The 57,671-nt window shown below is 35.5% G+C and carries 39 protein-coding genes and 1 pseudogene (2 of these 40 cut by a window edge); 27 read left to right on the forward strand and 13 right to left on the reverse strand.

Annotated elements, in window-relative coordinates; genetic code table 11:
* Both ACE1EF_RS01730 and ACE1EF_RS01735 read right to left on the reverse strand, forming a co-directional pair.
* On the reverse strand, positions 1–584 hold the 5' portion of the coding sequence (locus ACE1EF_RS01730) for a Cbp1 family collagen-binding glycoprotein adhesin (protein ID WP_375718879.1). The gene continues 274 nt to the left of window position 1, outside the view; only the first 584 of its 858 coding nucleotides appear in the window; it begins with the start codon at positions 582–584; its stop codon lies off the left edge, out of view.
* A 282-nt stretch (positions 585–866) separates the two neighbouring features.
* Complete coding sequence (locus ACE1EF_RS01735) at positions 867–1,148, reverse strand: hypothetical protein (RefSeq protein ID WP_375718880.1); 282 nt, start codon at positions 1,146–1,148, stop codon at positions 867–869.
* 171 nt (positions 1,149–1,319) lie between these two features.
* Here ACE1EF_RS01735 and ACE1EF_RS01740 point away from each other — a divergent pair, with 171 nt between their 5' ends.
* From ACE1EF_RS01740 to ACE1EF_RS01755, 4 genes are all read left to right on the forward strand, one after another.
* Positions 1,320–1,571: a DUF2061 domain-containing protein gene (locus ACE1EF_RS01740; RefSeq protein WP_375718881.1), complete on the forward strand. Its 252-nt coding sequence runs from the start codon at positions 1,320–1,322 to the stop codon at positions 1,569–1,571.
* 408 nt (positions 1,572–1,979) lie between these two features.
* Positions 1,980–2,798 carry a hypothetical protein gene (locus tag ACE1EF_RS01745; protein WP_375718882.1) on the forward strand — a complete coding sequence of 273 codons (819 nt, stop codon included), beginning with the start codon at positions 1,980–1,982 and terminating at the stop codon, positions 2,796–2,798.
* Between the two features lie 165 nt (positions 2,799–2,963).
* Positions 2,964–3,836 (forward strand): phosphatidylglycerol lysyltransferase domain-containing protein, encoded by an 873-nt coding sequence (locus tag ACE1EF_RS01750; protein WP_375718883.1) that lies wholly within the window; start codon positions 2,964–2,966, stop codon positions 3,834–3,836.
* A gap of 472 nt (positions 3,837–4,308) precedes the next feature.
* The gene (locus tag ACE1EF_RS01755) at positions 4,309–4,962 is read left to right on the forward strand and encodes a glycosyltransferase family protein (protein WP_375718884.1); all 654 of its coding nucleotides are present in this window, start codon (positions 4,309–4,311) and stop codon (positions 4,960–4,962) included.
* A 346-nt stretch (positions 4,963–5,308) separates the two neighbouring features.
* Here ACE1EF_RS01755 and ACE1EF_RS01760 read toward each other — a convergent pair whose 3' ends face one another.
* From ACE1EF_RS01760 to ACE1EF_RS01780, 5 genes are all read right to left on the reverse strand, one after another.
* On the reverse strand, positions 5,309–7,489 hold the full coding sequence (locus ACE1EF_RS01760) for an FISUMP domain-containing protein (RefSeq protein WP_375718885.1): 2,181 nt from the start codon (positions 7,487–7,489) through the stop codon (positions 5,309–5,311).
* A gap of 16 nt (positions 7,490–7,505) precedes the next feature.
* On the reverse strand, positions 7,506–8,210 hold the full coding sequence (locus tag ACE1EF_RS01765; RefSeq protein ID WP_375718886.1) for a T9SS type A sorting domain-containing protein: 705 nt from the start codon (positions 8,208–8,210) through the stop codon (positions 7,506–7,508).
* Positions 8,211–8,288: 78 nt separating this feature from the next.
* Positions 8,289–9,920, reverse strand: coding sequence for a tetratricopeptide repeat protein (locus ACE1EF_RS01770; RefSeq protein ID WP_375718887.1), 1,632 nt, complete (start codon positions 9,918–9,920; stop codon positions 8,289–8,291).
* Positions 9,921–10,406: 486 nt separating this feature from the next.
* The gene (locus ACE1EF_RS01775) at positions 10,407–11,606 is read right to left on the reverse strand and encodes a vitamin K epoxide reductase family protein (protein WP_375718888.1); all 1,200 of its coding nucleotides are present in this window, start codon (positions 11,604–11,606) and stop codon (positions 10,407–10,409) included.
* Positions 11,607–11,703: 97 nt separating this feature from the next.
* Positions 11,704–15,024, reverse strand: a complete 3,321-nt coding sequence (locus tag ACE1EF_RS01780) for an arabinofuranosidase catalytic domain-containing protein (protein WP_375718889.1) — start codon at positions 15,022–15,024, stop codon at positions 11,704–11,706.
* Positions 15,025–15,291: 267 nt separating this feature from the next.
* Between ACE1EF_RS01780 and ACE1EF_RS01785 the strand changes: the two genes are divergently transcribed.
* Both ACE1EF_RS01785 and ACE1EF_RS01790 read left to right on the forward strand, forming a co-directional pair.
* Entirely contained in the window at positions 15,292–15,591 is a 300-nt protein-coding gene (locus ACE1EF_RS01785) for a helix-turn-helix domain-containing protein (RefSeq protein ID WP_375718890.1), read from the forward strand.
* Between the two features lie 1,242 nt (positions 15,592–16,833).
* Positions 16,834–17,052, forward strand: a complete 219-nt coding sequence (locus tag ACE1EF_RS01790) for a hypothetical protein (RefSeq protein ID WP_375718891.1) — start codon at positions 16,834–16,836, stop codon at positions 17,050–17,052.
* Positions 17,053–18,435: 1,383 nt separating this feature from the next.
* Here the strand turns inward: ACE1EF_RS01790 and ACE1EF_RS01795 are convergent.
* Complete coding sequence (locus tag ACE1EF_RS01795) at positions 18,436–19,488, reverse strand: saccharopine dehydrogenase family protein (RefSeq protein WP_375718892.1); 1,053 nt, start codon at positions 19,486–19,488, stop codon at positions 18,436–18,438.
* 282 nt (positions 19,489–19,770) lie between these two features.
* Between ACE1EF_RS01795 and ACE1EF_RS01800 the strand changes: the two genes are divergently transcribed.
* The 13 genes from ACE1EF_RS01800 (at position 19,771) to ACE1EF_RS01860 (ending at position 35,153) form a co-directional block, all read left to right on the forward strand.
* Positions 19,771–20,853 (forward strand): hypothetical protein, encoded by a 1,083-nt coding sequence (locus ACE1EF_RS01800; RefSeq protein ID WP_375718893.1) that lies wholly within the window; start codon positions 19,771–19,773, stop codon positions 20,851–20,853.
* Between the two features lie 78 nt (positions 20,854–20,931).
* Positions 20,932–21,813 carry a phospholipase D-like domain-containing protein gene (locus ACE1EF_RS01805; RefSeq protein ID WP_375718894.1) on the forward strand — a complete coding sequence of 294 codons (882 nt, stop codon included), beginning with the start codon at positions 20,932–20,934 and terminating at the stop codon, positions 21,811–21,813.
* A 219-nt stretch (positions 21,814–22,032) separates the two neighbouring features.
* A complete protein-coding gene (locus ACE1EF_RS01810) occupies positions 22,033–22,428 on the forward strand; it encodes a hypothetical protein (protein ID WP_375718895.1) in 396 nt (131 codons plus the stop codon).
* Complete coding sequence (locus ACE1EF_RS01815) at positions 22,425–24,599, forward strand: AAA family ATPase (protein WP_375718896.1); 2,175 nt, start codon at positions 22,425–22,427, stop codon at positions 24,597–24,599. Before ACE1EF_RS01810 ends, ACE1EF_RS01815 begins: the two co-directional genes overlap by 4 nt.
* A gap of 90 nt (positions 24,600–24,689) precedes the next feature.
* Positions 24,690–24,977 (forward strand): hypothetical protein, encoded by a 288-nt coding sequence (locus tag ACE1EF_RS01820; RefSeq protein ID WP_375718897.1) that lies wholly within the window; start codon positions 24,690–24,692, stop codon positions 24,975–24,977.
* Between the two features lie 228 nt (positions 24,978–25,205).
* Complete coding sequence (gene hsdR, locus ACE1EF_RS01825) at positions 25,206–27,554, forward strand: EcoAI/FtnUII family type I restriction enzme subunit R (protein ID WP_473774483.1); 2,349 nt, start codon at positions 25,206–25,208, stop codon at positions 27,552–27,554.
* A complete protein-coding gene (locus tag ACE1EF_RS01830; RefSeq protein ID WP_375718898.1) occupies positions 27,551–29,032 on the forward strand; it encodes an N-6 DNA methylase in 1,482 nt (493 codons plus the stop codon). The genes hsdR and ACE1EF_RS01830 overlap by 4 nt, the downstream gene beginning before the upstream one ends.
* Before the next feature lies 1 nt (position 29,033).
* Positions 29,034–30,851 (forward strand): restriction endonuclease subunit S, encoded by a 1,818-nt coding sequence (locus ACE1EF_RS01835; RefSeq protein ID WP_375718899.1) that lies wholly within the window; start codon positions 29,034–29,036, stop codon positions 30,849–30,851.
* A 21-nt stretch (positions 30,852–30,872) separates the two neighbouring features.
* The gene (locus ACE1EF_RS01840; RefSeq protein WP_375718900.1) at positions 30,873–31,319 is read left to right on the forward strand and encodes a hypothetical protein; all 447 of its coding nucleotides are present in this window, start codon (positions 30,873–30,875) and stop codon (positions 31,317–31,319) included.
* Between the two features lie 100 nt (positions 31,320–31,419).
* A complete protein-coding gene (locus ACE1EF_RS01845) occupies positions 31,420–32,409 on the forward strand; it encodes a hypothetical protein (RefSeq protein ID WP_375718901.1) in 990 nt (329 codons plus the stop codon).
* 5 nt (positions 32,410–32,414) lie between these two features.
* Positions 32,415–33,329: an HNH endonuclease gene (locus tag ACE1EF_RS01850; protein ID WP_375718902.1), complete on the forward strand. Its 915-nt coding sequence runs from the start codon at positions 32,415–32,417 to the stop codon at positions 33,327–33,329.
* A gap of 8 nt (positions 33,330–33,337) precedes the next feature.
* On the forward strand, positions 33,338–34,108 hold the full coding sequence (locus ACE1EF_RS01855; RefSeq protein WP_375718903.1) for a hypothetical protein: 771 nt from the start codon (positions 33,338–33,340) through the stop codon (positions 34,106–34,108).
* A gap of 376 nt (positions 34,109–34,484) precedes the next feature.
* Entirely contained in the window at positions 34,485–35,153 is a 669-nt protein-coding gene (locus tag ACE1EF_RS01860; RefSeq protein ID WP_375718904.1) for an NYN domain-containing protein, read from the forward strand.
* Positions 35,154–35,573: 420 nt separating this feature from the next.
* Here the strand turns inward: ACE1EF_RS01860 and ACE1EF_RS01865 are convergent, their stop codons facing one another.
* Together ACE1EF_RS01865 and ACE1EF_RS01870 are read right to left on the reverse strand one after the other, a co-directional pair.
* Positions 35,574–36,320 carry a hypothetical protein gene (locus ACE1EF_RS01865; protein WP_375718905.1) on the reverse strand — a complete coding sequence of 249 codons (747 nt, stop codon included), beginning with the start codon at positions 36,318–36,320 and terminating at the stop codon, positions 35,574–35,576.
* Positions 36,321–36,830: 510 nt separating this feature from the next.
* The gene (locus ACE1EF_RS01870) at positions 36,831–37,178 is read right to left on the reverse strand and encodes a four helix bundle protein (protein WP_375718906.1); all 348 of its coding nucleotides are present in this window, start codon (positions 37,176–37,178) and stop codon (positions 36,831–36,833) included.
* A 1,408-nt stretch (positions 37,179–38,586) separates the two neighbouring features.
* Here ACE1EF_RS01870 and ACE1EF_RS01875 point away from each other — a divergent pair.
* The gene (locus tag ACE1EF_RS01875) at positions 38,587–45,405 is read left to right on the forward strand and encodes a LamG-like jellyroll fold domain-containing protein (RefSeq protein ID WP_375718907.1); all 6,819 of its coding nucleotides are present in this window, start codon (positions 38,587–38,589) and stop codon (positions 45,403–45,405) included.
* A 73-nt stretch (positions 45,406–45,478) separates the two neighbouring features.
* On the opposite strand, the pseudogene ACE1EF_RS01880 reads toward ACE1EF_RS01875, so the two are convergent.
* The 3 genes and pseudogenes from ACE1EF_RS01880 to ACE1EF_RS01890 form a co-directional block, all read right to left on the reverse strand.
* Positions 45,479–46,679 (reverse strand): annotated as a pseudogene (locus tag ACE1EF_RS01880) (IS256 family transposase).
* A gap of 361 nt (positions 46,680–47,040) precedes the next feature.
* Positions 47,041–48,012: an inositol monophosphatase family protein gene (locus ACE1EF_RS01885; RefSeq protein WP_375718909.1), complete on the reverse strand. Its 972-nt coding sequence runs from the start codon at positions 48,010–48,012 to the stop codon at positions 47,041–47,043.
* 229 nt (positions 48,013–48,241) lie between these two features.
* On the reverse strand, positions 48,242–49,432 hold the full coding sequence (locus tag ACE1EF_RS01890) for a hypothetical protein (protein ID WP_375718910.1): 1,191 nt from the start codon (positions 49,430–49,432) through the stop codon (positions 48,242–48,244).
* A gap of 480 nt (positions 49,433–49,912) precedes the next feature.
* On the opposite strand from ACE1EF_RS01890, the gene ACE1EF_RS01895 reads away from it, so the two are divergent.
* The 7 genes from ACE1EF_RS01895 to ACE1EF_RS01925 all read left to right on the forward strand — a co-directional run.
* Positions 49,913–50,839, forward strand: coding sequence for a hypothetical protein (locus tag ACE1EF_RS01895; protein ID WP_375718911.1), 927 nt, complete (start codon positions 49,913–49,915; stop codon positions 50,837–50,839).
* A 162-nt stretch (positions 50,840–51,001) separates the two neighbouring features.
* Positions 51,002–51,280 (forward strand): helix-turn-helix domain-containing protein, encoded by a 279-nt coding sequence (locus ACE1EF_RS01900; protein WP_375718912.1) that lies wholly within the window; start codon positions 51,002–51,004, stop codon positions 51,278–51,280.
* The gene (locus tag ACE1EF_RS01905; RefSeq protein ID WP_375718913.1) at positions 51,273–52,328 is read left to right on the forward strand and encodes an AAA family ATPase; all 1,056 of its coding nucleotides are present in this window, start codon (positions 51,273–51,275) and stop codon (positions 52,326–52,328) included. Before ACE1EF_RS01900 ends, ACE1EF_RS01905 begins: the two co-directional genes overlap by 8 nt.
* Positions 52,329–52,390: 62 nt before the next feature.
* A complete protein-coding gene (locus ACE1EF_RS01910) occupies positions 52,391–53,353 on the forward strand; it encodes a DUF6371 domain-containing protein (RefSeq protein WP_375718914.1) in 963 nt (320 codons plus the stop codon).
* Between the two features lie 1,458 nt (positions 53,354–54,811).
* Positions 54,812–56,383, forward strand: coding sequence for a type I restriction-modification system subunit M (locus ACE1EF_RS01915; protein WP_375718915.1), 1,572 nt, complete (start codon positions 54,812–54,814; stop codon positions 56,381–56,383).
* Positions 56,384–57,352 (forward strand): hypothetical protein, encoded by a 969-nt coding sequence (locus tag ACE1EF_RS01920; RefSeq protein ID WP_375718916.1) that lies wholly within the window; start codon positions 56,384–56,386, stop codon positions 57,350–57,352.
* Positions 57,324–57,671, forward strand: partial view of a PGN_0703 family putative restriction endonuclease gene (locus ACE1EF_RS01925; RefSeq protein WP_375718917.1) — the 5' end (the start) only. It continues 594 nt past the right edge of the window; the window shows 348 of its 942 coding nt (coding positions 1–348); its start codon is at positions 57,324–57,326; its stop codon lies beyond the right edge, outside the window. Before ACE1EF_RS01920 ends, ACE1EF_RS01925 begins: the two co-directional genes overlap by 29 nt.

Consider the following 57,671-nt stretch of genomic DNA (forward strand, 5'->3'; position numbering starts at 1 on the left):
ATAAGTGAATCGGTACTCTGAACAATATACCATGCCTGATTCATGGTATTTTCACGGTTTAGAAGCTCCTGTGACTTGCGTTCACTTTCTGCATTCAATTCCTCAACAGTTGATTTTAGTCTCGAAACATCTATATTCAGGGTTTCGATTTTAGCATTGAGATCTGCCAGATCATTATCTTTATCTGTCAGTTGTTTTTCAAGTAGATCAATGGTTTTCTGTAAATTGTTTAGCTTTCTGGAATCTACCACCCGCATGTTTTTGAGTTTATCAACCAGCTTTTTATTTTCATCCAGCAATTGTTGCAACTGGATAAGATCATTGATAATTTCATCTTTGGTTGTGGAGGTAATCTCCTTATTCTTTGATTTAACTTTTACCAGATTCTCAATTTGTTTGATGGAGTCCAGATTTGTCTGAATCTCATTGAAATCTGACATAAACTGGTTTATTTCAGCATCCCGGTTTGCAACCACAGTGTTCAGACTATCACGAACTGCTGTCAGTTCCTCCTGGTGTTTTTCTTTGCTAATACAGGATGTTACAATTAAGGTCAGGGCGAAAAATACTATTAAGTGCTTCATAATTTTTGGAGTTAAAATTTATACAAAGGTAATCTGTTTTTTATGTGTTGTGAAATAATAGTAGATAATATCTTTTTTTCCAACATATTAAATGACAACTGTTATTAGGATATTGCGTAGGATACTGAAGAAAATTATGAATTATTAATCATGTTAATATTTGAGGACAGAACCTTATAATTTAAAGCCTGATCTGGTAAATTAATAAAATCAGAATGAAATAAGACCACAAACACATGAATTTAAAAATTTAAGGACATGAACCTGCAGGAATCACGGCAATTAATCCATTTTGTAAAAATTTCCGTAGACACCTAAAAAACGAACATCAGCAATTTCATAAACAGAAAAAACAACATAATTGTGCCTTGTAGCCTGCGCTGCAATGGTTCCTACTGCACCTTTGGCAATCCGGGATATAATACCTTCCAGTCCTGAATCCGAATCGTTGACATATTCAGTTTTACAGTAATCTGTAAATTCATCTTTCGAAGGATTACTTATGGCTGCAAGTATGATGGCTATAAGAAGTAATACCATTAAAAATCGGATTATCTTTTTCATTTCTGATGCTTTGTTTTCACAGGCCAAAGATAATTAAATGTCTCTTCTTTAATCGCTGAAAGTCAACTTTAAATTCTGCATTGTTTTATTTAATTGATCAGAATTAAGCTTCTTCTCTTAATATTAATTATATTGTCGCGATCATAATTATATTAAGTAAATTAAATTAGTATGTCAGTATTACCAAAACGCCATCTGGCAAAAGCCATTACCTGGAGAGTTGTCGCTTCATTAACTACATTTATTATAGGGTGGATTGTAACCGGAAACCTGGACTTTGGAATGGCCATTGGTGCTGCTGATGTTGTGATTAAAATTGTGCTTTACTACCTCCATGAACGGGCCTGGTATCATTCAAATTATGGTGTGATTAATGACGGTGAACATCTTACAAAACCGTTATTTCGCAGAAAGAGAAAGTGATTAATTCTAAGGATTAATTAAGCTGGAGGGAACGTAAGTCAATTTTTATTTGTCTAAAAATCAGTGAATTAACTTTTTGAAATTAAGCCAAACTCCCGAATTTAAACCTCATTTTTAACATTTCAGCGTTTTAGTTTGCTTCAATTTGCAGTTCAAATTTAGAAAATATTATGTGCAAGGCAATCTTAAAATGAAATATTGTATTAAAAAGTAAGGGTAGAAAATTAGTAATCGTTAGATGGGATTTTATAAAGTGTATTGTCTTATAAGTATAGATAAATAAGAAAAGTATACCAAAGTTTACGGTTTTACGTAATTATACTAAATATTTAGAATGTTTGTAAAAAGATATTGATTTTCATCATAGTTTTATGAAATCTAATAGTATTAAAGGTTAAAAAAGATATTATGGAAACCAAAATTATTGATTCTGAAAAAATAAGTAATGTCAAAAAAACAGAACAGATAGTAAAGGTATTCTGGACAGGAGGTTTTGATTCCACATTCAGAATAGTACAACTCTCTAGATTAAATATTACCGTTCAACCAATTTATATATTGTGTGGAAGAAAGTCAGAAGCAAATGAGTTGAACGCAATCGAAAAAATTTCTGATTTTATTGTTAATCATCAGAAAACCAGATGCATATTTTTACCTTTGGTAAAAGTAAATGTTGAAGCCATAAAGCTGAATGAAAGCATTTCACATTCCTATGAAAGATTAAGGCAGAAAACAGCAATTGGACCTCAATATGATTGGTTAGCAAGATTTGCTAAAAACAATTATGGGCTGGAACTCAGTGTTGAAAAAAGTGATCTTGGTAAAACAGTCAATTGTATTAAGAACTACGGAGAAATAAATTTGATTTCTAATGGTGAAGTGCAATATTATGAACTGGATAAGGATAAATCTGATCCTGATTTAATTAACGTCATGGGAAGTTTTCATTTTCCATATCCAATGTTTGATATTACAAAGCAGGATATGCTTAAAGAATACAAAACCATGGGTCTGGAAGAGGTTATGTTGATGACTTGGTTTTGCCATACACCAATTAATAATAAACCTTGCGGAATTTGTCATCCTTGTAAAACGGTTATAGCAGATGGACTTAGCTACAGGATACCGCAAGCTGGACAAAAACGTTATAATACAGAAAAAAAATACGGTAATTATCTTTGGTTCAGAATTTATAAGAAAATCAGATGGAGAATAAAAGGTTATTAAGTCGGAAGCATCCATTATAATATCCATTAATTTACGTAATTACACCCAAAACTTTGTTTTTTATTGATATAACGTATTCATTATCTTAAATTTAGTATTTGTTTAAATTGATTTATCTGAATATGTTTATGATGAATTTACTTATAGTTATTAGGTTATATTGGTATGACTTTTGACAATCTGGAAATACTGAAAAGAAGATATGAATTCTCATTTACTAATAGAGAATTTTATAATATACAAAGTTCCAGATTTTCAGAATCATCTTTATACAATCTGTTCCTGTTCAGAAAAACATACAAATATGTTTTGTCATTAAGATGGCCTGATAGTTTGGAAGGAGTAACCCGATACAATCAAAAATTTGTTATCCCTCTGAATTTAGATCCGGATTTTATTTCATCATATGCTCATGATATTTTGAATAATGGATTCGGTCTGTATCCCTTGAGTAAATATCAGGTTGAAGATTTATTAAAAAATATTTCAGAAGCAAATCTCAAGGTTTATCAACATCGGGACCAATCTGATTACCTCTATAGAAAAGAAGATTTCCTGAATGCATCAGGAAAAAAATACGAGAAACAACGCTACTATGTCAATAAGTTACAACGTGACTACAATGTAACGTTTAAGTCACTTTCCGAAATCAATGTATCAGATGTTAATGCTTGTCTTGAAATCTGGAAGAAGCAGGTCGATACTGGTTATATCATGGACTATCATGAATGTGTGGAGGGTATTGATATGGTGCTTGAAGGGTTGTTAAAAGGTTACTGCATCTATTTGAACGGAAAACTGGAATCGTTCATAATATATGACGACACCTTATCGGATATGTCTGTGGCACTTTTTCAAAAGTCCAATCACAATTATCAGGGACTAACAGACTATTGTTACAGGATTTACTGCGAACATGATATCACCAGTATCTATTTTAATCTTTGTCAGGATCTTGGAATCCCAGGACTTCGTAAGAAAAAATTATTGATGCACCCAGTAGCCATTTTGGACAAGTACTTAGTACTGCCAACATGATCTATATGTAAAATCTGCTCAGATAGTATTCCGTTTTATAGGTAAAAACCCCACTTTTATCGAAGGATTCCTTTTGCGTACAAATACCAATTGAAAGAATATCACTATTACCGTAAATTTATTATCTGTTTGAATTAGCGCCTACGATTTCGATGATTGAAATCAACAAATAAAAGTTTGAATAACTCATGCTTAATTCGTGGATTATGAATAAAATGACAGCAGTATTAATAGCAGCACTATTAACAGGATTAAGTTGTTTTGAACCGATCACTTTTGGTTTATACTTTGGTTCTCTACTGTTGGTTATGCTGCTGATTGAAACGGAACTGTTCATAAGGCTGCCTGAGTTCCTTTTGCATCAGCTTGTAGTTTACTGTAATAAGAACATGTGATTTGAAAGCATCTTTAGTCCGTAAACGGGCTTTTGATGAAATGAATGAAAACTGGTTAAAGTTTAAATTGAATCGTGATGAAAATATCTATTATTACGCCAACCTTTAAATATGACAGGCTACTGGATCTTACAATGGATTCAATAACCAGTCAAACTTATAATAGCATTGAACATGTGATTGGCTATTATAAATCGTCTGTAAGCAATGAAGAATTTCCTTCTGATTTTTATGACAGGGAAAAGTTGAAAATTTGTTCTGTTCGGGATAGTTTTTATGACGGCCTGATGAAAATGATAAACGAGGCAGAAGGGGAGCTGCTCTGTATTTTAAACCCTGGTGAAATATTATATGATACTGGTAGTTTATCCCGAATTGTAAAAAGTTTTCATAAAATGAACTGTAATCTGATATACGGTAAAAACATGCTGTATAACGGGAGTAATAACCTGAGTTCCATCTTTTCCCTTCGTATATCGAAGAACAGAAAATGGCAGGTCCCATTTGGTGACATGCCCATGTATACGGCTATCTTTATTAAAAGGGAGTTGTTACTGAAAATGGGGATCTTATCAGGGAAACTAAAATTTAGCAGTGAATATGAGCTTTATCGCTTGTTGAGTATGCAACCTGATGTAATGCCATATTACATGGATACATACGCTTACCTGAGGAATTCAAATTCTTTCAGAATGGAATCCGGAAGGGTAGGTCAAAACCTGACCGCATAGTCTATCACTATCATCTGGTGAATTATAATAGTGATGTGCAAAGAATAACAGAATTGGTAATACTAAATAAGCATTCACACGAAAAGAGGTTGAATTTCATTTCAATCTCTTTTTTTATAATAATATTTAATAATTAGTTTCAGATCCGGGTTCTTTATTTAGACTGGAAAGACTGTATTATATGTCACTTTAGTCTTTTAAATAGTACAAAAACCGAAATACAGAATTAGTTCCGTAATAAAATTCTTCAGGGAGAATAAACTACTTAGTAATATCTTGTTCCATGACCTGGGATTCGATATATAATGTAATATTCATTTTTTAAGATAAAGGCACACATTAAAAGCTAATTTTTGACACAGCGAACAGATAATGCATGAACCTTATAAAAACCAATCCAGTCGAAGATATTTTTATCAGTGTTCCATATCCGTCCATATGCGTGGTAGTAACCAGGCAGTGTGGATAACATTGGTTCATATGTTTTATCAGGAGTTTCTGTTGAACTCCACCAGCAACTATTATCTCCCCCATATGAAAAGCCCCCCCAGTAGTCATAATAGCCACCAGGAAGAGGCCGGATGCATTTAGGATTCATTCCAAGGACATTTACCAGCTGTACCCATTCCATATGTGAAGGCAAGTGCCAACCGCTGGGACAAACTGTTAATGCTGTTGTCCATGTATATAACCTTCCATAAGTATTTGGCAGAGAACCAGTACCCGTATAATAATTCAGATTTTCAGCCATCCATATTTTATCGCCGATTTCTACCAAATCGTATTCATTTGCATCACGACTATCCTTTAAAAGCCCCGAATTCTTACATATTATGTTTTTAACTTCAATGGTATCTGTTATTTTCAGGTCACACAAACTGGCAGTAATATAAGTATGTCCTTCAGTAGAATATGCAGTTACCACACCTTGATCATCTATTGTTGCAATATTATTATCACTGGAGGACCAGTTGATCTGAGAAGCTAAAGGATGTGATGAAAAAGGTTTGAAATCGATATATGCAGGAACCTGATATGTTTCGTTAAAATCTAAAACCCTGTAACTGGGCATAATCATAAGGGATTGTGGTTCGGGTAAACCATCTTTGATAATTTGACATGCGACTGAATCACTCGATAAGGTACAGTCGATTTCATCAGAACCAGTGCAGTCATCATAGATAAAAACCCTTTTATTCAAACTCACATCCAGCTTTTTTGTCGTTTGTTGACATGCTTTTTCAGAGGTATTTTCTGATCTTGCCTCTATTAATTCAAGACAATATTCAAAGTGGGCTGTCGAATTAATTAATGCATCCAGGTTTTTACCTGTTGCTGTTACATTTATAGAAAATTTTCCATCTTTATTTGTCATATTAATTAAACTTTCTGAAATTAATTCTGTAGGGAGTTTATAGTATACATATTGTTCTGGTAAACGTATTTTTTCTCCTTCATTAGTAATTATATAAGTAAAAAATGTGAGTACTACATCATCACCAACTTTTATAATATCTTTGTTTGGATCATCATCAATTAATACTTCAAATTCAGGAATGCAACTGTTGCTAATTTCACGAATATGCCAGTAATCTTTTGGTCTGTTCTGGCAGTCTTTTTTTAAAAACTCAATGGTGCCTTCATCCTCAAGAAAATAACATTGTTGACTTTTGTGAATAGATATCATATCAAATTCTGTTGTTCTTACCCTTATCAAATCATAACATGAATCAAGTGAAATTTTAGCAAAATTCGGCTCACTGATACTTTTAAGTTGTGTGTTCTCTTCCTCGGAAATAAGAAGTCCTTTCGGATATGCATCAATCCTGAATGGCTGCAATTTGTTTAATGTTATTTCAATATAACCGGATGGTCGGTTACATATGATGTCATTTGTATAATTTGTCCATTCATCTGTTTCTGAATTAAACAAGAAGATTCTGGGTAAATCACCCCGATTATATTTTGAAGCTGGGATTCTGACTTTTATTGGTTTCAGGAGAGATGTAGTATCGATAGGATTAAATTTCATGGCATAAATAAACGATTTACCTGAATCCACTGGAAATGGTAATATTTGCTTTGCCTGAACAGAGTCAAATTCTTCAATGCATAATAAATTTTGTTCTAAAACTGTATTTGGCGGTACTACAATGTTTAATCCGGATGGAAGTTCGTATACCTTTCCCTGATTATCTAATGCGAATGTATTGTCAACCTTAACTTTTATTATCCCAGTTGAAATGGTATCTGATATTACCGGACAGTCTTCATTTTTTGAAACAGCTCTGTAACCGGCAACACGATCTATCCAGACCACATGTGTGTTACCTTCATCAACATCAATCCAATTCATTGAATCAGTACTAACCTGCCATTTAATAAGATCATAGTTATTTTCTACCCTGAGTACAACTGAATCAATTTCCATGTGGGTACTATCATCCTTTATTGTTACATAATATTGTGCTCTTGCAAAGTTGTATGTAATGAATATAATAAAACAGAGAGAAACTACCTTTTTCATGGAGCATAATTTGTAATTAATAGACAATCATTGGTAAATGACTAATTTTTGCTTTGTTATAGTGTATCGTAACAATATAAAATCCAGGTATAAGATTCCATTCAAAGAAATCAGTGAGATTATCAATATTGAATTCTCTGGAATAAACCTGTTTCCCTAATGTGTCGTTTACTTTAAGATCATAAATACCTGGTTTGGCATTTCTGATACTCAATTTAAATCTTCCCCGATTTGGATTTGGATAAAGCTTTATTTCAAAATTACTTTCCGAATAAAGTGTATTTCCGGTTGAATTTTTTACAGCTATTTTTATAGTTTCAAGGTATGAGCATCCATTAGCTTCTGATATAGATAAGTAAAGGGAAGAATCTGTTGTCACTTTAAATGTGTTATTATTAATACGAACTAAGGTACCGACAGAATCAACAAACCAACTTATCGCATAGTCATTTACAGTCTGAACTGCAAATAATGTATCTAATAAAATGCTGTCATTATAATATGCAAGAACAGATGGTTTAATTTTTAAATTGATCGTCGGCTTAGTTTCGTGCCAGGAAAGATTAATTTCCTGGATTTTAATAGTGTTAATAACATAATCGGAAAGCTCTTCATTTTCGAGTGTTACTAAATCTGGTAGTTTAATATACTCTCCTGAAGAGTTAGCTTTACAAATACTGTTTATAACAATCAAAAAACAAATGAGAGAAAACCGAATCATCGCTATTTATTTCTATGGGAATTCACTGCACAATCATTTAAAATTCAGTTATATGTCTAACCATTAAAGACATATCTATCAGTTCATAAAACAGCCCAGTTTTGCAATTGGGATTGACGGTGCCTGGTATTTTGGCAGGACAAACATGAATCCTGGATTAATATCAATGGAAGCAACCATACCCTTACCGGGTGTATATCGAATAAATGCCCCAGGTTCGATTATCTTATCCAGATTCAGGCCATACCCCACACCAATCGTCGGGGTATTCGTTTTAAAGTTCCATGCAAAGCTACCCTGCCAGCCCTGACCAAGTTGCAGTTCAATGTTTCCGTTGTTGGCATCAATTGTAAAAGAGCCTATCCCGAACCAGATCGAAAGATTTCCGCCAAACGGTAATTCCGGTTCAGGGAAGACGAATGCATAGCAGTCGAGATGAGGACGGTATTCTAACTCAAAATCCTTCGCTTCACAAAGATTGCCTGTACTTATATACCATATTTTAGAAATTTCATAAAGAAAGTAGTTTTCGGTATACTGGTAAAGAAGTTGTTTGTCGTTATTGGTGATATCTGAGTTGCCTGATATCAGAGCCATAATGTGATATTTATTTGACTCGATTAGTTTTAAGCATCTTGAGTGATAATAGTAAGTTGAATTTATTACTTCATTACATAAATTGACGGCTAATATATGCATTCCCTGTTCATAAGGTGTTTCACAATTTTCGCACGCATCTTGTGGAGATGTGGTATTTTTCAGACATTCCAACCTTTTATTTTGTAGTTGCCCAAGTTCTGGTAACAAGTCTATATCATCATTTAAACTATTTGGTAAATAAGCTATAGGGACATAGCTTATTTCAAACACGTAGGTTAAAAATGACTCTAATAAAACTTCCGCATAAAATGACTGCCCATTCTCAGAGAGTTTTGAAATATCAATTTCTACATAATAATCCTCAATATCCGGATTAATTTCATTACAAGTCATAGGTGCTGATGGTACATTGCTGTTATTTGCCAGACCTTTTGCATACAGTTTATATTTATCCAACAAAAAATCATTGGAGGGCCAGACAGAAAGAGCAGAATTTATTTCAAAAATGGCTCCACTATAGTCATTTAAATAAGCATAACTGTAGGCAAGATTGTTGCTTAACATTACTATGACAGAGTCATCAGGAATAAGACTTTTAGCTTTTATCAGCAGGACTTTTGCATCCTGATATTCATCTTTCATATTCAGATGAAAAGCAATATTAGTAAGATGTTCAGCTTCATCCGGGTTTAATAGAGCTGCCTGGATAAAGCACCACAAGCCTTTGTCTAAATAATCTTCTTTTCCTGAAACCAAACCGCCAACAAGGGTATATTGTAATCCAAGGTAAGCATATGCCCAGTCACGTTGATGAATGGCAGGCATTAAATCGGTCCCCATGGATTTATCAAGATTGACTACAATATCCGGATTACCCCCCGTTGCTGATAATGGGTACTGATTAGTATATGTTTGAATGGTTTCAATATCTGATCCAGATAGCTCTAATTCAAGGGATTCTGAATATTTGGATAATATTTCATTGGGGGTCGGAGGTACGATCCCATTATCTGAATCATTGTCAGGCGAAAATTTATCCTTTCTGCAGGCAGATATCAGCACCAAACAAGCCAAAAATGCAATGTAATAAATGGGGCTGTTTCGATTCATGATGCACGTATAAGGAGTTTTTAAGGCATGGCATATGAATGTAATTGTTGTTGATAAATTACGTTGAGAACATCCTTCATGGATAATTTTCATTATCTCACGGTCTCAGTTTCTAGCAGGTAGCTTTAATTACATCGTTACGGTATTGCCAAATGGGATTTTGGGTATGTAAATTTAAGAATAAATAACAAACATTTTTGCAGTAAAGGCTTGAAAATGATTGAATATCATATATTTTATTTTGATGATGGAGAAATAGTAAACTAACTTTATGATAAGATTATAATTAAATCATAATAGAATCAATAGAAGATTATTTATTAAAAAAATGCTTGTGTAATTATGACCTGTTGGTATAGACAGAAATTAGTTATCTGATGTTTCAGAATATATGATATAATAAAACATGCTGATATTGAAAAACAGGAGGGAAGGTCTAATAAAAATTTTAATACAGTGCTGTTATTCAATGCATTTAGGCTCAATTCACTTTTTAGGAATCCCCAGACTTTCCTGAAGAATACTTACAAGTTCGTCTGCATTATATGGTTCCGGAATAATCCATTTTGAGTCATAAATCAGTTTGGGTATTGCTCCTCTGCCATTCTGCAGGGTTTGTCCAAACAGTTGCACACTGCTTTGTAAATACCGCTCAATCCATGGATCAGCCAGGGCAGTTTCTAATTTTTCAGTGCCTACTAATTCAGCAGCCTTTGACTTAACAGCTTCAAGTGTTCTGGGACGCCAATAGTTACCTGAATCAAAGGTGAACATCCAGTTTTCAAACGTGGAGAAAGCCTCAGGATTCGCGCGCCATACAGCTAATCCGATTTTTGCCAGTTCACAGGAATTTTTAAAGTTTGTTGTACTGACAGGAATAAAAGGATTACAGCTGTGTTCTAAGGGTGTTGGGCGCAGTATAAATGCAAGTTTACCGTTATACTGCCGAACAGCCTCATCCAACATAAAGTGTAATTTCTGACAGTGTGAGCACTGATAATCAAAAAGCAATGTAACAATATACGGTGCATCCGGGGAACCAATTATGGGTACATTTCTATAATCAGTTTTTAAGGTATATTCCTGCGTATTGCTTTCGTGAACATCAGCAGACGGCGTATACCTGAACTGGTAAACTGCCATAAGTCCTGACACAATCAGTCCGGTCAGAATAAGAACAATTATGCGTTTAGGTTTCAGTAATTGCTTTTCTTTTTTGGTTGTTTCATATGCTTTAAATGCTCTCCGGATTATTAAAGCTGACAATAATACGCCTGTAAAATGAGTTGTCATACAATACATACAGAAACTTCCGATGATCCATTTTTGTAATACGGTAAACCAGATTGCGCTGCCAATAATCACACCTCCCAGAAACGTCATTACACTCCATGACAGGCGTCGAACCGATAATTCAACAGAATTACTTATGTTTAAACCAGCTACAAGTATGGCAAGGTAGACCCCCAGTGCCATACCACTAACAGGAATAAGGCCTGCCAGCGTTGACCAGCGACTGCTTAATACCTGATCGCAGGAGCTGCCACTGCCACAGCCAGGCATTGCTCCTTCAGTAAAATAATCCCAGCTTAAAACAAGACTTAAACCAATGGCCAGTACGTTAAGCCCGGTAAATAAAAGTCGCCAGAACGGCCAGTTATTTTTATCCTGTGAATATTGGATCATTGCACCTTCTTCTTTTAAAACAGAACCCCGCTGCAATAAGGTAGATTGATTTGCAGCGGAGTTCTTAAATATAGTATCTTATCAATGATAATTGTAATTAATACTGATTTGGTTCTCCCGGAGTTGGAATATTGCTGGCAATAATGGTTCCAATCTCATGATTTTTAACCAAAGGTTTTGAAAATGTGATTCCTGTACCAGAAACCGGTTCTTCACTGTTGTGTATACTCTTTAGCGGAGCAGAAACCGTGATAAAGATACCTGGACCATTATCATTATTGTTGTTGCGACGGAAGCGTCTGTTGGTGACTGACGCAACAACTGCTTTTTCGCTATTGGCACCACTGCCAATTGTGATGGTCTGACCTTCACTGAATCCATCCACGCTTTCAACCGGAACAACGGTATCACCTTCTTTTGTAGCTGTAGCTACGGCTGTTCCACCGGCTGTACCAATAAGAGCTATGGTAGCTATTTCACTTTCGCTGCCACTTCCGACAACAACCTTCTGGCCCGGAGTAAAATCGTTTACACCAGAGACTTTAAGGTTTTCATCACCTTTAACAGAAGCAATTGCGATCGAGGTACTTGTTTGTGTATGGAAATCACCGCAGTTACTGTCTTCATCAGCACCATCAGGATAACGACCTGTACTGATATCCGGTAAGGATACGGAACCGCCACCAAACCAACGGAAGCTTCCCCTGCCGATAGGAGTAGGAGCAAAGCAGCCATATTCACGAGCCCCTGAAACAGCCTGGTACCCTTCTGCCAGGTAAGGATCTACAAGTGCCCCGTAATTTAATCCGTCAACGATATTGTTTTCTGCATCACGCAATACCATGCTGCCCGAACGGGAAGAAAGAGCCGGTCCTCCGAACCATTGATCCGGATTGCGGGGTCCCTGGTAGCCTGCAGTTGTCACTTTTGGGTCAAGAACAACCTCTTCCATTTCATGATCATTCGCCAGAGCTTTATCCAGTTTGATGTTAGTATGCAGTGCCTGTACAGGTTCATTGCTTGAATGATCGAATTTAGATTTTGGTTCAAAGCTGATCCCTGTTCCCCAGGCACTAAACGGCATGTTAGACGCATGATCGAATTTCAACGGTTTTTCCAGTTCAAGACCGGTTCCCGGGTTATCATTTTCACCTAATGGTCCGGCAAATGTGCTGCGGGAAGAAGCTGTTCCCACACTTTTAACAACGACCCATTCTATTCCATGGCCTTCACTATCGATATCCAGTCTGATTTTATCGCCAACAGAAATATTTTCTACAGAAGATACTTTTATGTTAGTGTCACCTGCTTTTGCATCCATCGAGAGCCAGGCCTGTGTTCCGGGCTTCCCAACTTTGGTAATGGTCACCACCTCGTATTTTTCTACAGCAGTTCCAACCACAGGGTATTGCGCTCCGTAACCAATCGCCATTTTCTGGCCAACTTCGAATCCATCTACGCTGTTAACAGAAATACTGTTTGAACCGGCAGGGAAGGTAACCACCGGTCCGTCGGGCACCGGTTGCCATATGTTGGTCTGACCCGGAGTACCCCGACGCCATCTCCGACGCGGATCGTTTTCGGGTTCAGCAGGAGTTGATATTCCTGCAATTTTCCTGATCTCTTTATTTGAACCTTGGCCTATGATCACTTCATCGCCAACAGACATGCCTTCTGTGCTTCGAACATAAATAGTTGATTCGCCTTTTTTTACCGGAACGGCCAACCCTGAATTGGAAAGTCCCAACAGGTAGAAACTGTGAGGCGCCAGTTCTGTTTTCTCCGGAATCTGAACTGTTGTGAAGACTGGCATTTGTGTGGCATGTTCCGTCAATGTCCAGTTTGAAATGTCAACATTATCATTCCCTGAGTTATAGAGTTCAATGAAGGTGTTTGTTGAATTGGATCCGTCGCTAATCCGGAACTCATTAATTTTTACAGGGCTCACATTTCTTACCTTTTCTATAGCAGTTTCTGACTGTGATTTTCCTTGTGTGGAACCTGTCCATTTTGCATTTCCAACCAGGTCACCATTAAATGCATCTGAACCTGAAGTCACCGTGAAGGTTGCACTTACACTGGCTCCCGGTGCAATTTTACCGCTAAATTTCTTCGAATCCTTTTCTGAGTTTAATGCCACAGACTTCCATCCTTTAGGTACTGATATACTCAATGTAAGATCTTTGATAGCTTCTCCGGTAGTGTTGGTAAATGTTACGGTAGTATTTTGAGATGAATTAGGTGTAAAGGTTTGCAGTCCTGGAGGCATACCTGTTTTTGATGCCGGTGTAATGCTTACCCGTTGTACATCGTATTTTGCAGCAACAATATTAGCCTGAAGTTTTTGGTTTGTCTCTTTGGATGGAAATGTTCCGGGAGCCGTCATGGCAGCTTCGTAGAAAGTACCCTGTGAAGCATTGCTGTTATCGCCACCGTTACCCAGAAGTATGGCACCCTGCTTACGCATCGGGTCATAACTGTTTCTGTCATTAATGATTCGTTGTCCATCATACATCACCTGAAGATCGCCTTTTTGTGCATCTCCTCCCATTGACCTCCAGTGGTGTGGTTCACCATCGGCTGTGGCCGTCACAAAACGCCAGCTGATGCTGGGTAAGTCTGCACAGTATTTATCTCTTGGATCAGGATTAACACAACCCACCAGGTTATTTTCCTGATCTGTCATGATCCATGGTCCCTGATCCTGTCCGTGATACCAGTAGGGAGCATTACCGTAGTAGGTGGTTTCCATGGTTCCGTCACCGTCATCCCGGCTGTCAGTTTCGGCATTACCATAATCGAAACAACAGCCATCGTTATAATGAAGACCATTAATCACCCAATACTGACCTTCGGCCTGATCATCCACTGCCGTTCCTTTCGTGTCATTTAAACGAAGGCCCATTCCCGGCTCAATGAAAATACCATAAACTTTATGTCCCATAAGCGTTACGGGTGCCATATCCGCAATAGGAAGGCTGTTAAAACCGCCCATCATTGTTGGGGCACCGGTACCACCACGTGGAGCCTGTATCAGATGATTTCCCTTGCCTGACTGGTCATACAGAATTGTGATCCAGCAATAGGTATCTGCACAGAATTTGTCCTGTGCAGCTGCATCAGCATAACCGCCCGGATCACCTTCGCTGGGTTGTACAACGCCAATGTCCAGTGTTTTCCCATCGGACATACGCATGACCTGATATAACGGGCCATTATACGATGCATACAGGGCGCGTGTGGTACTGTGTGCTGCCACACACGGACAGTCTCCCGCGGCATACACATCGCACGGACCTTCCGGTCTTTGGGGAACCGCACTACTTCCGACTCCGGACATGGCCAGAATCATCATTAAAGTAGCCGGTAAAACAAGAGTCAATGAAAGAATGAGTAAAAGTCGATTTTTGTTTTTCATGGTACCTTTTTTAATTGTGATATTGTTGTGGTTTGTAAGTTTCCCATTTAAAGGAACATATAAAAATAATCGATTTTATTTTTTTATACTAAAATCTGAAAGGTTTCTTCACAGCAAACCACTTTATAGCACTTTATTGCCACAAAAAGCAACGAAAAGCAACGTAAACCAAACTTCAGTTTTTTAGTTAAGCAATCTTTGTTGGGTCATTACGTGACATGGCCATGCTCAGGATGACAAATTTTTAACCATAAAAATTTCATTCTTATGAGCAACAGTTTTGTATTAATAGAAGAAAAAACAGTGAATGAACTGTTTAATGAAATTAAAAACCTGAATCAGAAAATTGATTCAGAATTGAAAACAAAAGTAGGAGGTTTATCTGAGAAGTGGTTGGATAACCAGGATGTTATGCTTGAACTGAAAATCAGTCAGCGGACCTTGCAGAATATGCGGGATACTAAAATGCTTCCGTATTCAAAGGTGGGAGGGAAGGTCTATTACAAAAGTACTGACGTAGAGCGGTTATTGTCTGAAAATTATACGAACAGAGGGCGTTCAGGGTGATTATAAATCGTCCCTGGTTACACCAGCATATTTTATTGTGGGGTTTAACACCCACACCCAGTTATTACTTTTGAAGCATCAAAAGTATTCAAAAATGCCTGCTGCAAATCAATCCTGTAATAACCTGTCTTTACTTTAAGTTATGTTTGACCTTTGTAATTGAGGTTTCTGATTTCATTAAAAGAACCACCCGCATATCCGCCGGATTTGCAGCGGGCTCCCCGCATTTCTGAGAGTTTTGTCTGTAGTTTTATCATCAGTTGATTTAAAAAAATACCCTGAAAGGGTATTATTATTGTAGCCCAGGGTAAGCGAGCGAAGCGAGTGCCACCCTGGGTTGTTGACGTCATGTAAATCAAGGCCGGTTATGAATTCTTTTGATGAAATGGAAGCAGATCAAGGCCGCAAGTCGAGACGACCTGAGAAGATGACTCACCCCAGTCTTTGTTAAACAGTTCGAATCTTTCAAACTGACCCCTCTCTTTTTCTCCGCTTTACTACGAAATAAAGAGGGGTAGTTCTTACAAACCTGGTAGATTTATTTAAACGGGAGCCAGAATACCCTGAAAGGGTATCATTATTGTAGCCCAGGGTAAATGAACGAAGTGAATGAAACCCTGGGTTAATTACGTCATGAAAATCAAGGCCGGAGATGAATTCTTTTGATGAAATGGAAACAAATCAAGGCCGCAAGTCGGGACGACCTGAAAAGATGACTCACCCCGGTCTGCATAAACAGATCGAAACTTTCAAACTGACCCCTCTCTTTTTCTACGATGCTCTTCGAAATAAAGAGGGGTAGTTCTTACAAAAAACAGGAAGATTAGTTTAAAGGCGCGCCAGAATACCCTGAAAGGGTATCATTATTTTAGCCCAGGGTAAGCGAGCGAAGCGAGTGTCACTCTGGGTTAATTACGTCATGTAAATCAAGGCCGGTGATGAATTCTATTGATTAAATGGAAGCAAATCAAGGCCGCAAGTCGGGACGACCTGAAAAGATGACTCACCCCGGTCTGCATAAACAGATCGAAACTTTCAAACTGACCCCTCTCTTTTTCTACGATGCTCTTCGAAATAAAGAGGGGTAGTTCTTACAAAAAACAGGAAGATTAGTTTAAAGGCGCGCCAGAATACCCTGAAAGGGTATCATTATTTTAGCCCAGGGTAAGCGAGCGAAGCGAGTGACACTCTGGGTTAATTACGTCATGTAAATCAAGGCCGGTGATGAATTCTATTGATTAAATGGAAACAAATCAAGGCCGCAAGTCAGGACGAGTAGAAGAGATGCCTCATCCCGGACAGGATAATTCTTTTATAATTACAAATCTTCTCTTCTTATCTCATCACATTTTTGTTGTGGGGTTTAACACCCTCTCCTTCGGCAAGCTCAGGATTCACCCAGTTGTTTCTTTTGAAACATCAAAAGAAACCAAAAATGTTTACTGCAAATCAATCCTGTAATAACCTGCCTTTACTTTAAGTTATGTTAGACCTTTGTAATAAAGGTTTCTGATTTCATTAAAAAGAACCACCCGCATATCCGCCGGATTTGCAGCGGGCTCCCCGCATTTCTGAGAGTTTTGTCTGTAGTTTTATCATCAGTTGATTTAAAAAAATACCCTGAAAGGGTATCTCCCGATAATTATCGGGATTTAGCCCAGGGTAAATGAGCGAAGCGAATGCCACCCTGGGCTAATTACGTCATGAAAATCAAGGCCGGTGATGAATTCTTTTGATGAAATGGAAGCAAATCAAGGCCGCAAGTCGGGACGACCTGAGAAGATGATTCGCCAAATAAATAGATTAATATCCATTAGCTTATATATCTTCACGTGTTACGCCTTCACATTCCATCACAAGATCTGTACCGTAAGCTTTTGCCGGTGTTTGATATCTTGTTTTAAATAAAGGTAATACGATGTGCGAATTATTGAAGGGTTTTAACACCCTCTTCCTCATTTCAATCGGAATTCACCCAGTTAATACTTTTGAAGCATCAAAAGTATTCAAAAATGCCTGCTGCAAATCAATCCCTGTAATAACCTGCCTTTACTTTAAGTTATGTTTGACCTTTGTAATTGAGGTTTCTGATTTCATTAAAAGAACCACCCGCATATCCGCCGGATTTGCAGTGGACTCCCCGCTATTCTGAGAGTTTTGTCTGTAGTTTTATCATCAGTTGATTTAAAAAATACCCTGAAAGGGTATCATTATTTTAGCCCAGGGTAAGCGAGCGAAGCGAGTGACACTCTGGGTTAATTACGTCATGTAAATCAAGGCCGGTGATGAATTCTATTGATTAAATGGAAACAAATCAAGGCCGCAAGTCAGGACGAGTAGAAGAGATGCCTCATCCCGTACAGGATAATTCTTTTATAATTACAAATCTTCCCTGCTTACCTCATCACATTTTTGTTGTGGGGTTTAACACCCACACCCAGTTGTTTCTTTTGAAACATCAAAAGAAACCAAAAATGTTTACTGCAAATCAATCCCTGTAATAACCTGTCTTTACTTTAAGTTATGTTTGACCTTTGTAATTAAGGTTTCTGATTTCATTAAAAAGAACCACCCGCATATCCGCCGGATTTGCAGCGGGCTCCCCGCATTTCTGTCAGTTTTGTCTGAAGTTTTATCATCTGTTGATTTAAAAAAATACCCTGAAAGGGTATTATTATTGTAGCCCAGGGTAAATGAGCGAAGCGAGTGCCACCCTGGGATAATTACGTCATAAAAATCAAGGCCGGTGATGAATTCTTTTAATGAAATGGAAACAAATCAAGGCCGCAAGTCGGTACCATTGGAAGAGATATCTCATCCCGGACTGATAATCCATCCTGAAATTTACAAATCTTCTCTGGTTACCCCATCGCATTCCATCACAAGATCCGCACCGTAAGCTTTTGCCGGTGTTTGATATCCGGGGACACTATTCCCGGATATTATTTTATTGACAATAGCCAGGGCACATTCAGATGTCCAAACCACACCTCCTTCAGGACCATGCAGACGGGCACTGACTTTATTTCCTTTTTCATCGCTTAGTTCACCCCAAACATGCATAACTGTCTGCTGACGTTCTGCTTCTGTTGATCCTTGGGTTTTTCTTTTTCTGAGCAGATTCAGCACAAAGGGCAGACTTAATATGGGCCGGATGGCTTCAATCATTTTGAGTTGTTTTATGACCGTTTCAGGAAAAGACGCATACACTTCAATATTGGGAGTCCCTGTACTTTGGTAGGCCGTGAACACATCACCCCAGGTGAGACGGACGGACTTTTGCATGCCCTTGCCAAAATCGATCAACCTGGTTTTAATTCCCTTTGGCGGTTTTACGAGTTCGCCGTTTTGACGAATCCGGTTGCCATATGGTATCTGTTCTACCATGGTATTATTCGTGCCGGGTGGAAGACCTGCAGGGCCATCACTGAAAAAGCCAAGCTCCAGTCTGGTTCCTGTTGGTAGTTTCTCTTTTAAATACATTGCCAGACAATCCGTTGGGGTCACATCAAAACCGGCACCGGGTAGCAACATTACTTTCTTTCTCTTTGCTTGCTGATCGTAGCTAGCTATGCCTTCAAATACCGGAATCTCTCCGGTGATATCCAGGTAATGAACCCCATTAGCTACACACGCTTCAACAAGTGGTTTCCAGGTGTATTTAAACGGACCGGCACAATTCAGCAACACCGTAACACCGGACAAATTTTTTGTAATAATCTGAGCATCATTTAAATCAAATGCACGATATTCCAGACCAAGCTTTTCTGCCAGTGGTTTCAACTTGTCTGCATTTCGTCCTGCCAGGACCGGTTTCAGGCCTTGTTTAGCAGCCATGGAAGCCAGTTCCTGTCCAACAAATCCCGTAGCACCGTAAATCATGACATTTTTTTCCATAATAACCTGGTTTTGAATGCCTGAAATAAATCAGTACATAACTAAAGGTATAAACACATCCATTTGCAGACCTGTTCAGTACCTTTTTGCAGATAGAAAAATTTGTTCAGAGATCCTGTATGTTATGTACAGTGTTATCCTAAGTGAGAGTGGAAGTTAGCTTAGAATATTGATTCTATTGTAGGTTTAAAACCCAATTATTTACAATTAAAATCTTTTTAATTTACGTTTAATTAATAAATTTGTAGGTTTTATAACATTTAACTTAATACTAAACGCACTATGTCTGAAAAATTACTGATTGTCAGCTGCCCTAACTGTAACAAAAAAGTAAGAATACCAGCTGATAAACACCTGAAGTTTGAATGTCCTGAATGCCATGAAGAAGTAGAGATTGATGATCAAAGTGAAAAAGTTGAGAATGAAAAATCAACTGAAAAGCCAATGAAGGAATTTGAAGAAGAGCCAAAAGATGGATTTTCATTTTTTAAAATTATCCGTAATACGATAGCCATTCTTCTGATCATTCCCTTGTATATCATATTACATAAAAGTTTACCTGATCCTGACTGGTTCTGGAATGTGGACAGGTTTCTGATATTTGTAGTTCTGTTAGGGATCATCCTTTATATACTTGAGAACTACAGATCAATTGCAATTTTAATATTTGTACTCTCTTTTGGCTTTCTTACCTACGGCAGTATTCAGCATAAGTATGGATTTGTTTCCCTGTTCAGTGATTACAAGGATATGGTAGTGCAGATGAGTAATGCCGAAAACCCGGAACAGGTACTGATATCAAAAGTCAAACCTTTTACCAAAAAAGGAAAATTCATCACAGCCATCGAATTTGACAGTGCCAGTGTACGGGATTTTGCTATAGCCTCAACAAAAAAACATTTTCATGAATTCCAAAAATCTGATGAACGGGAATTCAGACATTACCGCAATACCATACAGTGTCTGGCTGTATTTAAGGAAATAAACAGCCGATGGGAATACGTGAACGATCCGGTAAGTCGAGAGTATATTGCCCCGGCAACGGAAACATTAAAATACCTGTCAGGTGACTGTGATGACCATTCTGTGTTTATGGCTGCAGCTATAAAATCCATTGGAGGCGTGGTTCGTCTGGTAAGAACAGAGAATCATATTTATCCTGAGTTGTTGATTGGTGACCGGAATGATCTTGAAAAGATTGAACAACTGATTAAAACCTACCTGTTCAGATCGGAGTCCAGAAATGCAGAACTATGTTATCACGAAGATAACAACGACCGTGTATGGCTGAACCTGGATTACATGGATAACTTTCCCGGCGGCAAATTCAGTTCTGATGTGGTACTGGAGGTGCTGGAATTGTGACAAATACGCAAATAAGCTAATAAACCAATGAACCAATTAAAACTTTGTGTAACCATCCATAATTGAGCAATTACCTATATGAACTTTTTTAAAATATCAACCTCAGATTCCAATCACGTGGGCAGAAATATTAAAGACTTTCTGAATAATGACTTCTTTCAGGCCACTTTGCTATTCATTCCGGTAATTTTCTTTACTGACTTATCTTCATTGATATACGATTTTAAAAAAGATCCTATCGCGGATACTGTGTTTTTGATAATGCTTTACGTGTTGGCATGGATGATCATAATGTTAATACATAAACTTAGATCAGAAAGTGATGCAGTTTTCAATGAAGATGTTAAAACAGAATTAAATGATATTATAAACAGTGCCAGACGAAGTTTAATTATTGTATCTCCGTTTATTGCACCCGGTGATGTAGTAACTGAATCCATCATATCACAGGCAAGGAGAGGGGTTAAAATTCTGTTTATTGTTAACGAAAATCAGCTAAAGAGTTATGATGCTTACAGGTTGTTCAAAAGATTAAATGCTGTAGGAGGAGAAATGTGGTGTCATCCAAGATTACATGCTAAGATTTATATGAATGAGAAGAACTTATTGGTCACATCACTTAATTTACTTACTTCTTCATTTGATAATTCCATTGAGGCAGGTGTGAAACTAAACGATAAATACTATAGAAGCCATATCAGAAATTACATCGAACAGGATTTACTAAAGTCGGATCTTATTGAAAGCGTATCTTTTGATTCTTTTGATATTAAATATGGTTTTTGCATTCGGACACGTAAAACAATTAATCTAAACCCTGATAAACCTATACAATACAGCGAGTATTTGAGCAGTGGAAGACAGGTCAATGGTAAATACTGTCATATTTGTGGAAATGAAGCTGAAACCAGTGTGGATCAGCCATTCTGTAAAGAACATTCAAACTATAAACACATTTAAATAAAAGCTACAAACAGATGTTATGATGTCATGATTGAATGTGTAAAGTTTTAAAAAAATTGGGGATAACTTGTTAAAGGTTTTCCTATCCGCTTGAGAAGCACTGATTCTGATTTGCCTATTTTTGGAAGACCTGTTAGTAGTTGAAATCCAACCATTACTTGTTTTCCAAAACAATCGAACTAATGAATTTTTTAACATTTTTATTATAATTAACTTATGAATGAAAAGAAACTATTTAACGCAAAAGAAGAATTGAAAGATTTTGATCCAAGTGAGAATTATTTTAATCCGGTTTATTGTGGCCCTCATAAGGAAGTTACAATTGCTGCAAAATTCAATATGATGGATGAGTTAGCAAAAGCTCAATATAATGCAGAGGTTAAATACAAAATAGGTGATATAGTATGGTCCGATGTATTAATTAGATCCTTTGATAATAATATTGGTACTTATAAAATAGATAAATTAGGCAAAGGAAAAATTGTTGATATTTTTATTGAAGAAAATACCTGGAAAATAAGAATATTACACCAAATGATTAACAATAAAAGGGGTAAGTTTTGGCCACATTATACGGATATTGATTTGATTGATGTAAAATTAGAAAAATGAGAGAATTTAAACATTCAACAAAAATTAAATCCAAAATGAGAGTTAATGTTCTAGGACAAGATACCGAAACGCCAGAGTATGAAAAGGCGCTTGTTTTAAAGGAAATGTTTGAAGAATGGTTGAGCATCCGAAAAAATAAACAGGACGAAGTGATGATTATCCCAAACCTCCGATTGTATGGGGAACAGATTTCAGATTTGAGTGTTTTGATTGTAGCGAGATTTGATAGAGGTGTTTCAGAAAGTCTAGAATTTTATGAAAAGAATCATACAACTAATACTGGCGAAAATGCTACTCTTATAAAGGAACGTGTGTATTTTAGTTCATTTGCTGTAGCATTGACCTTTCGAAAGGAACAACCAGAACAAATACATATAAAGAAAGATCATATTTGGGTGACAAGCGGGAATAGATCAGCGAATATGTCCTTATATTCTAAAGATCTGTCATTCTCCGCGAAACGGTTCTTATCGTTGTTTCTCGGGGAGGAATCAAATCCTTTTGTAGCATCAATTATAAATTTTGAGAAACTGAACTTTGTTAAGCACAACAAAGATGAGGCAACCGCCACATTTGTTCGAGGTGAGATGACTCTAGATAAATTACTTAATGCACTAGTTCTCATAAACAAACCAACCTACCAAGAAAGCCACTATGTTTTAAATGGATTTTATAATAAGAAAACTAACTTCGACAAGATTGAAGATGCAGTTAAGTATTTCTCATATGTTAAAAATGCAGTTGGCCCACTCACAAAGCAAAAATTAAATGCGTTTTCTAAAACTAGAAAAGACATTCCACAATATTACAGTCAAGTAGGAAAAGAACTGTTGATTCTAAAAGGTGGTGCAGGAACCGGGAAAACCATGAAACTAATGCAATTGGCTTATGAAGTATTCCAAAGTGGAAATCGCTGTTTAATACTGACTTACAATAGAGCCTTAGTGCAAGATATAAGTCGGTTGTTACTCCTTCAGGATATAAACGACAAGCCTAATGAACCAACAATTAAAATCAGTACAATCCATAAATTTATCCGTCCGATACTTGAAGAGATAACTCAATGGGAAACTAAAAAGCGAAATCAGCTAATTGAAGAAATTGAAGAGGGATCGTGTGATTTAGGAAGGGAACAGGCAAAAAGTATAAACCATCAGGTGTTATTAAATTATCTTGAGTTTTACGAGGATCACCTAATTGCTGCCAATAATAATCTTATTAACTTTAATCTACAAGAGAACGATACAATTCGTAAAATTCAGAAAGAATATGACTATGTGTTCATCGATGAGGCACAGGATTGGCGAAAAGAGGAGCGGGATGTTTTGTTTAAAATTTTTGGATCTGAAAATATTGTGATAGCTGACGGTATGGAACAGCTTGTTCGAACAAACGCTCCTTTAAATTGGAAAATTTCTAACGGGATTCGTGTGAAAAACCATGAGGTTGTTTTTCCTCCAAAATCATTAAGACAAAAAGCCAATTTATGTGAGTTCCAGAAAATCTTCGCCTTAAAATTTGGGACAATTTGGGATGTGAAGCAAAATGAAAATTTGAATCAAGGTAAGATATGGGTGTTTAATGGGGAGTTGAACAAGCATATGTTTGGACAACTGAAAAGTTACACTGACGGATACTCTAAGGATAAGTACGATGATATCCTTTTTCTTGCTCCTTCGCATTTGACAAAAAGAAGACGTCGAAAAAGCGAGTTGAAAAATGAAGGAAAAACAAGAATTGTAAATGAAACAATTGAGCGTTCATTTAGCCTTAAAGAGGAATGGAAAAAAATGCATGTAGACATCCACGACTTAACGTATGTGAATAAAGAATCACAAAGGCAGCCATCGCCAGGTGAGTACCGGGTGATAAGCTATGAATCATGTCGTGGCCTTGAGAGTTTTGCTGTCGTGGCTTTGGACATGGATTTGTTTTTCGATATGAAATTCAATAGTTATCACGAAAGACAGGAGTCGATTAAGCAAGGAGATATGTTTGTTCAGTCGTTTGAAGATAAAGCATTCCAATATGCATCTATGTGGGCGTTAATTGTATTTAGTCGGCCAGTGGATTTACTACTTATTACGATTAAAAATAAAAATTCTGTATTGAATACTTTACTAACAGAAATAAATGAGCAAAGACCTGGTCTTATACAATTTATTCCATGAATTTATATTTAGAGTTAAAAAAATATATCTAGTTAGATCCTTAAGGATTGGATTTAAAAATTATACAATATTTAAAACTTATAGATTTTAATGAAACATCATCCAAATCTTATTTTGTATACAGTTTTTAGAGAATACTGCAATGAAAAAACGGAACAAAAGAAGCTCGATAATCTGATTTTAAAATACAAAAATATTGAAAGTAAACATTTTTATAATGCTTTAATAAAAAGCTTTGATGTTGAAAGACTCAAAAATGAACCTATCAGAAAAGAGGACATATGGCTTTATCATTACATCAAATATGATGTTGATAATAAAGTAAGAAAAACACGTTTAATTCGAAAATATGAGTCTGAAATCTTTGGTTTAATATAACAAATAACGGGCATAAGAACCCAAATAACGATTAGTTTATAGTAAAACTGGAAGGGTTAATTGAAATATCCGATAAATCAATATCTACATTATTTAAAAATAGCATTGCATATACCTTTTATAGTAATGATAAGCTTCTATTTTTACTATCTTTGATACTCCTGTGGATTTTTAAGAATTATCAGTAGTTTTAAAACCACAACTTGGTTTCATTTAACCTGAATTTCTGTGAGTGAGATAAACAAAAAAGAACTTAGCGAATCGGATATTTGTGATCTGTACATCACGCCGGCTATTAAAGAAGCCGGTTGGGATCAGATGCTGCAAATTCGTCGTGAAGTGACGCTTACTCCGGGACCTGTAATTGTGCGTGGCGAAATGTCTGCCCGCAACAAAAAGAAAAAGAAATTCGCTGATTATGTTTTGTCCTGGGAGCCGGGCATTCCCATTGCGGTTATTGAAGCTAAGGATAATAATCATTCTGTTAGTCATGGTATGCAGCAGGCATTGGGTTATGCTGATATCATGAAAATCCCCAGTGCGTTTAGTTCAAACGGGGATGCCTTTGCGTCGCACAATAAAATGCCTGCGGATGGTGAAGACATCGAAACCGAATTTCCTCTGGATGCATTTCCATCTCCTCAATTGTTGTGGCAACGGTATAAGAAATTCCGCTGGATTGAGGATGAAGATGAAAAGATAGCCACAGAGCCTTATTACACAGATGGTTCAGGTAAGGAACCCAGGTATTACCAGACAGAAGCCATAAACAGGGTAGTGGAAGCAGCTGCCAGCGGCGAAAAACGATTGCTGTTGGTCATGGCTACCGGTACCGGTAAAACTTATACCACCTTTCAGATTATTTGGCGTTTATGGAAGGCCAGAAAGGTGAAACGGGTGCTGTTTCTGGTGGATCGCAATATACTGGCGGATCAAACCCTGGTGAACGACTTTAAACCTTTTGGTTCAGTGATGACGAAAATTAAGAACCGGAAGATTGATCCATCATACGAAATTCACCTTGGATTGTACCAGGCTATTACCGGAACTGACGAGGCTGATAAGATTTTTAAAAGCGTTTCCCCGGATTTCTTTGATCTGATCGTCATCGATGAGTGTCACCGTGGAAGTGCTGCCGATGATTCGGCCTGGCGTGAAATTCTGGAATATTTTGACAGTGCCATACAGTTGGGTTTAACAGCAACACCAAAGGAAACTAAATATGTTTCAAACATCACCTATTTTAATGATCCGGTTTACACCTACAGTTTAAAGCAGGGCATTGAGGATGGTTTTCTGGCGCCTTATAAAGTGGTGAAAATAAACATAGACAAAGACATAGATGGATGGACACCACCTTCTGGAATGACTGATGATCTGGGGAATGAAATAGAAGCTCGGCTATATAACCAGGCAGATATGGATCGGATTCTGGTACTGAACCAGCGAACCAAACTTGTGGCTAAACGTGTGATGAAGTTTCTGAATGCCACCAATCCTTTCGATAAAACGATTATTTTCTGTGAGGACATTGATCATGCTGAACGCATGCGGAAAGCTATTGTAAACGCTGCCGGAAAGTTGGCTACGGATAATCCAAAGTATGTGATGCGCATTACCGGCGACAGCAAAGAAGGCAAAGCTGAACTCGACAATTTTATTGACCCTGAAAGCAAATTCCCGGTCATAGCCACCACATCCGATCTGATGTCAACGGGCGTGGATGCCAAGACCTGTAAGCTCATTGTGCTGGATAAAACCATCAATTCAATGACCACCTTTAAGCAGATTATTGGCAGGGGAACACGCATTGACGAGGACTTTAATAAATACTTTTTCACCATCATGGATTTTAAACGGGCGACCGATCTATTTCATGATCCTGACTTTGATGGTGAAGCCGTAGTGATTTATGAACCGGATGATGACGATCCGCCCGTGCCACCGGATCCTGAACCAGTTGACGATGAGGATATTGGTTCAGATGATGATGAATCAGGTGCCAGAAGATACGTAGTGGATGGCGTTCCGGTATGGATCCTAAATGAGCGTGTGGAATACATTAGTAACGAAGGAAACTTAATTACTGAATCGTATGAAGAGTTTTCAAGAAAGGGTGTGCAGTCTGAGTATGCCTCATTGAATGATTTTCTGCAAAGCTGGAACTCGGCGGAGAAGAAAATGGAAATTGTTGAAAAACTGGAAGAGCATGGCGTGGTGCTGGAAAATCTGGCGGAACTGGTTGGAAAGGATTATGGCGACTTTGACCTCATCTGCCATGTGGCATTTGACCAACCCCCACTCACCCGTAAGGAACGTGCCAACAATGTGAAAAAGCGCAACTATTTTACCAAATACGGCGAGCAGGCAAGGGCTGTGATTAATGCATTGATTGACAACTATGCCGACAAGGGTGTAAAAAGTATTGAAAATCCAAGGGTTCTTCAGTTAAAACCTTTCAGTAATTTTGGTACACCATTGGAGATCATTAAAAATATTTTTGGCGGTAAACAGCAGTACGAACAGGCCGTCAGGGAAATTGAAAACGAATTATTTAACCAGGATAGAACAGCATGAGTAATGTTTCGGGCATCATAAAATCCATTCAGGATATTATGCGCAAGGATGTAGGTGTGGATGGTGATGCACAACGCATAAGTCAGTTGGTGTGGATGTTATTTTTAAAGATCGTGGACGACCGCGAAGAAGAATTGGAGTTACTGGACGACAATTATGTATCTCCGCTGCCAAAACATTTGCGTTGGCGTTACTGGGCGGCTGATCCGGAAGGCATGACAGGTGAGGAGCTGTCGGATTTTGTGAATCTTCAGCTTTTTCCAACCTTAAAGACCAAACTCAATACACGGGGTGAAGACGGTAAACGGGCCCAGGTGATTAAAAATGTATTTGAGGATGCCTACAACTACATGAAGTCGGGTACGCTGATGCGACAGGTGATCAATAAAATCTGTGAAATAGATTTTAACGCGTCGGAAGACCGGCACCTGTTTGGGGATATTTATGAGCAAATACTCAAAGATCTGCAAAGTGCCGGGAATGCAGGTGAATTTTATACGCCACGTGCGGTGACTCAGTTTATGGTGGACAGGGTAAAACCGCAGCTGGAAGAACTGGTGTTGGATCCTGCCTGTGGAACCGGTGGTTTCCTGACGAATGTGATTGACTATAAGCGCAATAACTTTGTGAAGTCACCTGCCGATGAAAAGAAATTGCAGAAAACCATATTCGGGGTAGAAAAGAAAACGCTTCCGCACATGTTGTGCACCACCAATATGATTTTGCACGGCATAGATACACCCATCAACATTCAGCACGACAATACGCTCAGCCGGCCTCTGCGCGATTATAAACCCAAAGACCGGGTAAATGTTATAGTGACCAATCCGCCATTTGGTGGGATGGAAGAAGACGGTATTGAGCAGAACTTTCCTTCTGCCTACCGTACCCGAGAAACGGCTGACCTGTTTTTAACGCTCATCATGCATTTGCTGAAAACCGATGGCAGGGCTGCCCTGGTATTGCCCGATGGTTTTCTGTTTGGCGAAGGTATTAAGACCCGCATAAAGGAAAAGCTGTTTGAAGAATGCAACCTTCACTCCATTGTGCGTCTGCCCAACGGCGTGTTTAATCCTTACACCGGCATTAAAACAAACCTTTTGTTTTTTACGAAGGGAAAACCAACAGAAACGGTTTGGTATTACGAACACCCTTATCCTGATGGCGTAAAGAGCTATAACAAAACCAAACCCATGCGCTTTGAAGAGTTTAAACCGGAAATAAGCTGGTGGGGCAATGAAAGCGACAATTTTGCAGCACGGGTTGAAAACGAATTTGCCTGGAAAGTCAGCAAAGAAGACATTGTGGCCCGAAACTATAACCTGGATATTAAAAATCCGCACGAAGCCGAACAGGAAAGCCACGACCCGGACGAATTGTTACAGAAATACAAGCACCAGCAGGAAAAAATTGCCGGCCTACACCAGCAACTGAAAGCAATTCTGACCGAAGCCTTAACCAAAAACGGAGACAGCTAAGATGATTGATACTTTGGTAGATAGCTTCGACATTTGGGGAACGGCACAAACGCAAAAATCCTTAGGGAAAAAAGCCGGGATTGACAACATCAGTTTACATGGTATAAATCGTTTGCGGGAATTGATTTTTGAATTAGCTGTACGTGGGAAGCTGGTTGAACAAGATTCAAACGATGAAACGGCTTTTGAACTTTTGCAGAAAATTGTTGCGGAAAAGCAAAAACTCATTGACAAAGGTGAGATAAAAAATCATAAGCAATTTCCGGAAATTATTGAGACTGAAAAGTTGTTTGAACTACCAAAGGGATGGGTCTGGGGTAGGCTTGGAAATTTCAGTTATGTGTTCTCTGGAGCTTCCTTCAAAAGTGAAGATTTTAAACAGATTGGAAGCGTAAGGGCAATAAAAATTACAAATGCTGGTGTCGGAGAATTCATAGAAACAGAAGACTTTTTACCTGTTGGTTTTTTAGAAGAATATCAGAATTTCATTGTTAAAGAAAACGATTTAATATTAGCTTTAACTCGACCCTACATATCTACAGGACTCAAAATAAGTAAATGCCCAAATTCGTATAATAATTCTTTATTGAATCAGCGCGTTGCTGCTATTCGAACGTATATTGATACAAACTTTTTATTCATCTACTTAAGTAGTAATATAGTACTCAATATTTACAAAGAAAGATTTGGAAAATCAGGACTACAACCTAATTTGAAAATGTCTGATGTAACAGATATGTTGGTTCCAATTGCTCCCCTTGCAGAACAACACCGAATCGTAGCCAAAGTAAATGACCTGATGGCACTTTGCGACAAGCTGGAGCAGCAGAAAATGGGCCAAATTGAAACGCATCTGCTTTTGGTAAAAGTGCTATTAAAGACATTAACAGATGCCAAAGATGCCGAGTCCTTAAAAGCTGCCTGGAACCATCTGGAATCGCATTTTGATATCCTGTTCACCACCGAAGAAAGCGTTAATCTGCTTAAACAAACCATCCTGCAATTGGCTGTGATGGGCAAATTAGTGCCACAGTATAAAAATGATGAACCGACAAGTGAATTATTGAAGAAAATTGAAGCCGAAAAACTAAAACTTATCAAAGAAGGCAAACTCAAAAAACAAAAGCCACTGCCTGAAATTACAGAAGAAGAAAAACCATTCGAGTTGCCGGAAGGGTGGGAATGGAGTCGGTTAGGAACTATAGGGATTGGAAGTACTGGAAAGACACCAAGTACGAGGAATCCTATTTTTTTTAAGGGTGATATTCCTTTCATTGGTCCAGGTCAGATAACAAACAGTGGTGATATCGTAGATTCTGAAAAAACTTTGTCTAAAGCTGGATGTGAGCAAAGTACTATTGCGGAATATGGAGACATTGTAATGGTATGTATTGGAGGGTCGATAGGTAAAAGTGCAATAGTAAAATCAAAAATTGCATTTAATCAACAGATTAACTGTACAAAGCCCATTTTATCCAATTCGAGTTATATGAGTCTTGCACTAAACTCATCCTATTTTCAAAATGCAGTATTGGAAAAGGCGACAGGATCTGCAACGCCAATAATTAATCGTTCAAAATGGGAGGAAATTTTAGTTCCGTTATGTTCAATAAATGAACAAAATCGAATCGTCACCAAAGTGGATGAATTACTGACCCTTTGCGACCGGCTAAAAGAGCGCATTGTGGCCTCGCAGGAAATAAAAGTAAAACTGGCTGATGCGGTGGTGGAGAGGGCGGTGAATGAGTCATCTGGTAAGTCTTATGAAATTAAAGACAGTTTGAACATGGTTGCGGAAAAGGAGATTAGAAAATACTGATATTAAAACAATAATTGTATTATGACAACTTCAGAATGTATTCAGTTTTGGGCAACAATAATAACAGGTTTTGGTGTATTTGTCACTTTAATTGCATTTATATGGCAGACTGGTCTCACCCGTGAACAAATGAAATTAAATTTCTTCGCTGATTATACAAAAAGGTACCAGGAGATTATCCTGAACTTCCCGGAAAATATAAATGAACAAGATTTTAACTTTGAAGTGCTTGATGCAGAAATTAAAGCAAAAACTCTGAGATATATGAGAGCTTATTTTGATCTGTGCAGTGAAGAGTATTATCTACATAGGGAAGGTAAAATAGATACAAAAGTATGGGAAGAATGGGAAGGAGGTATAAAGTTTACATTTTCCAAAAAGGCTTTTAAAGATGCCTGGAAAATAATAAATCTGGATTCAAAATTCTACAAAGAATTTATGAAATGGGTTAATAATAACTTCTCATAAAACGCTGTGTTGCGAATATTCGCAAAATATGCTTGTTCTGACCTAATGTATTAATAGATACTATAAAATAGGAGTAAGGCATCAAAATAAAACATTTGAAATGAAAATTGAAATTGCTGAAATATTGATTGCCAGTTACCTAAAGCATATTGAAGGCTGTCGCATCGTTCAAACCAATTGGAAAACCAGTGGAAAGTGGAATATAAGCGAATACGACAAAGAGAAAGCCGTTGAATTGTTTGAACGGATTAAGCAATCCACATTGTTGTCTGAAATTTTCAAAAAGAATTCGTTTAATCAACTAATAAAACAGGCAGAGATAGATGTTTTAGGTTTAAATACTACTGAGAGCGCTATCTTTGGTATAGACGTGGCTTTTCATACAGCCGGTCTGAATTATGGTAAAACAGAAGAGACCGTAACACGGATTATTAAGAAGGTTGTCCGTACAGTTTTTATCATGCAAACCTATTTTAAAGAATTCGATAAATTCAACTCTTATTTTGTATCACCCAAAGTTAATCCGGTTGTTAATGAAGCTATTAAGCCATGTCTTAAAGAAATGCAGGATTTGATAAATGACGATTTTATTCATGTTGATTTTATTTCTAACACTGACTTTTACGAAAGGATAGTTGATCCGCTGAGTAAAGAAATTTCTGACGAAAATGATACATCAGAATTATTTTCCCGTGCTTTAAAACTTATTCAACTTGATAAGCGTAGACCAACTGCAAATGTGAGAATTAAATCACAGGATGAATTCAGTCAACGTACAATTACTGATAAGCATGAAGAAAACGGCATGAAGATAGGTCAGTTTGTTCAGTACCATTTTCGTAAAGCATGGGAGGATGGACTTATCACATCAATGGAAATTCAAAACCTGCAAGATCCAGGCTATTGCAAACGAATTTTTAACCAGGATTTTGAGATTTTAAAACACACAATCAAAAGCATTAAAGATGCAAAAGGTAGAACCAGATATTATTCCAAAGAACTATTTTGCGGTGAATACTACTTAACATCTCAATGGTTTGAACGTCATTGGGAACCCTTTAAACATTGGCTGAATCAACTTAAAATTTAATTGCTATGAAAAAGAAACAGGAACCTGCATTTGCTTTTTTTGAAAATGGCATCTATGAAAATGTATTAAATGAAATTCTAAGTGCGCAAAGTAAAAAACCTGGTAGAACTTTCTACATTCAACCCTATTCAGGTTATATTGCTCAAAAACTAAAAAAGAGAAAGCCATCACTGGAAAAACCTATCCCTATGTATATTTCAACAACCAGTGATTTAAACCATGTTGTATATACGGCAGAAATAATCTATTGGGATCACAAGCACCAGCTTGATCCTGAAAGAGAAAAAGTAATTGTTAAAGATTTAAATACTTTTCAACCTGGGGAAAATGGATTATACAAATTTGACGAGAACTCAGGTCATCCTTGCGTCAATCTAATTTCAATCAGAAACCTCAAAAAACTTGAACTGCTTATTCCGGTATCAAAACTAATTAAAATAAGTGATGATACACCATATAAAGAACGAACAAGATCAGGAGGATGGAGCTATGTAAAACCTTTAGATCCAGGATTGTTGCATAACGTTGTATATGAAGAAGATCTTGAACGTGAATTTCAGCGAAACGTTAAACGTTCTTTAAGTGATGATCCTGATAAGAGACGCGAACGCTTGAAAATAGCGAAGGTAACTCCACAAAAAAGAACAGTGGCTTCATCCGGATTTATACGCAATCCGGACGTTGTGGCAGAAGTATTATACCGTGCAAAAGGTGTATGTGAACGTTGTAAGCAAGCAGCACCATTTATAAAAGCTTCAGACGGAAGTCCATATCTGGAAGTTCATCACTGGTTGCCGTTAGCCGAAGGAGGTGAAGATACAGTCAAAAATGCTGCCGCTCTTTGTCCAAACTGCCATAAAGAAGCGCATTTTGGTAAAAACAAGACACAGATAATGAAAGAACATACCCAGCTAAAATAACCTAAGCCATGAATATCAGGGAATTATTAAATTACAAAGAGCCGTATTTCAGGATAAACCGAGAAGAACGCAACCTTGCAGCCATTTTTTACCATGTATTGCTGATTAACAATAACCTGGAAAAATTTTTGCAAAAACTAAAAGTTGATTTTCCCATCGTTTCTGCCGAAACCGGCATTTACTTTGAATATGCCCATTTAAGAGATATCTGGTTCAATCACCGTGGCATAACAAACCTGAAAAAACAAAAAGTGATATTAGATTTACTACAGCCTGTAAATTATGATGGGTTACTTAATCTAAGTGTCCTGGATTTTAACCGGTATTTTGGCGCAGTACCTGTTCCCTCTGCTGAATACATTCAAAGTCCGGGTAATTGGAGCATTAGCCGGTTTAAACAGAATATCATCGATAATGTCGAATTCTTAAAGGTGTGTAGGTTCAAATGGTGCTTTAATGCAAAGCCGGATATTGTAATACACACCTCAAATGATCATGTCATATGCATAGAGGCCAAATATGAAAGTGGTGAGGGGCAATATCCTTCCAAGCAGTCAGAAAGAGATGAGTTTAAGAAGCGTGGCCTGAAACAGGTAGGTCAGACCGAAATCCAAACACAAATAATGCAACTGCTTGGCATAGAATCGACATTTATTTTTTTGGTTCAAAAAACTTCAGCTTCTGATACCCATGATACCTTACTCTGGAAAGAAGCCTTTGACGGATTAGATCTTCATGGCTGTCCAAGGTATATTACTGAAACTATAAATAAATTGTAGTGAATAAATTGCATGAAATAAAGGTCATACTTTAAAAATAGATTGCAATTTTGAATTAATATAAATTAGGTTTGATTCTTTTCCATTAAAATTTTATTTCGTAATGTTGCATCCTCATGATGATATCATGACTTATCCTCTTTAACAACTGAAAAATTTTCAGTTACCTCTTATCCAAATAATTTTTCTTATGGCTAATTCAAAGCCACGTCCAAATAATGGACCTTCTACTCATCATGGTAAAATCTCTGGAAAGGGCAGGGGAAATAATCCTCCCAAACCAACGGTAAAACCTCCGAAGAGTAAATAACAGATCAAATCCCAACGGGCATGTTCCGTTGGGATACTTATATCTCTTATCCTTATATTTCTTTTAATGAATAATTTTAAAATAGCAATTTTGGTGGATGGTGATAATGCGGAACCTAAACTTTTTGAAAACATTTACAGCCATATTTTAGAACATGGTAGAATAGTCATTAAGCGTGTCTATTGCGACACAAAAACAACAGGATTAAGAAACTGGGAAAAGATTTGTGAGCAGTATTCAATGGAATTAATTAAAAGTACATCTGTGGTTAAAAATAAAAATTCGACTGACTTTAGTTTAATCAGTGATGGGCTTAAAATACTATATACTCAAAACATTGATATTTTCTTTATTTTGACCAGTGACAGCGATTTTATATTCTTAACAGATGAAATCAAGAACGCAAATAAAAAAGCATATGGTGTGGGTAATATGCGGACTCCAGAGATTTATAGAAATTCTTGCTATTCATTTTGGCTTACGGAACAATATTACGATTTCACTTTAAACAGTCAAAAGTTACATGCCATACTTCGTACTACACTTGATAAAGCTGGAAAAGGGGAAATGATACTTATGAGCAATTTCGGTCGAACTTTAAAAAAATTATATCCATACTTTAATTTTAAGGATCTTGGATATAGAAGTCTTAAATCTTTTATTGAGTCCATACCGCAGTTTGAAATATGTACTTATAAGGATGGACAAAACTTAGCAGTAAAGCGAGTATATTAATATTTTCCTGCTAAATGATATTTGAGAGGTTATCATTAGATAGCCTCTCCTCTTTTTACTTTAAGATAGGCCGTTTTATAATCAAATTACTTCCAGTTTAAATCAAACAGTACTCAGTCATAAGAAACCGCGTCCTGTTACGGTCATAAGTTAATCCTGTATTTTAAAATCTGATACTTTGTAACGAAAAACAGCACACTTGTTGGAAAAAACGACGTCCAGTAATGAAATCAATATTTCCAGCCAAGATTTTACCCGTCCTGTTTATAAATTGGGCTTTCCTGTAAAAAGTATGAGGCGTCCTGCGCGTTTTTTTGTGCTTCCAGCTGAATTTTTTTTGTTTCCAGCTTTACTGGAAAGGGTAAATATGTTGCTGGAAGGGTAAACGATTTACAGGACGCCTCATAAGGTAGCTGGACGCTATACTTCAGCACTTTGAAGGTCAGTGCTGTCTTTTGCGCGGTTGTTTTTCTTCCAGTACGCGCTCACATAGCCTTTATAGCGCTGTTTGTTTTTCCAGAAAAGATATTTCCCGGCTTCCCGGATTTCGTCCACGCGCTCTTTTAAAAGCGTATACGCTTTATCCCGGATCAGCTTGGTTTCGTTCTGCTCGGCTTTGTCCCCATTGGCAGTTGCCAGGATATCTGCCATGCTTTCTGCAGTCTGGTCTGCAATATCCAGCTTGCTCATATCATAACCAATGGCTTCCAGCGGTCCGGTATTGGCTTTGCCAAGGGTGGCAAGGTTACTCAGATCCTGTATCATATCCGCATGTCCGCTGCCATCAGCTATTTCAGAGATCCGACCAAGCAGAGCAGCATCTTCCCTGTAGGCATAGCGGAAATCGTGTAAGAGTTCATCGCGCAGCTCATATGCACCAGGCGATTTATCAGCCCATTCTTTCTGGGCTTCTTCCTGGGAGTACCGGTCTTTAAACCACAACGATTGCGCCTGACGCAGTGCCCCGGCACGTACAGGCAGGTCGTCGATCATGTCCTGTGTAATGCCCACTCCAATCAGCTTTTCAGCATCTCTGAGACTCCAATGGTAAAGGTTTTCAGTTTCCTGTAGAAATACATCCACAGGCAATGACGGGATTTGAACAAGATCGTTCGGGATGGCCTTAATGGCATCCAGTTTGGCATTATAATCTTCCGAATTTGCCATAATTTAGTATATTTAAAATGTTTTACATGGTGCTCCCAGTGGGAGCGTTATTTAACTCAGCCGGCGGGTGGTGCAAACACCTGCCGGTTTCTTTTAAGGCATATCTTTATATGATTGGATTAAACATGTTTACCCGATCACTATCTGATGCTACTTTTCCTTCGCAAATCATACAAGTTGAAATCTTTGATTAAACTTTTTTCATGTTCGCTGTCTTAAGCAGACAACTATCGTCCCTGGTTTCGGGCTGCAAGGCCTAAAAGCCTAACAGTTTTTAAATTTAAAGAAAATAGGAGAAAAAAGCAACTTAGATGGATAGGGTGGGTAAACAGGGATGAGTCTGGAGTATTGAGCAAGAGCGAGACAGTATCGAGTTGTGAGCGAGAGCAAGAGGAGAAACGGGGATGAGTCTGGAGTATTGAGCAACAGCAAGAGCAAGAGAAAAATTAGCCATTCGTAATAATAAGCCTCTTGCACAATACTCTTGCTCAAAACTGTTATTCTGTCCTGTTATTTGCTTAAGTTTTTAATAAGAGAATATAGCATCTTGGATAATTCTTCCAGATGTGTATAGAACAAAGAAAACTTATCAGAAGAAATACCATCAATATCTTTCAGGTAATCAAATATTGCTACACATTCAAATACTGATCCTCTGGAAATAACGTAAAAGTTGCGTTTGTCACGGTTCGAAAAACGACCTGAACCTTCAGCAATATTCAACATAATGCTAAATGATGCTCTTCGGAGTTGATCATTTGTGGTTTTGTCGAATGAATGTTCAGAAAGGAATAGGTAAACGCTTTTATTAAATAGTTTCGCTTTGGAGTAAACTTCCAGTTTCTCAAAATCAAACATGATATAATTGTTTAGGGTTGGTAATACGTTACAGTTTGATTAATTAACAACAGCAAGAACAGTCTTGAGTATTTAGCAAGAACAAGAGGAAAGTGTCTGACGTGTCTTTACGTCTCTTGCTCAAAACTCTTGCTCAATACTGTTGCTGCTCCTGACTCTTGCTCCAAACTGTTTTTGTTTGAGTTCGAGCAACAGCAAGAGGGACAAAACAGTTTTCTATGAACGTATTTTCCTCTTGCTCAATACTCTTGCTCTAAACTGTTTTTGTTTGAGTTCGAGCAACAGCAAGAGGGACAAAACAGTTTTCTATGAACGTATTTTCCTCTTGCTCAATACTCTTGTTCTCTACTGTTGTTGCTCCAGACTCTTGCTCCAAACTGTTTTTGTTTGAGTTCGAGCAACAGCAAGAGGGACAAAACAGTTTTCTATGAACGTATTTTCCTCTTGCTCAATACTCTTGTTCTCTACTGTTGTTGCTCCAGACTCTTGCTCCAAACTGTTTTTGTTTGAGTTCGAGCAACAGCAAAAGGGACAAAACAGTTTTCTATGAACGTATTTTCCTCTTGCTCAAAACTCTTGTTCTCTACTGTTGTTGCTCCAGACTCTTGCTCCAAACTGTTTTTGTTTGAGTTCGAGCAACAGCAAGAGGGACAAAACAGTTTTCTATGAACGTATTTTCCTCTTGCTCAATACTCTTGCTCAAAACTGTTTTGTGGAGCTGGAGGTACATGAACTCAGTTGTTAATATATTTATTTACAGTTAATTATGAAATGTTTTAAATTGTAGGCCCCGATTTAGGCTTTCAATTTTTTACACTAAAATGAACGTTTTTGCATTACAAATATACAATATAACGCCTCTTTATATTTGTTTTGTTTAAAAGAAAAATAAAGAATTTTGGCTCTTTTTATTGATAATTTCGCAAGCTTAATAAATAAATTGATCAATATTGATTAATTTACAAATATTAGACAGGGTTGTGTTAATATATGTTATATATTTATTTTAATAATCATTATCTGCTTTTAGAATATTTTAGTAAGATCTTTGAATAAAGCTAGCTTTTCAACTTATTCACACTTTGAGGCTATTATTTAAATTAAAAGTTTAAAAGTAGTTTATATTAATTATTAAACTTTAGCAATATTTAAAGACAGGACAGACAAGAATATAGTCGTGACTCGAAAAAAAATGAAAAACAAGAATAAAAATTTAAGAGCTTTGACTGAAGGTTGGTGCGATAAAAAAACTGTTTTACCCACTTGCTTTTTCACTTCGAGTCAGTTGAGGAATCACACTTACAATGCATCCATCTGTGCGTTGTACGGGCTAATGCTCAAACCAAAATTTGCATAAGAATACAAATACATAACGCTATAATTTGCTAATTATAAATAAAATAACCATATGAAAATCATATTAACTTTTGTCAGCTTTATAATTATATTATATTCTAATAATGCAAATGCGCAAGAAGATCTATATGAGATACATTTTGATGATGTACTGGCATTTAAAGAGGCACAGACAAACTTAAAAAATGTTCTAGAAAATGAAGATGATATCAATGCAATACTTCAAGGGGTTGATGATGTTACAAGTGTAGCAACACTAGTTTCAAGTGAAATCCCAAGATTATTAGAATTAGAGGTACCTGAAATTGGAAAAACTTTCGCAAAGTCTCATGAAATAATTCAATTAATCAGTATCGGATATAAATTTAGAGATGGTATCAATTCGGAAGAAGAAGCAATTGATTTTGGAATTACAATGTCGAAACTTGGTATTGCAAAAGTTGGTGCTTTATATCCTCCTTTTGCTGTATTTGCTTTAGCAATTAATACTGTTTTGGAATTGGGGTGGGCGTTTTATGAAGATATATCAGCAGCTTTTAAAGAAATGCAAGATTATTTTGACGCAATTATATTACCATATAACAAAGGAGAACTTGTTACATTAATACCAGGCGCAAGTTATAAAAGATTAGCCTTCCCTTTTTGGCCTCAGCCTTATGATTATTGGGCAAATGTCAGATATCACCGAATGCCTTGGGGTAATAGACCTGATGAGCAAAATTATCTTTATTATAATATGTATCACAATAAAATAAAAGATAAAGTACTTGTTGCTTTTTGGGGTGATATTTTTGGTTTTGAAGGGTTATATTCTCAAACAGGAACTGTTTTTGATGAAAAAACTAGAAGAATTATTGCTTATGTAATATTTAAATCTGATGCAGGCGAGATTTCAAAGATACAATTTTATGAACAATCGAACAAACAGGGGTTAGTTAGCATTAATGGATTTTTTGGTTTTATTGAGTTTAGTCCTTCATTATTAGAGAATGTGGATATTGAGAATTTTGCTGTAGGTTATTGTTTTCAAGAAAGAGAAAGTTTAATTCCTTTCGTGAATTATTCTGACTGGAATATAGTTGATAAACTACTTACAAATATGCCAATAAGCAACTATATGAATAGTTTGTTACCATTTCAAGTATTAGAAGCCTCAACTAACAAAGTGAATGGAATAACAAATGGGGATGTGATAAATATTCAATTTAATAAACCAGTTAACATTTCTTCTATTAATAACTCCAATCTATACTTTCAACCAAACATAGATTATGAATTTCATTTCAGTAATTCAAATTTAAACATAGAGGTAAAACCAATTGGAATTTTACCTGACAATGAAAATATTAATTTGATATTAAAAAATAATATTGAAGATGAAAATGGGACTTCGCTTTATATAGTTAACAGCGATACGGTTCATTATTCTTTTAATGTTAGTTCATTTTTGCCTAATTTTTATTCTAATAATACTATTGGCTCAATTCCTTTGATAATAAATTTCTATGATAACTCAGTTGTTGACAATGGGATAATAGAGAATAGAATTTGGGATTTTGGTGACGGAACAACAAGTAATTTAATAAATCCATCTCATACCTACGCAGAAGTAGGTACTTATGATATTTCGTTGACTATAAGCGATGGAGTTAATAACTATACAGAAACCAAAGAAAAATATATAACCGTAACGGCTCCTGTATATGGTCATGACCTAAAACTATACCTTCCACATATTGAAAAAGACTGGCTGACATCTGGTGAAGATTTAGACTTTTATTGTGATGTAAAAAATGTTGGTGAACATGATGAATCAGATTATTTGCTAAAATTTCAGCTTTTAAATGAAAATGGAGAAGTATTAGAAGAAGAAACAGAACAGGGTGTTGAAATACCTGTTGGTCAGCTTTCGTCTGCTAACTCAAACAGAACATTATCGATTGCATCTGGTTATCCAGAAGGATTTTATACATTTAAAATAACCGTCGTATTTCCTGATGATTATGCTCAAGGTGATAACTCTCAAGAATTTTCAGTGTTTATTGGAGATGCTAATCCTTACCTAACTTATAAAATGGCTTCAAATGATATTCAAATTAACACAGGTCAAACTAAAACAATAGCAGGCCATTCTGTTTTGCTCTCCGCACTTGACAAAGAAATGGCCAGAGTTTATTTAGATGGTACTTCCACACCTGTGCACTTAGATAAAAATGAATTTAATTTTTTCGATGCTTTTAGATTAAATCTAATATATAAATCGTACGTTAGTTCATCGGAAGGTTGGTTTAGATATGCCACCCCATCAACAGAAGTTTCTTTTTCTCCCCAAACATTAACAATCGAGGCTGGAAAAACGGGGACATTTAATGTGGTTTCAAACGAAGAAGACCCGACACCCAATATTGCAGTGACAACAGAAGGTGGCTTGGACGCATCAATTTTGCAAAATTGGACTACAAAAGCATATACAAAAGGAACGCCTTATACAAATGTGTATTTTGACATAACAGTTCCTTCTAGTGCAGAGAGAAGATTGTATGACTTCTGGGTAAATATGTCAGCCAATGGAGCATTTTATCAAAAATTGAATATTGAAGTGATTGATCCACAACCTGATTTTAATTATAGTTTAAGCAAAAACTCTATTACAATAGCCCCCAATATGTCAGAACAGCTTTCTTTGGATCTGACCCCGTTAAATGGTTTTAATGAGAATATTGTTTTTTCTTTCATGGATTTACCAACTGGTATTACAATAACACCTTCGGAAAACAATATATCAATTCCGCAAACAATTCAGTTAAAAATTGATATTGATGAAAATTTTAGCGCATTCGATAATTATATTATAGAATTGGACATGGTTTCAGGAACAAAATCGAAAGCTCAAAACTTGTATATTAATGTGATAGATAATTCAAAGAATTTCCTGTCAATAACAGATTTAAAATATATTGATAAAGACTCGAAACACGATTCTTTAGAAATTTTCTACAATTCTCAATTTGAATATGCAGAAACTTCAATAACTACTAATTGGCAATACACTATAAACGGTACGGATTGGATTGATATTTCAACTGACCAAATTTTGAATAATGGGGCTAAAGAAGTGGGTGATAATTCCATTATTTGGAATATACAAGACGCTCCAATTCTTTTTTCAAAAACAGCAAAATTCAGGATGAAAAATAAGAACGGTAGTGATTTTCTGACTTATATGGGATATAATAATTATATTGGAAGTGATTATTTTGATGCTAATCCCGATTATTGCGGCATTGCAATTAAAGATAATGTCATGTATCTTGTTGATAATGATGAATCACCAATGTTAATTAGAAAATGGGATATTAAAACAAATGAATATTTGGGTAGTCATACTATTTCTCAAGTTGCAACAACACATGATGTTCAATTAATAAGTTGTTATAACAGATTTTATATATATAGCTATGGTCTGGATAAAGTCTATTATTATTCTTCAAATTTTACTTATCTAGGATCCCGAAATGTTTCTACTGATATTGATAATATGTTCGAAATGGAAGGAAAACTTTACGGTTTTTACTTTAACGATGTAGCACTATTAAAGGAGTTAAATTCAACCGCAGCAGAAACAGGGAATAATATTTCAGCTACGACACTGTATAATCAAACTGGAAGCTTTTATGATGGTAAAAACTTATGGCTTGGATACAATGATCATTTTTATAAGTATAGTGAGGATTTTTCTTCAATTACTAAATATACTTTTCCACGTGATCTCGTCCATTCGTATTATTATGATGGTATTTTATATGGTACAAATGGCGATTATGAAATTTACAAGATTTCATTTTATGATCCCTTCTCTTTTTATGCGGAATCTTCGGAATTTGAATTAAATAACTCTTATAATCCTATTTGCGATTCAGTAATTGTTATTAGTTCAAAAGAAGATTCTACAATTTCATCTGCTTTAGACTTAGCCGCTTTAGTTTCAGATTTGGATACACCTATTGAAGATTTGAATTTTACTTTAGTCAATATTGATACAAACATCACTGTTGCTTTTAATGCTGATACAACTAACCTAAGTATTAATCCTGCTACTAATTGGTATGGTACAAGTTCTTTCTATATAAGAATTCAAGATGACTATAATACTATTGAGAGTAAAGTAATCATTAATGTATCACCAGTTAACGATGCACCTGTTTTACAGAATATTGATTACTTATTGTGCAATGAGGATGATTCATTGCTTATAAAACTTGATATGATATTATCTGATATTGATAATTCATTTAATACATTAGACTTTGAACTTGGTGTTATTTATGATCTGAATTTTAACTGCTATCTAGACACAACAAATCATGCAGTTATTATTAAGCCTTTTAGTAACTATTTCTGTGATAGTTCGCTTGCCTATATAAAAGTTACTGATAGTTCTGGACTGGAAGCTATTGATACCTTTTATATTGAAGTTAAGGCAATAAATGATGTGCCAACAGATTTTAGTAAACTATCACCTTTTGAAAACCTTTGTCAAAGCCAAGGATATATTTTATTTAATTGGACAAATAGTGAAGATGTCGAAGGGGATAGCATCTTTTATATTTTAAACATAAGTACAAATAAATTCGATACAATATTTTTGACAAATGACACCTTAATAGGTATAGATATATCTCTATTTAACTTGCAAAATGATGAATATTCTGATATTTATTGGGATGTTTTCGCATATGACGGCGAAAACTTCTCATCATCCGGTCCGGTTAAAAAAGTATTGATTTCAAATGGTCAGAAAGAAATATTTTTAAACAGATCTATCTGTCAAGGAGAAAGTATCCAAATAGGAGATTCAGAGTTTAGTGAATCAGGAGCATATACTGTTATATTTGAGAATCAATATGGGTGTGATTCGATAGTATATTTGAATTTATTGGTTAACATTCCAGATGAAATGTACATAAAAAAGAATATTGATCCTGGAGAAAGCGTTCAAATAGGAGATTCAGAATATAGTGAAACGGGGATATATAAAGTTACATTATTGAATCAATATGGATGTGATTCAATTATACATCTGGATTTGATGATCAATTCATCTACCTATTCAGAATATTTATTTGATGAATCAGGTGGTACATCAGTTTTTGATTCCCATGATTCCAACGATGGGACTATTGTAAATAGTGTTTCAAGATTAGATGGTATTAGGGGTGGTGGCCTAGAATTTAATGGATCAAGCTATATCGATTTAGGACATGTCTTTAGTGAGAATATTCGGGATCAATTTACACTAAGTGCATGGGTTTTACCAGCTGATACAGGTGGTTGGCAAAGCATAATAATGCATGGAGGACCTGAAGTTGACACATATGGACTCTATCTAAAACCGGAAAGTAAAGAAATCGGATTTAAGACAAGTGGTACAACAGAAGAATGGTTAGGTACTGATGGCGTGGATGCATTATGGGATGGGAACTGGCATTTGCTTACTGCAGTTTATGATGGAAGCCAGAAGTTAATTTATCTTGATACAAATGTGATTGCAAGCAATAATGTTAGTGGAAAAATCACATCTGGCAATGGATATAACCTGTTAGTTGGAAGTGGATGGTATGAAGACTCTCCTGACATTTTATATAAAGGATCAATGGATGAAACACGGATATATAATTATGCATTATCGAGAATAAACATAGATTCATTATACGATCTTATAAATCTTCAGACAACATATTCAGAATATTTATTTGATGAATCAGATGGTACAACAGTTTTTGATTCCCATGATTCCAACGATGGGACTATCGTAAACAGTGTTTCAAGGTTAGAAGGTATTAGGGGTGGTGGCCTAGAATTTAATGGATCCGGCTATGTTAATTTAGGACATGTCTTTAGTGAGAATATTCGGGATCAGTTTACACTAAGTGCATGGGTTATACCTGCTGATACAGGTGGTTGGCAAAGCATAATAATGCATGGAGGACCTGAAGTTGACACATATGGACTCTATCTAAAACCGGAAAGTAAAGAAATCGGATTTAAGACAAGTGGTACAACAGAAGAATGGTTAGGTACTGATGGCGTGGATGCATTATGGGATGGGAACTGGCATTTGCTTACTGCAGTTTATGATGGAAGCCAGAAGTTAATTTATCTTGATACAAATGTGATTGCAAGCAATAATGTTAGTGGAAAAATCACATCTGGCAATGGATATAACCTGTTAGTTGGAAGTGGTTGGTATGAAGACTCTACTGATCTTTTATATAAAGGATCAATGGATGAAGCAAGGATATATAATTATGCATTAGCAAATACCGTTATAGATGAACTTTATGATTCTACTGAAGCTTACCATTATAGCTTTGAAGCAAAAGCCATGACAGCCGGTGGAAGTGCATCAGTTGATAAAATATTAGCTTATTATGGTGTTGATGTTACCTTTACAATTACAACAGAGGCTGGTTATTCTATAGATTCTGTCATTTATAATGGAGAAAATGTGACTGCAGAATTGTCAGATGGTATATTTATAGTTTTTGCAAATGAATCAGGTAATTTATATGCTTATTTCAAACAAGATATAAATTCAAATCAAGATATTAGTTCTAGTGAAATAATTCAAATATTTCCGAACCCAAATAAGGGACAATTCACAATTACCTGGAATTACAAATATGAATCAGGTTTGCTTTTCAAAATTTATGATATGAAAGGCCAGCTGTTTGATGTTAAGAAAACCGGATCAGAATTACGAGAATTAGAACTTAATTTAATGAACGAGCAGCGAGGTTTGTATCTCATAGAAATTGTGGATATAAACTATAGTAGCTTAGTGCGACGACTAAAAGTTTCTGTATTATAAAGCGAAAAAAACCTCCGAAAATTTCCGGAGGTTTTTTTGACAGTATCCCACAAAGTGTGTAAATGGGATTTGGTTAATATAAATTTAAACGTTCCTCAAATATAATTAAAAACTGATTCAGGATCATGCCCCAATCTCTGATAGGCATAGTCCATTTTTTAGTCACTTCATTAACAGCAAGAAATACAGACTTCATAACCGCTTCATCAGTTGGGAATGAAGTCTTGTTTTTGGTATATTTTCTGATTTTTACCATTAAGATTTTCTATGATATTCGTTGTATAAATGATTTTACGGATCTCCATTGGGAAGTCAAAAAATGCAGTTAGCTCCTCCCAGTTTTTACGCCAGCTTTTAATGGCATATGAGTATTTAGAGTTCCAATTATCTTCCAGCACATCAAGAGCGGCCTCAGCAGCTTCTTTATTGGGAGCAGTATAGATTTCCTTCATATCAGCAGCAAATGCTTTCTTGTCCTTCCAAACTACATATTTTGCACTGTTCCTGATTTGGTGGACAACACAAATTTGCTTGGTTGACTCAGGAAAGACTGTTGCAATGGTTTCTGTAAATCCATTTAGGTTATCTGTGACAGTAACCAGGATATCCCTGACACCACGGGCTTTCATATCTGTCAGGACAGACATCCAAAATGCTGCGGACTCATTCTTGCCAAGCCATAAACCAAGAACTTCTTTACGACCATCCTTACGCAGGCCTATGGCGATATAAATGGTTTTATTAATGACTTTAGAGTTTTCTCTGACCTTGAAAACAATACCATCCATCCAAACAATTAAATAAACTGGTTCCAGTGCCCTGTTTTGCCAGGCAATGATGTCAGCTGTAATGCGTTCAGTAATTCTGGAGATTGTGCTGGAGGATACTTCTATATCATAAACTTCCCTGATTTGTTCCTCAATATCACTGTTTGACATGCCCTTGGCATAAAGTGATATGATGACATTTTCTATCCCATCTACCATGTTTTGGCGCTTACGGATCAACATGGGAGAATAGCTGGAATCCCGATCACGGGGAACTTTTATCTCATGTGTGCCATGATCAGTTTTGATTTTTTTTGTGTTATGTCCATTTCGGGAATTGGGATTATCGGACTTTTGGTATTTGTCGTACCCCAGATGGGCATCAAGTTCGCCTTCTAACAGTTGTTCGACACCTCTTTTTTGAAGCTCATGGAGAAACTCTTTTAACTCATCTCCGGTTTTAAACTGCTTTAAAAAATCACTGTTTAATAAATCTTTTTTATCCATAGTGTGTCCTCTGTTTGTCAAAGTTATCTCCGATTTTTTTAACGAGCCTGATATGGCTCAAAAAAATCAGGATAACTTTTTCTCATTTACACACTTTTCAGGATGCTACCGTTTTTTTTAATTTTGTAGATCTTCAATATTGAAACTTCCTAACATTTCTTTAAATTCAGTAAACTATTTGGAAAACCCAATTAAGAATTATTAGAGAATTTAGATAATATGATTTAAAATGTTGTCAATGTAATTGAAAGTTTTACAACAATGATCGTGTTGTGTTTAGATACATTCTTGTAAGCTAGTAAAAGAGTAATTCACTTATCGTGCAGTCAAATGTAGCTTATCCATTTCCAAACATAATTACTTAATCCTTAGTGATAGATTCTAATAATTCATTACAATACTTTTCATAAATCGCATAATTTGAGAATCCAATCCAATCACAATTAGTTGCTGTATCCAGTGGATATTCAATTCTATTATTCTTAAGGTCAATAAGAATTGCCCCTGCTTCAGTTGCAATTAGGCCGGTACAGATGTCATAAGGATGACAACATAGGCTATTAATATCATTTTGAACAAAAGCTCTTATATCCGCAACAATTCTATAACGTCCAGAAGCAAGAAGATATATTTGACCTCCAGATGAAATATATTCATCGGAGAAAACTTTCGCATCATTTACATTTGATTTAGGGAATATCTTTTTATAAAAGGTTTCATAAGATTTAGCAATCTGTATTTTAGTGCCGGGAAATGGATTTGGAAAACATACAAATCCATCTTTAAGCTGTTCACTGTCGCTAGTTTTAAGTCTCTTTTTTGATGAAACTAAATTAAATGTACTTTTACTGTATATTTCTTCAAATGAACCTTTGTTTCTTATTCCAATTAGAAAAGAGAAACTATCTTGTTTTTTTGTAGGAATTTCTGTCTGAATTGCTACATTGATATTTTTCAGGCTTGTAGAGCTTATTTCGGAAATACCGGTTAATATCCATGCACTTCTTTTATCGTACATAATCTCTCTTGTACCATCTATCGGATCAAAGATTATTTTATAACCCTTTCCATTTCCAGAACGAATTTCTTTTTCTCCTAAACCTTCCATTACTAATGTTATTGAGTAATCTCCTTTTAAATTGGACAGGGTGTCAATTATAATACTTTCAGCTTTAACGTCAATATCATAACTAATATCTCCACCAACTTCTATATCCTCTGAGATTATATTTGGGTTATAATTTGAGTGTACTTTATTGCTAATTTCCTTAACAATCTTAAAATGAATTCCTTTAATGGTTTCTATGACTTGCGCGTCATCTATTTCGTTCATTATCATATACTCTAGGTTTCTATTTCTTGCTCAGACTTTAATGCAAACACTTTCAAAGATAAGAATTATATCCTTGGAATACATTCCAAAATTACCGATTAAAAACTAACATATCACAATACCAACAATCGCCTTTCTAAACAGGACAGTTTATGTCTAATTCCTCATGAAAATTGCAATTCATATTGCATAAAGTACAGATAAACTGACATTTATATGTTGATCAACATTAATGCACAATCTCACTTACAAAAAAAGAAAGGTTTCTTTTTACAAGTTTTAAAATTGTCTCGCAAGCAGCCAATGTATTTGTTTTCAGGTATGATTCAACTTCTTTATCAAAAGGTCTTCCCCATCTGTTTCTATCTGTCATAATTTCACCTTCTTTATTCTTTGTTATTACATTGGGAAATATTTTATGAAATGTATCTTCATCAAATACTGCACAAGTTAAAATTTCACCTTGCAATGAAAGGGCGTCAAATCCAGTTCCAAGATAATACAATTTGAACTTTCCTTCACTCTTTGCATTAATCATAGAAATAAAAGGCTCCTGATTATAATTAAAGGGGACTCCGGATTCTCCATTATATTCCTCCTTGTTTTCAATCTCTTCAGAGAACTCTCTCATTATGTTTTTTGTGATTGAGAAATCATCTTCCCATGAATAAGGAAGATAGCAAGAAGGCTGAAATTCACCTGCTGGGATTACATGAAAAGTACCACTAGCATAGGCTGTTTCAGCTTCACCCCGTAGGTGCATTATCATTCGGACATCGTTATTTTTATTAATTAACAAAGTTAAAGTGTCTATTCCTGTTAAAATGATATAGTCACTTGGTTTTTCTATTTTTTTTATAATCTTTTTATATTTACTAAAAAAAGGTGTTTTATTCTTTTTAAAATCTTTAGATGATTCATAAACTAAAGAAGCCCCAAAATCTATTTTATCAAAGTATTTATATTCCTCGCAAGAAAATATAAGATTCTTTTTGTCTACATCTAATAATCGATATTGCCGTCCAGAGAAAAACGAATTAGGTTTGTCTTTTGACATAATAGCACTAGAGTATTTATCATAACTGCCAAATCTTATTCTGTATTTCCCTAATTTTGGTTCTATGTCTGATGCCATTGAAAGATTAATTTCATCAATATTGACTGGTTCTTTAAGAATGCTGTTGTTTAAAGATAATAATGGTAAATCATCAATTTTAAACTTTTTGCTCAAAAATTTTGATTTAAGCCTGAATCTATATATTCCTAGTCTATTTGAAACTACATTTCTTCTTATTTTTACAAAGTTGTCATCGTAGTCTTCCTTTCTTTGCTTCTTTCTATTGTGAATTATTTGGTAAATAGTCATAGTACTTACAATTAATCCCAAAATTGATATAATGTTTGTTAGTAATGTATTCATAAAAGCTATCATAATTATATACTAATAAAAGGAGTAATTTAATCAGGCTGATAATTTAAACTATATATTTCACTTTGATATGTTTATTGTATAATCCTAATTTAGCAATTTACGACAAAAAGGTGAACTCTTTTATATTTATCATTAGTTGTTTTATCTTAATCAAAGCAAGAAAGTTGTAAGGATAGATAAATTGCAATATTAATGTTTATATTATGCAACAGTGGATAGAGCTCTTCTTTATATTATTTGACCGACAAAAGGTATCAGTCCATTATAATTAGAATAAGAAAAAACCTCCGGCAAACACCGGAGGTTTTTTTAACCTTCAATCCCGAACCCTATCTCACATTTCTTTTATTCTCAGTAAAATGCAGTTGATAATTTATTTATGGTCCCGAATTGGCCCCATTTTTTACTAAATTGCATTTTTTAAGAATTTATTTAAGAAATAAAATATAACACCTAAAAATAGATCACATGGGAAATTTAATAAAAATGTTGACTGAAATACGATATGGAGATCTTGGTCCAGCTTCCCTAAAAAATGAATATGACAATTTATTAGCAATTAAAAACGACCCAAGAGCATATAATGCAATTTATATTTTTGAATTTAATGATATTGAAAATTTTAATGAAGATGAATTTAATGGTTCATTTACTCTTAGTTATTCATGGAATGATACCTTTAAAACTTATTACGATGAATTTTTAAATGGCAATAAAAATCTACCGATTAAATTAGATTTGTTTAGTCAAATCGCAAGAATATATTATTTACGCAATGAAAGGGAAGAAGGACGTTTGATAGCACATGAAGATAAGTCATATTATATTTTTAAAGATAAATTTGACTCTGATGTAACAATCTTAAAAATGTATATTCGGGTAATTCATTCGAAAATACAGGAGGCGGATTCTGTTTTCAAAGAACATAGATATAATATTATTTATGACGATTTGGAAAAATGTGCTATTGACTTGATCGCTACAGGTGATAAGAATGAATTAATAAGAGGTTATTCTGAATTAATAATTGCAGAAAAAGAATTCAATCAAGATGCAATTGATTATCCTGAACACGCTATGATTTATAATTTACTTAGTATTAAAGTAGATTATTTAATTCACATTCTAAAAAGAAAGATCGACGAATTAGGAATTACAAGTTTGGAAAACAAGATAAGGTGGAAAGGTAGTTTATCCGATTTTGTCAATAGCTTTCTCCCTATAATTGATAATAAATTTATAAATGTGAAAGACTATAAATCAAGAAAAGAATTATTAGAAGATCTTTATAGCAAGTTTTATATTGAAAATGAGAAAAAACCAGAGGAAGTGAAGTTTTCTGGTTTCAAAAATGCTTTTGATGAAAAATTTAGAAATAATCCTAAACTTAGATAGTCTTCTTGGTATATATATATTTATACCTTGTATATCAGTTAATTATGTAACTAATTCTAACTAATTAGTATTAGAAATATTTCCCTGTACTTAGTTTTACCTTCGAATTCATTATTCAGCGCTGATTTGAATTCATCAGTATTAATCATAAAAATTAAAACTATGGATTTTAAATTAATCGAGGAGAAGGACCTTAACAAAATCATCGGTAAAATAGACCAGCTGCAGTCAACCATTGATAGCATGGGACAGAAGAACGTAAACCCTCTTACTGATAAATGGTTGGATAACCAGGAAGTATGTGAACTCTTACATATGAGTAGAAGAAAATTGCAGGATATGCGGGATAAATCTGAAATTCAGTTCTCAAAAATTGGAGGTAAGATTTATTACAAAGCCTCTGATGTTGAAAACCTTTTAAATCAGAACTATCATGGGTAAAGTTGTCAAGATGCCAACAGGAGAAATAAATCTTACTGATTTAAAAAGGGACATAGCAAAGTATACTGGTGATGAAAGTGAAAATAAGATTTTAGATATTAGAAAGGCAAAAGAATGGATGGACCATGCCTCTAAACAACCGATACCCAAACAGCTTTTAGGCTGTTTGTGGTATCAGAGTGAACTGGCTATTCTTTTTGCCGATACTAATCTTGGAAAATCTGTTTTCGCAGTACAAATGGCTGATTCTTTGACTAAGGGGAAAGCATTTATACCTTTTATGGAGAAATGCGAAAAATTTAAGGTTCTGTACTGCGATTTTGAAATGAGTAGCAAACAATTTGAAAACAGGTACAGTTACGATTATACTAATCATTATGAGTTTAATGAAAATTTTTTCCGCGCAGAACTCAATCTCGATGAATTTCTTTTAAATAGTGAGTTGCCTTTAGAAGAAGAGATCAGTAAAACAATAATTCAACAGATTGTTTCTAACCATATTGATATTGTTATTATTGACAACCTTACATACATAACCAGAGAGATCGAGAAATCAAAGAATATTCAGCCTATTATGCAAAAACTAAAATGGATAAATAAAGAATATGGAGTATCTATTATGGTCTTAGCTCATACTCCAAAAAGGGATGATAGTAAGCCGTTGACCAGTAATGACATTAATGGCTCGAAATTTTTAAGCAATTTCTCAGACAGTATTATTGGTGTCGGAAAGAGTTGCCAGGATGAATACTTCAGATACGTTAAACAGATAAAATCCCGTAATTCTGAGTATCAATTTGGTTCTGATAATGTTGCAGTGTTCATCATTGACAAAGAATACAACTTCCTTGAGTTTATTTTCCAAAATATTGATTCAGAATCTAACCACTTGAAAATACCTTCTGAGGATGACAAGGTTGAGATGGAGAATCAGATTTTGTTTTTAGCAAAAGAACATCCTGAGTGGTCTAATCAGAAAATAGCTGATGAGGTTGGTACCAACAGGATGAGAGTTAAGAGAGTTAAGGATAGAAATTTTAAAAAGTAACAACCGTAACAGCCGTAACATAATTTTAAGTGTTACGGCTGTTACATCCGTGACATTTAGTTATGTTTAAATACTCACTTGATAAATCATCAAAGAAGTTTGAATGTCCCTCATGCCTGAAGACGCGTTTTGTTCGCTATAGGAATAATGATACAGGGCAATATTTACCCAGTGAATATGGACGGTGTGACAGGGAGATAGAATGTGGATACCAAAATCATCCACAATCCGATTATATATCCGTATGTACAAAAACTAAATCCAAATCCAAACCTCTTTTTTATATAGACGACGAGACTTTTAAAAGATCACTATCCTCTTATAATCAAAATAACCTGGTCATTTTCCTAAATAAAATATTTTCTGCCAAAGATGTAAATAAGCTGATTGAATTGTATCAGTTAGGAACGTCAAAAAAATGGCCCGGAGCAACCATTTATTGGCAAATTAACGCACAAGGTATAGTTGGACAGGGCAAAATACTTTTACATGATCCTATGACCGGAAAACGTGTCAAAGATCCATTCCCTCATATATCCTCAGTTCATTCAGAACTCGGTAAAAAAGACCAGAAACCTGAGCTACATTTTTTTGGCGAACATTTGCTACGAATATTCCCTGAAAAACCGGTTTCAATAGTGGAAAGCGAAAAAACGGCTATCATGATGGCTGGAACGGTAAATACCTGCATGTGGGTAGCCACAGGGGGAATTTCAAACCTTAATACAAAACGCATGCTGCCATTTAAGGGTAGAAAAATTATTTTATATCCGGATCTTGGTGCATTTGAAAAGTGGAGATATAAGAAAGAACAACTAAAAAAAATTGGATATGACATCACGATTTCAGATTTGCTTGAGAAAAATGCAACTATTCATGATAAACAAAATGGATTTGATTTAGCAGATTACATTATTAAATTTAGAATTACCAAAAATAAAATCGATACAGACGTAAATGAAATGATTAATATTAATCCTATTCTGAGTAATCTGATACAGAAATTTGATTTGGTTCAAGATTAGGCTTCTTTCTTATCCCATCCGGTAATAACATCATAACTGATATTTTGATTAAAAATACACGGTTTCTATAATATTGTTAGTATTAATGTAGTTAATGTGTTCATATACATTAAATTATTAATTGTTAATTATCCAATCATTATTCAATCATTAACCATTAATGAATACATAATAAGTGGTTAATTAATCAATCATTATTCCTTAATAAATTAATAATAATGTGGTATTAATTACAAAATGAATAATCATATTAAAAGGTTAATGTTATTCAAGACTATAGAATTTTAAACCGCTTTATTTCATATTTAAAAGTTTTAATGCATTTGTCTACTTGCGAAAACATTTGTCATTAAACTGAAATAATATTTTTTGTAATCATTAATAATATATTGAAAAACTGTAACCATTAGAAATATTCTGAATCTATCTGTCATTTTTTGACGAATACAGTTATATTCTGAAAACTCCTGCAATTTTTTTATGAATTCTGAATTATTCCGAAAACATATTAAGTATAGTTGTAAACTCTGAAATAAATTGACACTGTCTTTGTAGAACTTTTTAATAGTTATGAAAAAGGTATTCGATTTATATTTATAACAGAAACAGCATACAAACAAATTCTTTGCCACATACAACCTGTATATATAATTTTCGTTTATGACCATTTTAGGGACACTGTCTAAATTTTTTTGATTCAATCCGTATACGTTCGTAATACAGTTGTATACGTATGTATTACGGTATACGCTTAAAATATACGGTTATAGTACACTTGTAATACGGTATTCGCAGAAATGTATACGCATGTATTACGGTATACAGTAAAAAATATACGCCTGTAGTACATTGGTAATACGCCCGTATTCTGGTATTCAGTAAAACGGATACCCTCGTATTATGGTATTTATTAAAATATACGGCCATATTCTTAAAAAGTTTTTTAAATGATGGAAATCAGGGCAAAACGTATTCGCTCTTACTACGCTCTTACTACGCTTTGACTACGCCTTTACTACGGTATTCCCGATTTTGACTACGGTCTTACTACGCCTTGACTACGGCTTTACTACGTTGGTACTACGAAATACGCGAAAAATATACGCCGGTACTACGCTCGTACTACGCTCGTATTCCAGTATACGCTAAATATACGTTTCTGTATTACGGTGGTATTCCAGTATTCGGGTTTTGTACTATGCCTGTAGTACGCCAATATACTGTATTCGGCTAAAATATACTTCGGTAGTACGCCCATATTAAGAAAAACGGCAAAACGGATACACGAGTAATACGGTAATCATGTTAACGTATCTCACAGTATTCGCATACAAAAACTTTACTGTATATGGCATATACAAATGACAATCAGGTTCAATTTTTATTATCTTTGGTAGTCCTGTTTTTATTGAAGGACCCTGACTTAATATAATTGATGTATAAATTTCTCAATAATTAATGGCTAAGAAAAACGGAAACGGTAAGCAGAAGAGTATGGAAGAAGTCCTGTGGGACTCTGCGAACAAATTAAGGGGAACAGTAGAATCGTCGGAATATAAGCATGTGGTGCTAAGCTTGATTTTTCTGAAGTTTGCCAGCGATAAGTTTGAAGAACGTCGTGCTGAACTTATAAAAGAGGGGAAGGAAAAGTACCTGGATATGACGGAATTCTACACCATGAAAAATGTATTTTTTCTTCCCGAACTATCCCGATGGAGTTATATCATCAAACATGCCAAGCAGGATGACATTGCCCTGAAAATTGACACAGCCTTGCATACGGTTGAGAAGAATAATTCGTCCTTAAAAGGTGCCTTACCCGATAACTATTTTTCCAGGTTAAACATGGATGTGAGCAAACTGGCTGCTTTGCTCGATACAATAAATGATATTCACACTTTAAAAGATAAGGAACAGGATATTGTCGGTCGGGTTTATGAATATTTTCTTTCAAAATTTGCATTGGCTGAAGGGAAAGGCAAAGGAGAATTCTATACACCTAAAACTATTGTAAATCTGATTGCTGAAATGATTGAGCCGTACAAAGGGATTATTTATGATCCCGCCTGTGGCTCCGGTGGTATGTTTGTGCAATCCATAAAATTTATAGAAAGCCATCACGGCAATAAACGGGAGATTTCTATATACGGACAGGAATACACCGCTACGACCTATAAACTGGCTAAGATGAATCTTGCCATCCGGGGAATTAATGCCAATCTTGGAGCTGTTCCTGCCGATACCTTTGCAAAGGATCAGCATCCGGACCTTAAGGCAGATTATATTATGGCTAATCCTCCCTTTAATCAAAAAGACTGGAGGGCAGCTAATGAATTAATTGATGATCCAAGATGGAGCGGTTATGAAGTTCCCCCAGCCGGAAATGCAAATTACGGATGGATTCTGAATATGGTCTCAAAATTATCTCAAAACGGAGTTGCAGGCTTTATTTTGGCAAATGGTTCATTAAGTAGTGGTGGTGACGAATATAAAATCAGAAAAAAGTTGATTGAAAACAAACTCGTTGAAGCTATACTGGTTTTACCACAAAATATGTTTTATACCACCAATATCAGTGTAACACTCTGGATTCTTAATAACAACAAGAAAGCACATATTGTAAATTTCCCAGATTTAGAAAGGCATTACAGGGAACGGGAAGATGAAGTATTATTTATGGATCTGAGAGAAATCGGAGAGCCGTTTGAAAAAAAATATATTCAATTCAGCTCGGATCATATTAAACAGGTTGCAAAAACCTATCATTCATGGCAGCAGGAAGACTCTGATTACGAGGATAAACCTGAATATTGCTATTCTGCCAACATTGAAGAAATAAGATCAAAGGATTATTCTTTAGTGCCAAGCAAATACATTGAGTTTGTAAACAGGGATGAGAACATTGATTTTGATGATAAAATGAAATCCTTGCAAAGTGAATTTAAAGAATTGCTGAAAAAAGAAGAGGAATCAAAAATTGAACTGTTGAAAGTATTTAAAGATTTAGGTTATGAGATTAATTTAGATTAAATGGCCGAACCTGATGATAAAAATAGGATTGTTGATTTGTTAAAAACAAAGATAAATATCCATGGACTAAGATTACCAAGGGATCTTGAGTTTTCGTTAGTTGGTGGAAACCTGGTAATAAAACTTGGTTCTTTTAAAACTAAAGAAGGAACGCAGTATTGCTGTCTGGGAAATATGCAAACAGACAGAGCCGCATTTGAAGGATGGAGTATATGCTTAAAGCTTCATCTTGAAGATAAAATAGATAAGGTCTTTTTGAAATGGGATCGTCCGGCAAACATAACCCAAAATCAACAACAACATTATAACAGGTTTTTATACAGGGTCATTAAATTTAGTGCTCTTTTTAAATGGTTCCATGTTGAGAACCATTATGAAGCAGAAATAAAGAATTTTAAGGAACAACTTAGTAAGTTAATTATTAATGTCCCACTAAGTCAGTCTGGTTTTACAACAGATAAAAGTTCAAATGAGGCTAAAATTGAGTATGCTAATCAAAATAGGGATTGTATAAAACAAAAGTTTAACCTCAGTGTGGTTGATCATCAGTTGCCAGTTGGGGTAAAAAGGGATGGAAATAACTTCTTTACCGGTAGAAGCAGTGCGATTGATATCTGGGGTATAAACAAAAATAATGACCTTTTTATTTTTGAATTAAAATACAAGAATAAGAAAATCGGGATCATAACTGAATTATTGTTTTACACCGAAGTAATGCATGATGTTTTTATTTTAAATAATATTGGGATACCTGGTAAAATAAGAGAATTCAGAAGTGCTGATAAACTATACGAAGATCCGGCAAAGAAGATCCAAAGAATAGAAGGTTATTTCTTGGTTGACGAAATACATCCCCTTTTTAATAAAGATTGTTTGAAGTTACTTAATGAAAATGAAGCAGGAATAAAGTTTGAAATGCGGTATTATTCCCTACAAAATAATGAGTTATTATTCAAAGACATATATTAAGACTGACTACCAGTTGCATCAAAGCGAAGTTCAAACTAACTTTAGAAAAAGAGTTGGTTTAAAAGGGAATAAACATCTTCTCTTAAATGGAACTGATAACTTTTATGTTGGTATTGTTGAAAACGTTTGTCATTACTTTGATCTGAATAATATTGAATGGTGGAAATATAAAGAAGATGCTGTTGGACCCACTGATCATATGGTATCTTCACAAGTTCAGTGTTTGAATTATTTATTTGCATTACGCGAAGATTATGATGCTGTTTTAAAGTTGGTACAGATTTTTGATCCCAAAATAAAGAAGATCGTTCCCAGCAAT

Origin of the sequence: Quyinboa sediminis (genome assembly GCF_042219855.1) — a bacterium.
Lineage (GTDB): Bacteria > Bacteroidota > Bacteroidia > Bacteroidales > UBA5342 > JBHJHP01.

Coding starts and splice junctions, on each gene's coding strand:
- ACE1EF_RS01735 (WP_375718880.1), bottom strand. CDS start 1,148: ATGAAAAAGATAATCCGATTTTTAATGGTATTACTTCTTATAGCCATC.
- ACE1EF_RS01740 (WP_375718881.1), top strand. CDS start 1,320: ATGTCAGTATTACCAAAACGCCATCTGGCAAAAGCCATTACCTGGAGA.
- ACE1EF_RS01745 (WP_375718882.1), top strand. CDS start 1,980: ATGGAAACCAAAATTATTGATTCTGAAAAAATAAGTAATGTCAAAAAA.
- ACE1EF_RS01750 (WP_375718883.1), top strand. CDS start 2,964: ATGACTTTTGACAATCTGGAAATACTGAAAAGAAGATATGAATTCTCA.
- ACE1EF_RS01755 (WP_375718884.1), top strand. CDS start 4,309: ATGAAAATATCTATTATTACGCCAACCTTTAAATATGACAGGCTACTG.
- ACE1EF_RS01760 (WP_375718885.1), bottom strand. CDS start 7,489: ATGAAAAAGGTAGTTTCTCTCTGTTTTATTATATTCATTACATACAAC.
- ACE1EF_RS01765 (WP_375718886.1), bottom strand. CDS start 8,210: ATGATTCGGTTTTCTCTCATTTGTTTTTTGATTGTTATAAACAGTATT.
- ACE1EF_RS01770 (WP_375718887.1), bottom strand. CDS start 9,920: ATGAATCGAAACAGCCCCATTTATTACATTGCATTTTTGGCTTGTTTG.
- ACE1EF_RS01775 (WP_375718888.1), bottom strand. CDS start 11,606: ATGATCCAATATTCACAGGATAAAAATAACTGGCCGTTCTGGCGACTT.
- ACE1EF_RS01780 (WP_375718889.1), bottom strand. CDS start 15,024: ATGAAAAACAAAAATCGACTTTTACTCATTCTTTCATTGACTCTTGTT.
- ACE1EF_RS01785 (WP_375718890.1), top strand. CDS start 15,292: ATGAGCAACAGTTTTGTATTAATAGAAGAAAAAACAGTGAATGAACTG.
- ACE1EF_RS01790 (WP_375718891.1), top strand. CDS start 16,834: ATGGAAACAAATCAAGGCCGCAAGTCAGGACGAGTAGAAGAGATGCCT.
- ACE1EF_RS01795 (WP_375718892.1), bottom strand. CDS start 19,488: ATGGAAAAAAATGTCATGATTTACGGTGCTACGGGATTTGTTGGACAG.
- ACE1EF_RS01800 (WP_375718893.1), top strand. CDS start 19,771: ATGTCTGAAAAATTACTGATTGTCAGCTGCCCTAACTGTAACAAAAAA.
- ACE1EF_RS01805 (WP_375718894.1), top strand. CDS start 20,932: ATGAACTTTTTTAAAATATCAACCTCAGATTCCAATCACGTGGGCAGA.
- ACE1EF_RS01810 (WP_375718895.1), top strand. CDS start 22,033: ATGAATGAAAAGAAACTATTTAACGCAAAAGAAGAATTGAAAGATTTT.
- ACE1EF_RS01815 (WP_375718896.1), top strand. CDS start 22,425: ATGAGAGAATTTAAACATTCAACAAAAATTAAATCCAAAATGAGAGTT.
- ACE1EF_RS01820 (WP_375718897.1), top strand. CDS start 24,690: ATGAAACATCATCCAAATCTTATTTTGTATACAGTTTTTAGAGAATAC.
- ACE1EF_RS01830 (WP_375718898.1), top strand. CDS start 27,551: ATGAGTAATGTTTCGGGCATCATAAAATCCATTCAGGATATTATGCGC.
- ACE1EF_RS01835 (WP_375718899.1), top strand. CDS start 29,034: ATGATTGATACTTTGGTAGATAGCTTCGACATTTGGGGAACGGCACAA.
- ACE1EF_RS01840 (WP_375718900.1), top strand. CDS start 30,873: ATGACAACTTCAGAATGTATTCAGTTTTGGGCAACAATAATAACAGGT.
- ACE1EF_RS01845 (WP_375718901.1), top strand. CDS start 31,420: ATGAAAATTGAAATTGCTGAAATATTGATTGCCAGTTACCTAAAGCAT.
- ACE1EF_RS01850 (WP_375718902.1), top strand. CDS start 32,415: ATGAAAAAGAAACAGGAACCTGCATTTGCTTTTTTTGAAAATGGCATC.
- ACE1EF_RS01855 (WP_375718903.1), top strand. CDS start 33,338: ATGAATATCAGGGAATTATTAAATTACAAAGAGCCGTATTTCAGGATA.
- ACE1EF_RS01860 (WP_375718904.1), top strand. CDS start 34,485: ATGAATAATTTTAAAATAGCAATTTTGGTGGATGGTGATAATGCGGAA.
- ACE1EF_RS01865 (WP_375718905.1), bottom strand. CDS start 36,320: ATGGCAAATTCGGAAGATTATAATGCCAAACTGGATGCCATTAAGGCC.
- ACE1EF_RS01870 (WP_375718906.1), bottom strand. CDS start 37,178: ATGTTTGATTTTGAGAAACTGGAAGTTTACTCCAAAGCGAAACTATTT.
- ACE1EF_RS01875 (WP_375718907.1), top strand. CDS start 38,587: ATGAAAATCATATTAACTTTTGTCAGCTTTATAATTATATTATATTCT.
- ACE1EF_RS01885 (WP_375718909.1), bottom strand. CDS start 48,012: ATGAACGAAATAGATGACGCGCAAGTCATAGAAACCATTAAAGGAATT.
- ACE1EF_RS01890 (WP_375718910.1), bottom strand. CDS start 49,432: ATGAATACATTACTAACAAACATTATATCAATTTTGGGATTAATTGTA.
- ACE1EF_RS01895 (WP_375718911.1), top strand. CDS start 49,913: ATGGGAAATTTAATAAAAATGTTGACTGAAATACGATATGGAGATCTT.
- ACE1EF_RS01900 (WP_375718912.1), top strand. CDS start 51,002: ATGGATTTTAAATTAATCGAGGAGAAGGACCTTAACAAAATCATCGGT.
- ACE1EF_RS01905 (WP_375718913.1), top strand. CDS start 51,273: ATGGGTAAAGTTGTCAAGATGCCAACAGGAGAAATAAATCTTACTGAT.
- ACE1EF_RS01910 (WP_375718914.1), top strand. CDS start 52,391: ATGTTTAAATACTCACTTGATAAATCATCAAAGAAGTTTGAATGTCCC.
- ACE1EF_RS01915 (WP_375718915.1), top strand. CDS start 54,812: ATGGCTAAGAAAAACGGAAACGGTAAGCAGAAGAGTATGGAAGAAGTC.
- ACE1EF_RS01920 (WP_375718916.1), top strand. CDS start 56,384: ATGGCCGAACCTGATGATAAAAATAGGATTGTTGATTTGTTAAAAACA.